The sequence below is a fragment of the Roseivirga sp. genome (assembly GCF_965216855.1).
GTDB lineage: Bacteria > Bacteroidota > Bacteroidia > Cytophagales > Cyclobacteriaceae > Roseivirga.
The window spans coordinates 2406961-2464631 of sequence record NZ_OZ244204.1 but is presented as its reverse complement, the minus strand read 5'-3'; the positions used below and the strand labels follow the sequence as shown (position 1 = coordinate 2464631).

Sequence of the window (57671 nt, the reverse complement as noted above, 5' to 3'; positions counted from 1 at the left end):
TATCAAGGACTTATAGGTCTTATTGCCCCCACGACACTCATTTTCTATGGACTTGGACTTATTAATGCCAGTCATTATACCTATAGGGATGTGCGATTTCTTGGAATTTCTGAAGTAGTTTTGGGCCTCATTGCCTCTGCTGTAATTGGCTACGGATTGCTAATTTGGGCTATAGGGTTTGGAGTTCTACATATTTTATATGGAGCTATCATGTACTTTAAATATGAGAAATAAGTGGATATCCACAATTTGAATAAAGCTTTTGAAAGTCGCGTCCGACTTGGAATAATGTCAGCGTTAATGGCCAATGAGTCACTAGACTTTAATAGGCTTAAGGAGTTGCTCGAAGTTACGGATGGTAATCTTGCAAGTCATTTAAAGGCTTTAGAGAAAGAAGATTATATAGAAGTTAGTAAGTCCTTCGTTGGAAGGAAGCCTAATACACAATATATGGTTACAACAATCGGAAATAGAGCATTCAAGGCTCATATTGACGCTTTAGAGCAATTGATAAAAAACAGCATATAAAAAAATTTGAACTTATACTTTGTAGTTCAAAGTACTTTTAAAACAAATTATGGACAACAGCACAAACGGGTCAGTATTTGATAAGATCAACTACTCCATCAAGAATTCAGTAAGCATTAAATTACTATCAATCGGTTTTCTTATAGCCATCTTGCTTATTCCTAATAGTATGATTAAGACTTTGATCAATGAAAGGGAGTATAGACAAGAAGAAGCAATTAGAGAAATTTCTGGAAGCTGGGCTTCTCCCCAACAAATTACTGGCCCCATTCTTACTATTCCGTATGAATCCGTTGTAATCCTTCAGGATAAGGAAGTAAGTGTTATAAAGTACGCCCATTTTTTGCCGCAAAAACTGGAAGTAGATGGCCAGATCAATCCCCAGTCGAGAAAAAGGGGTATTTATGAAGTTGCCGTATATGCTGCTGATCTTCAATTAAAAGGCAACTTTACCAAACCAGATTTCACAAAACTCATAGATGAGAATGACAAGGTACTTTGGGATCAGGCAACTATTAGTATGGGCATTCCTGATATGCGTGGTATCCAGAGCAAAATAGAAATCAAGCTTGGGGAAAAAGCCCATTCCATGGAATCTGGCATTCCAAAAAAATTCGACCTCCAGCTCTCACAACTTAGCTCCAACTATAATGTGTCTCGAGCGAGTGAGTATCAAAGCGGGGTTTCTGCAAATATTTCCTGGCCCGATGAAATTGCAAATTTATCGTTCTCAACCCACCTAAGTCTTCACGGTACGAGAAGCCTCAAAATCAACCCGATTGGAAAAAGTACTACCGCCAAGATGTCCTCTTCATGGCCTCACCCTAGCTTTGAGGGTCAGTTTCTACCTGATGATCATTCTATTTCAGAGGATGGGTTTACAGCAGAATGGTCAATCTTCGACCTAAATAGAAATTATCCACAACAATGGGTAGGAGGAGAACATAGTATATCAGATTCAGAATTTGGGGTTAAATTATTTCAGCCTGTTGATAACTATCAGCAGAACACGCGATCCGCAAAATATGCCGTACTTATCTTATTCCTTACCTTCATTTCATTCTTTTTCATTGAGATTCTCAATAAAAAAAGGATACACCCGATTCATTACATATTGGTTGGGTTGACACTCACTATATTCTATACATTACTTCTGTCACTTTCAGAACACCTGGATTTCAGTGCTGCCTATTGGGTATCTTCCACAGTCATTATTGGAATGATTTCACTGTATTCGATGTCAATTCTCAAGAGCAGAAAATTAGCAGGTATCCTTTTCCTCTTCTTCAGTATTATCTACACGTTCATTTTTGTAGTGCTGAAGCTGGAAGATTTTGCTTTGCTATTTGGAAGTGTTGGTCTATTAATTGTATTGGGAATATGTATGTATCTCTCAAGGAATGTCGATTGGTATAACATCAAATCAAAAGGAAATCTAACTCATGCAACCACAGAAGCTTAAATACATACTCAAGGTCGCTCTGGTAATCATTAGAATCTATTGCTGGTTTAGACAGAAAAAGAATAAGGAAAGAATATTAGCAGCCTTTCTGCTTATTCCTGCCTTCTTATTACTCATTCCGAGTTATACCTTCAGGCTTACCCTGTTCCAGTCATTCCTTTTTCAGGCCATGCTGGTCTATGGTGCCCTCAGCGTATTCTGGATTGTAAAGCATCACTACAGGCTGGCAGGAGTCAATTTTATGATCTACTTTTTACTCCTCGTCAAAGTGAGTGGTCCCATCAGTAAGACCTATAAAATTGACCAGGGAGATGAATCACTGAAAGTGTTACAGTTCAATGTACTGGCCGTCAATGACAAGTATGATGAAACTATTAATCGTGTTGTAGAACTCAACCCAGATTTTATATCCTTTCAGGAAGTGAGTAGTGAATGGGCTAAAAGACTGGTTTCAGGCCTGGCCAATGACTATCCGTTCTACAAGGTAGTTGAACATGCCGATCAGGGACAGGGAATTGCTGTTTTCAGCAAGTACCCTATGAGTGATGTTGAAGAGGTACATGTAACCCGTACAGCTAATATCACCGGTAAAATTCTGATTGGTGATGAAGCAGTAAACTTTCTGGCCCTGCATACCAAATCGCCAACAACGCGAAGTAAATGGCACAACCGTAATAGCCATCTCGAATGGGCAGAGGACTATGTAAAAGAACAACCTGGTGAATTTTTGGTGTTGGGTGATTTTAATACAGTTCCATGGGATAACCGTATGCTGAATTTCAAATCATCGGCTCAACTGACTGACAGTCGAAAAAAGCTGACCCCTACATTCCCCACATGGAACCCATTTATCGCTCAAATTCCCATTGATTATATCCTACATTCGAATGGGATTGGTTGTGACTCACTAGACGCTGTAAGAATTACTTCTGATCACAAAGCCATTATGGGCAGTTACCTGATAGCAGGTAAGTAAACACAGCATTCAGGAAATCGGGATGAAAAGACAGAACAATCCCGATTTCTGATTTCTGATTTCTGACTTCTGACTTCTGACTTCTGACTTCTGACTTCTGACTTCTGACTTCTGACTTCTGACTTCTGACTTCTGACTTCTGATAACAATTCAACGAAACTTTAATCATTCGCTCCCAGTTGTATTTGCGTTGGTAAATCCTGACCTTTGTGGATTCTGCGCTGAGCAGCTGTTCTGATGGAAAAATTCAAAGAAAATGCGATTATAGACCCCGCTCCTGTCGATATTTCAGGACATGAAAACATTGAAGTTTTTGGCGCTCGGGAGCATAATCTTAAAAACATTGATGTAAGTATACCACGCAACAAACTTGTGGTAATTACAGGTATCTCCGGTTCAGGAAAATCATCCCTGGCCTTCGATACCATTTATGCTGAGGGGCAACGCAGGTACATGGAAAGTTTTTCGGCCTACGCCCGATCATTTATCGGGGATATGGAGAGGCCGGATGTGGATAAGATTAATGGACTAAGTCCTGTCATATCCATTGAGCAGAAAACCACTTCCCGAAACCCACGATCTACCGTAGGAACATTAACAGAAATCTATGACTTCCTGCGGCTGCTTTATGCCAGAGCCGGAATTGCCTATTCCTATAAAACGGGTAAACCAATGATCCGTCAGTCTGAAGACCAGATCATTGATCATGTCATTAAGAATTTTGAGGGTAAAAAACTCATTATCCTGGCACCGGTAGTTAAAGGAAGAAAGGGACATTACAGAGAGCTCTTTGTTCAAATCCGCAAAATGGGATTCACCAAAGTACGGGTTGACGGAGTAGTGATGGAGATGGTGCCTAAAATGCAGGTCGATCGATACAAAACACACGACATCGAGATTGTCATTGATCGTATTATTGCAGATCCTAATGATCGCTTCCGAACTGCCCAGAGCGTAAAAACCGCCATGAGCCATGGTAATGGAGTAATGATGATTCGCGATGAAGACAACCAGATTCATCACTTTTCGAAATTCCTCATGGATCCCGAAACCGGTATCTCCTATGACGAACCGGCTCCCAATAATTTTTCCTTCAACTCTCCATATGGTGCTTGTCCAACCTGTAACGGGCTGGGTCAGATTGAAGAAATCAGCAAGGAGAGTGTAGTCCCTGATCCCAATCTGAGTATTAGCAGAGGTGGTTTAGCTCCTTTGGGCGACTACAGAGATATCTGGATTTTCAAAAAGCTGGAAGCAATACTCAAAAGACACAAGGCCAACCTGAGTACTCCAATCAAAGACCTGCCAGAAGGGGTATTGGATACCATTCTCTATGGCGATGATGTACCTGTAGCCGTGAGCTCAAAGAAATACCCGGGCACACAGTGGAATACCCGGTTTGAAGGAATCATCAAATTCCTTGAAAAACAGATGGAAGAAGGCACTGAAAAAACACGTCAGTGGATTTCGGACTTCATGACAGTGAAGACCTGCCCAGAATGTGATGGTGCCCGGCTGAAAAAGGAATCGATCCACTTCAGAATAGCCGATAGGAACATTTCTCAGTTAGCAGAAATGGATATTGAAACCTTATCGCAATGGTTTGTAGGGCTGGAGGAACGCCTGACAGATAAGCAAAACCAAATTGCTCCTGAGGTACTGAAAGAGATCAGAAAGAGAATTGGCTTTCTACTGGATGTGGGGCTCGACTACCTCACCCTGAATCGACCATTAAGAACCCTTTCTGGTGGTGAAGCACAAAGAATCAGACTGGCTACTCAAATCGGAACCCAGCTGGTAGGAGTACTATATATCATGGATGAGCCAAGTATCGGCTTACACCAGAGAGATAATGTTAAGCTGATCAATGCGCTTAAAAACCTAAGGGACATTGGAAATACCATCATCGTTGTCGAACATGACAAGGACATGATGCTGGCGTCTGATTTTATCGTTGATATCGGTCCCGGGGCCGGCCGTCATGGCGGGCAAATTGTAGCCGCAAATGCTCCTGAGCAATTTCTGGAAGAAGGAGGAACTACAGCCAGGTATCTCAAGGGTGAAAAGAACATTGAAATACCAAAGGAAAGAAGGAAGGGCTCAGGCAAAAACCTGGAGCTTAAAGGAGCCAGTGGAAATAATCTCAAAAAGGTCGACCTCAAGATTCCTTTAGGTGAGATGGTATGTATCACCGGAGTTTCCGGAAGTGGTAAGTCTACGTTGATTCATGATACACTCTTCCCTATCCTTAATCATCATTTCTTCAGATCGAGAAAATCACCTCTCCCTTACAATGAAATCAAAGGGCTGAAGGAAATTGACAAGGTAATAGAGGTAGACCAGTCACCCATTGGACGTACTCCAAGATCTAATCCTGCAACCTATACAGGTGTATTCTCAGATATCAGAACACTTTTCACAGAGTTACCAGAAGCCAAAATCAGAGGCTATAAAGCCGGCCGTTTCTCCTTTAACGTAAAAGGCGGTCGCTGCGAAACCTGTGAGGGTGCCGGAATGAAACTCATTGAAATGGACTTCCTTCCTAATGTGCATGTGCCTTGTGAAACCTGCAAAGGCAAGCGCTACAACAGGGAAACACTGGAGGTTCGATTTAAAGGTAAATCCATCTCCGATGTGCTGGATATGACCGTAGAACAGGCTGTTGAATTCTTCGAGAACCAGCCCAAGATTTTAAGGAAAATCCAGACTTTGAATGATGTGGGCTTAGGATACATTTCACTGGGGCAACATGCCACAACATTGTCTGGTGGTGAAGCGCAAAGGGTAAAACTGGCCACTGAGCTTTCTAAAAAGGATACGGGTAAAACACTCTACATACTGGATGAGCCAACGACAGGACTTCACTTTCAGGATATTCAACACTTGTTAGATGTATTGAACAGACTGGTAGATAAAGGTAATTCCGTATTGATTATTGAGCATAACCTGGATGTCATTAAGGTAGCTGACCACATTATCGATCTGGGACCAGAAGGTGGAGACAAAGGTGGTCAAATCATAGCCCAGGGAACTCCTGAAGAAGTAGCTAAAAGCAAGAAAAGTTATACGGCTAAGTTCTTGAAGGAGGAGCTGGAAAATAGTTGATGATTGAATTTTAAGACTTTTTAATATTACTTTTCATTTTCTTTTTATAGTTAACCACTTGCGTAATTGCGGTCTGTTGTTTAGTATTGGTAGATAATGTCCAATGGGCGGATTTGTCACCTTTAGGAAATTACTCTTAAAGGACGGATAGCGACAAACTCTGACTTTGGACTTTTTTTTATCCTTCCCGAAATGAAGACAGCAATACTCGTAGATGGTGGTTTTTTTATAAAACGCTATAAATACATAAAGGGCTTCGAAAAAGGAGATTCTCCCGAGCTGGTTGCTAAAAACCTGGTATCCTACTGTTTTAAACATATCTTAAGAGTGAACCAATATAGAGGGAGGTACAATTTAGACCGAACGGAGTTATACAGAATATACTACTACGATGCTAAGCCTTTTGATGGTGACTCCAAAAACCCAATTTCCGGAAAGTCCATCAGCTTCAAAAGAACTGAACAATTTAGGTTCAGAAACTCCTTGTTTACTGAGTTAAAAAAACAGAGAAAAATTGCACTCAGACTCGGTTTTCTCAAAAACAGCTCAAAGCTCTGGACTATAAAGGCAAGACATACTAAGGGTTTATTTGAAGGAACGGTTATGCTCAATGAGTTAGACGCCAATGACTTGGAATATCCGCTGAATCAAAAGGCTGTCGATATGAAAATTGGACTGGACATCGCTACATTGGCATTTAAAAACCAAGTAGACCAAATTATTCTTATTGCCGGAGATAGTGACTTCGTTCCAGCGGCAAAGTTTGCCAGAAGAGAGGGAGTCGACCTAATACTTGACCCCATGTTGAATAATATTGACCCTACTCTGCATGAGCATATAGATGGACTCATGACCATAAAAAATATGTCGAAAAAAGAACTGATTTCACCTGATCCTGAATAAATCCTCCTTACTCCTTCAAGGAGCCAAGCAGATTTTTACTCCATTAAATTCCGACTGCCGCAAGTAATATTATTATCAGAAATCCAGCTTGTTACAGGATAAACATGAAATATTATCCGAAACAAAAGACTACAAAAAAATAGTGCTGCCGCTTTCGCGGACAGCACCATCTTCAACCAAAACATTAAAATCAACACATTAATCTAACACCTCATCGTCAGGCTCGTTTGCCCGACTTCAATCATCGATTTTAATTGCCTTTTTCTGACTTTATAACGGTAGGCCATAAGGCCTATTATAAATAGCAGATTTATTATTTGTTGTTTTAACACTTTTTGGCAGGCCAATGTTCCGTGAAATTTCGATGATTTGGAGAACCCAAAAATCAACGGGTATGTTAGACTAGGAAACCATTAACATGTCCCCTTTCGATCATCTCCATTTGGAGATTCCAGAATCCAATAAAAAGCGAATAGTGATTATTGGAGGCGGTTTTGGCGGTATTCAACTGGTTAAATCGCTGCGCAAATCCAACTATCAGATTGTTCTATTAGACAGGCATAACTATCATACCTTTCAGCCGCTGCTTTATCAGGTAGCCACTGCAGGTTTAGAGCCTGATTCCATAGCCGGTGCCCTAAGGCAGCTTTTCGAAAAACATCAGGATTTTTACTTCCGGATGGCCAGGGTTACCGGAGTTGATCCGGAGAGAAAAGTGATCAAAACTTTGATTGGAGAATTGGATTACGATCTTCTGGTAATCGCCAATGGTTCCAAGACCAATTATTTTGGAGATGAGGAAATGTACAAACGTACTTTTCCCATGAAGCAAATTCCTCAGGCACTGGATCTGCGAAGTCATATGCTTCAGAATTTCGAACAGACTGTTTTAGCCACTGAACATGAAGAAAAGAACCGACTCACCAATTTCGTAATCGTTGGTGGAGGGCCTACCGGAGTAGAAGTGGCCGGTGCCTTGGGTGAACTCAAGAAGCATGTACTTCCAAAGGACTATCCCGACATCGACTTTGACATTATGAAATTGCATCTGGTAGATGCAGGACCAAGACTTTTGGCTGGTATGTCTGAAAAGTCGAGCGAAAAGGCTGAAAAATACCTGAGCGCTTTCGATGTAGATGTTCGCCTGAATACCATGCTAAAGTCTTATGACGGGGAAGACGTTACTTTGAATGATGGAACGATAATCCCTGCCAAAACCGTGATTTGGGCGGCTGGAGTTACAGGTAATATCATGGATGGTCTTCCCAAAGACTCTATTAAAGGAGGTAGAATCATCGTCAACGAGTTTAGCGAAGTGAAGGGACTCCAGGACGTTTATGCCATTGGAGATATAGCGGGAATGTATTCCGATGAATTTCCGAAGGGTCACCCAATGGTAGCACCAGTGGCCATTCAACAGGCCATCAATGTGGCCAATAACCTGAAAAGGGCCAATAAGCAAAAAGGACCTAAAGCCTTCAAATACCGCGACAAAGGCTCCATGGCAACCATAGGTCGAAACAAAGCTGTGGTAGACTTACCAAAATTTCACTTTGGAGGACTTTTCGCATGGATGGTTTGGATGTTCGTTCACCTGATGTCGATTGTTGGCTTCAGAAACCGATTGGTGATTTTGACCAACTGGGTCTGGAATTACATGACCTATGACCGGGGCACACGACTGATCATTAGGACTTTTGTAAGAAATAAAAACTACAAGCCAGGAGATACGCTCTGATTTCCAGCCATATTAGCTGTTTACCTCTTGTATTATTGCATTGCAGCAATAGACCAACTTTCGCTATTTTTCGATTTCGAAAATGAGAAAGAAGAGGCTTTATTGGATTTTGCAGTTGGCAGGGTGGGGAATGTATTTCCTTTCCAATTTTATTTCTCAAGGTTTCGACCCTCAGGGCCTCGGTGCTCAGGTAGTTCGTAACCAACGGATTGAGCTCACAATCCACAGTTTATTCTTCTTTCTGATCTCCCACTACTTTATCAGAGCCATTATTATCAGACGTGGCTGGGTTCAGATCAATATTGCTCAGGTGATTCCAAGAATTCTAGGAGTCATTGTGCTGGCCTCCATCATGGCCAACCTCATCACGTTTGGCTTATATTTCGTGGTTGGAACGCGAAGCCCAAGCGATACCAGTTTGCAAACAGAGATTCCTCTGCTCTTTGCTACTTCCGTGGTTCTTTTTATCCTCTGGTCTACTGTTTATTTCTTATACCATTATCTGGAAAGCAACAACAGGTCACTAAAATATGAAGCGGCCATGAATGAAATGCACCTCAATCAGCTGAAGGCTCAATTGAATCCGCATTTCATTTTTAATGCCCTAAACAGTATGAGGGCTTTAGTCGATGAAGAACCTGCCAAGGCTAAAATTGCCATTACCCAGCTTTCCAATATTCTTAGAAACTCTCTGATCACAGATAAAAAACGGGTGATCAACTTTAAAAGCGAACTTAACACAGTAAAGGACTACCTTGCCCTTGAAAGCATCCGTTTTGAAGAGCGTTTAAAGGTTCGGTATAAAATCGATCCCCGATCTGACCATTTTGATATTCCTCCAATGATGATCCAAACTTTAGTGGAAAATGCGATCAAGCATGGTGTTTCTAATTTGATGGAGGGAGGAATCATTGAGATTCAATCGAACGTGAATGATTCTGTCTTGTCTATCAAAATCAGAAACAGCGGACAGTTAACGGGTCACAAGAAAAGAGCAGGGGGAAGAAGTGGTGTAGGGCTGGTAAATACCAAAGAGCGATTAAAATTAATCTATGGAGATACCGCTACATTTAATATTTATAACGAAAATGATAAGTTTGTTGTGACTGAAGTAAGAATACCTCAGCGCATTTAATTGATAATTCTATGAAAGCACTAATAGTAGATGATGAAAGACTGGCCAGAAAGGAGCTAACTAACCTTTTACAGGAGTTTCAGGAGATTGAAATTGTAGGTGAAGCGGTAAATGCTGAGGATGCAGAAGAGAAAATCAACAGCCTGAAACCTGATTTACTTTTCCTTGACATTCAGATGCCAGGAAAAACCGGCTTTGAACTGCTTGAGTCTTTAGATTCTGTTCCAGACGTGGTATTCACCACCGCCTATGACGAATATGCCCTAAAGGCTTTCGATTATAATGCCATGGACTATTTGTTGAAACCAATTGAGCCAGACCGTTTGAAAGAAACGGTGACCAAGCTCATCAACAGAAATGCCAAGACCGAAGTAAAAGAAGAGGCTAGTCCGCAAAAGCTAGGACCAAACGATAGAGTTTTTGTCAAGGATGGTGATAAATGCTGGTTTGTAAAGTTGGAGAACATTCGCCTTTTCGAATCTGATGGTAACTACATCAAAATTTACTTCGACAACTTCAAACCAATGATTCACAAGTCGTTGAATGCGCTGGATGAAAAACTAGATGACAGATCTTTCTTCAGAGCGAGCAGAAAGCATATCATCAACTTAACCTGGGTAGAAAGCATTGAATCATGGTTCAATGGTGGACTGATGGTAGTTTTGAGAGGTGGCGATAAAGTTGAAGTAAGCCGTAGACAAGCTGCCAGGTTTAAAGAAATGATGAGCTTATAACTACGAACATCATTCCGTAGTTATTTACGTTAGATGACATACTCAACCCTGATTCCTGCAATTGGTATCAGGGTTTTTTGTGCCTGTTACTTTCAAATATTTATATTGAGTTGAAATGAAAATTATTCTGCTCTTTCTGAGCCTTATCTGGCAAACCAGTCAGCAACCGGTTGTGGACAGCATTCCTCCGGTTCAAAAAGAAATACACCCTTTGATTCTTAAAGGGGGTGTCCCCGTTAACCAGGACTCTACTCTATTTCTTTTCAATGGTATTGGTCCATATACCTTAAAGCAAAGAGTGGCGAGATTAAAAAATCAGCTGGAAGAACTCCAGAATGTTCAACTGGAAATTACCCCGCTGAGTATTGAATATGGGGAAGAAGTCAACGATATCATTCTGCGCGATAAAGTGCTGATGACCATCAATGACCAGGACGCCAAGGCCCTTGGCCTAACTTTAAAAGGAGCTACTGAATACTACTTTGATATATTAAAAGAAGAATTGGCACAACACAAGCCTGTGTTCAGTAACCTGCTTTTCGTCAATATCGGAGTGGCTATTCTGATTATAGCCGCCTTTATTTTCGGACTTAAATACTATAACAGACTCTTCAGGCTGATCGGAATCAAATTGCAGGGCCAGAAAGGTAAGTTCTTCAAAGGCTTTAAGATTAAAGACTACGAGCTACTTACTCAGGAAAAGCAGGTAATGGTGGTGAGTTGGGGGGTAACTATTTTTAAATATGCCTTACTACTCTTTATCGTCTACCTCTTACTTCCTGCTCTGTTCGCCCTTTTTCCGTGGACTCAGGGAATTGCTGAAAAGCTTATTGGCTACGTAGTAGATCCACTTTCAGATCTTGGACTGAAAATTCTGGATTACCTGCCTAACCTGCTCTTCATAGTAGTCATTGTTATTATCCTAAGGTATTTCTTGCGCCTGCTTTCCTTCTTTAGGGATGAAATTTCCAAAGGTCGATTGGTGGTTGGAGGCTTCTATCCGGAGTGGGCCAAACCCACGTTCAATATTGTTAAAGCCTTAATCATTGCACTGGGTTTTATTGGTATCTGGCCTTTACTACCGATGTCTAATTCCGAAATCTTTAAAGGTGTTTCGACTTTCTTCGGTCTGCTGATAGCCTTGGGTGGTGCAGGTGCCTTCTCGAATATTATTGCCGGGTTGGTGATTACCTATATGCGTTCCTTTAAAATTGGTGACCGGGTGAAAATTGGTGAGGTCATTGGTGACGTGAAGGAAAAAGCCTTGCTGAACACCAAGATCAAAACCATTAAAAACGAGATCATTACCATCCCTAATTCACAGATGCTGAATAGCCACACCATCAACTATACCACGGCCAATGATGAAGAGGGCTTAATTCTGCATACCACAGTAACCATCGGTTATGATGTGCCATGGAGAGATGTTCATAAGCTTCTGGTTGATGCTGCCTTAGCCACAGAATTTATAAAGAAGAAACCCCATCCTTTTGTTCTGCAGACCAGTCTTGACGATTTTTATGTGAGCTATCAGTTGAATGCCAGAACCCGGGAAATCCATAAGATGGCAGTGATCTACTCTGAGTTACACAAAAACATTCAGGACAAATTCAATGAAGCCGGGGTTGAAATCATGTCACCGCATTATGGTGCACATCGTGATGGCAACCAGTCTACCATTCCGCCATCTTACTTACCAGAAGAATATCAGGCCCCCTGGTTCAGAGTTAAAGACAAAGAATGAGTTTCAGGAAGAAACTATATATCATCATCTTCGGTACCGATACCCCTGCAGGACGTGGTTTCGATGTGGCACTATTAATTGCCATCCTCATCAGTGTATTGGCGGTTATGCTGGAAAGTGTGCCGAGTATCAATCGTGATTATGGGCAGTTCTTCAAATATGCTGAATGGTTCTTCACCATCGTTTTTAGTCTGGAGTATATTACCCGTGTTTATGTGACTGATTCAAGATCCAGGTATATTTTTAGTTTCTATGGACTAATCGATTTGCTCTCCTTACTCCCCACTTACCTGAGTCTTATTTTTGCGGGCACGCAATACCTGCTGATCATTCGGGCTTTGAGACTATTGCGCGTCTTTAGAATTCTGAAATTAGGTCGGTTTGTTGGTGAAGGTGAACAACTGGGTAGAGCCATCAAGGCCAGCAGACATAAGATTACGGTGTTCATGGGAACGGTACTCATGCTCGTAATCATTCTGGGCACAGTAATGTATCTGGTAGAAGGAAAAGACAATGGTTTTACGAGCATTCCCCTAAGTATTTATTGGGCGATAGTGACCCTTACAACAGTTGGTTATGGTGATATTGCTCCGCAAACTATTTTAGGACAGACTATTGCCTCTTTTGTTATGATATTGGGTTATGCCATAATAGCTGTTCCCACGGGTATAGTTACTGTAGAGCTACAAAAAGACAAGAAGAAACAAGAGAAGAAAAAGTGTACAAATTGCAGTTCAAAAGGTCATGACAGCGATGCGCTTTACTGCAAGTTTTGCGGGGAGGAATTACCAGTTTGAAAAAGGAAATAAAACTAGATGTATATAGCTCAAAAGAAGAGTTGGCCAACAGTCTGACTCATGCTTTGGGAATAGTTACCGGAATCATCGCCATGGCCTACGTTCTGATCAAATCAGAAGCTCAGGGAAGCATTCTATGGAGTGTTGCTACCTTTCTTGCCACGGTGATTATTCTTTACAGTTCTTCGACACTTTACCATAGCGTTAAAACCAGGAAGCAGAAGTTCTTGTTTAAACAACTAGATCACATTTCTATCTATTTATTGATTGCAGGTACCTTTACTCCTTTTTGCTGGGGAGTACTGGGCGACACCCCCTTAGGTCAGCGATTGCTGCTAGCCGTATGGGGCATCGCCTTATTGGGTATCATCTTTAAAGTATTCTTTACCGGTAAACTGGAATTTATTTCCCTGGCTTCCTATCTGGGCATGGGCTGGCTGGGTTTTCTCATGTTCGATGAACTTGGTGAGATTTTATCCCCTCGGGTTGTTCATCTCATGCTTTACGGAGGTCTTTCCTATACACTCGGAGTGGTTTTTTACCTGATGAGAAAAATGAAATACCACCATGCTGTATGGCACCTGTTTGTTCTGGGAGGTACCGGGTTTCACATGTATGCCATTCTTAAATATGTGCTACCCTTTTAATCAGGGCTTTTTTACTCGTACTGCACGTAATTGTCCCACTTTTCTATCACCGCCTTAAAGTCTTCCGGAAGTTCTGAGTCAAACTGAATAAACTTCCTGGTAGCTGGATGAATAAAGCCTAAGGACTTAGCATGCAGTGCCTGTCTGGGCATGAGTTTGAATGCATTATCGACAAATGCCTTGTACTTCGAGAATTGCGTCCCTTTTAAAACTTTGTCTCCTCCGTAGGTAGCATCGTTAAACAATGGATGGCCTAAATACTTCATATGGGCCCGAATCTGGTGCGTTCTTCCGGTTTCCAGGTTGCATTGAATAAGAGAAACATATCGAAGGTCTCTTAACAGCTTGTAATGAGTGATGGCATTTCTACCTCTTGAAGCATCTTCTATGGCCACGGTAACTCTGCGGTCTTTTTCACTTCTTCCGAGGTGCACGTCAATAGTGCCTTCCTCCTCTTCTGGAACTCCCCAAACCAAAGCGTAATAGGTTCTTTCAATACTGTGATCAAAGAACTGCTTGGCCAGGCTGTTCATCGCCTTTTCGGTTTTGGCAATTACCAAGAGGCCGGATGTATCCTTATCGATTCGATGGACTAATCCCGGTCTCCCATCATTACCTTCCATGGTAGGAAGTTGCTGGAAGTGATAAGTTAATGCGTTGACCAGTGTGCCAGTCCAGTTGTTATAGGCTGGGTGCACAACCATACCGGCCTCCTTATTCACCACTAACAAATGCTCGTCTTCATAGACAATATTGAGCGGAATATTCTCTGGAACTACCTCTGTGTCCCTTGGAGGTTCAGGAAGCTCCACAATGATATCATCGCCAGGATGTACCTTGTAATTCGGTTTGACTTCTTGTCCATTCACTTTGACAAAGCCATCCTTAATGCCCTGTTGTACCTTATTTCTGGTCACATTAGGCAATCTATCCATCAGGAACTTATCAATTCTGTAAGGTTCCTGGCCTGGATCACAAACTAACCTGTGGTGCTCAAATAACTCTTCCTGTTCTTCCATTGAAATGCAAAAATAGGTCAATAATCCGGATTTGCTGAAAGCTGGATTGGAGACTACCTTGCAACATGGATTTTAGTCAGATCAATGAGCAGCCAAAGCTTCAGGTAATTCATCACCCTGATGCTCTTTCTAATGACATTGATTTGCAGGTATTGAGACTGGATGAAACGCATCCTCATCTTTCAGGTAACAAGTGGTATAAGCTGAAATACAATTTATTGGAAGCCAGCCGGCTAGGCCACAACACTCTTTTAACTTTTGGAGGGGCTTATTCTAATCACATTCATGCCGTAGCTTCTGCGGCCAGGTTATTTGGCTTTCGAAGTATCGGAATCATCAGGGGAGAAGCGCATGCAACTTTAAACCCTACACTTTCCTTCGCTATTGAATGTGGAATGCAATTGAAATATGTAGACCGAACTACCTACAGAGACAAAACGAATTCAGCATTTCTCGACAGCCTGAAAAGGGAGTTTGGTGATTTTTATCTCATTCCTGAAGGAGGAACAAACGAGTTAGCCATTAAGGGTGCTTCTGAAATTTTGCATGCGGTAGATAAGGCCTTTGACTATTATTTTGTTCCTGTTGGTACAGGTGGAACAATTACGGGATTAATCAATAGCCTTAATAATCAGGGCAGGGTCATAGGAGTGAGCGCGCTAAAAGGCTCCTTTTTACAGGGAGAAGTTACTGAACTGCTTAATCAGTATACCCAAGGTTCCTTTGACAATTGGTTGATGAACAATAACTATCATTTTGGAGGTTATGCTAAAGTCAACCCAACACTCATCGACTTCATCCGGGCAATTGAAAATGATTACCAACTTCCATTAGAGCCTATCTACACCGGCAAAATGTTGTTTGGAATAATCGACATGATCAGCAGGGAGGAAATACCCAAAGGGTCAAAGGTATTAGCTATTCATACTGGTGGATTACAGGGAAGAGCTGGCTTTGGACTTTAACCCATAAGATCCTCAAACACTTCCCTAAGCTTAGCGAAAGGTTTAATAGTCACATTCTTACTCTTCAGGTCGAGTCCTTTGGTATTGAATTTAGAGATGTAAATTTCCTGAAAACCAAGTTTCTCGGCTTCAGCAATTCTACTTTCAATACGGTTAACCGCACGAATTTCTCCACCCAAACCTACTTCTGCGGCAAAAGCCACCTTATCTGAAATAGGAATATCATGATAAGCGCTAACAAGAGAAGCACACACTGCCAAATCAAGTGCCGGCTCATCTATTCTGATACCTCCTGCAACATTCAAAAAGACGTCTTGAGTGCCAAACCTCAGTCCTCCTCTTTTTTCGAGCACAGCCAGTAGCATATTCAGCCTCTTCGCATCGAAGCCGGTCGAACTACGCTGGGGAGTGCCATAGGTGGCAGAGCTGACAAGAGATTGTATTTCTATCAATAGTGGTCTGTTTCCTTCAATGGTTGCCCCAATAGCAATTCCCGTCAAGTCATCCGCCTTTTGCGAGATCAAAATTTCGGATGGGTTGGAAACCTGCCTTAAACCTTCTGTCTGCATCTCGTAAATACCCAGTTCTGAAGTAGATCCAAATCTGTTCTTAACAGTCCTGAGAATTCGATAGGATAAGTGACGATCTCCTTCGAACTGAAGCACTGTGTCTACCATATGCTCCAATACTTTCGGTCCGGCAATACTGCCTTCTTTAGTGATATGACCAATTAAAAATACCGGAGTTTGTGTCTCTTTGGCAAACTTCATCAACTCACCGGTGCACTCTCTTACCTGAGAAACTGAACCGGCAGCACTTTCTATTCTATCTGTGTGTAAAGTCTGGATAGAATCAACTATAAGTAAATCAGGCTTTACATTTTTAATCTGTGAGAAGATGTTTTGTGTATTAGTCTCGGAAAGTACAAAGCATTGGTCGGTTTGAATACCAATTCTCTCGGCCCTCATTTTAAGTTGCTGCTGACTCTCTTCCCCACTGACATAAAGTACTCTTTTCTTTCTGGCAGCCAGAGCTAACTGCAGCATAAGTGTCGATTTACCAATACCTGGTTCTCCACCGATCAGCACTAACGAGCCTGCCACAATTCCTCCACCTAATACCCGGTTCAACTCTTTGTCGTAAGTGACCAGCCTTTCTTCAGAGCTTTTTTCAATCTCCCGAATATTGATCGGCTTCTGCCGGACTTTAGTGCCGGATTCTTCGCGCCACGAGGCTTCTGATGATTTGTCTTTTGAGATTACCTCTTCCGTATAGGTATTCCACTCATTACATGAGGGGCACTTGCCAATCCACTTGGCTGAATTAGCTCCACAATTCTGACAGACATATACGGATTTGGTTTTAGCCATTGTTTTAGCTCAATAGTTCGGAAATATCTTCGGTAGTGAGCTTCTTAATAAAGCTCTCTTCGGTAGTGATCAACTCATTGGCCAGCTTAAGTTTATTCTTCTGTAGAGCCAGAATCTTCTCCTCAACAGTATTTCTGGTAATGAATTTATAGGTGAACACTTTATTCACCTGGCCAATTCTGTGTGCTCTGTCAACGGCCTGCTCTTCAATAGCAGGGTTCCACCATGGATCAAGCAGGAAGACATAATCGGCCTTGGTTAAATTGAGGCCTAACCCTCCTGCTTTTAGAGAAATGAGGAAAACTTTAATGGTCTCATTATTCTGAAATTTCTCTACCTGTGCCTGCCTGTCTTTGGTTGATCCATCCAGGTAGGCAAATTCAATTTTTTGCTCTTCGAGATAGGTCTTCACCAGGGAAAGGTGCTTTACAAATTGGCTAAATACCAGAATTTTATGGCCCTCACTTATCGCTGAATCAATCATGTAAGTAATGTCTTCCAATTTACCCGACCCTCCATCAAAATCAGGTTCAACCATTTTAGGGTGATTGGCTATTTGCCGCAGCTTGGTTAAACCTTGTAAGAGCAGTAATTGTGATTTCTTGATTCCACTCTTTTCAATGGTGTCAAGAATTTGATTCCGGTAATGTGACTTGACCTCTTCATACTTTTCTTCCTGTTCCGGAGTCATTTGACTGTATTTCACACTTTCAAATTTTTCCGGAAGGTCTTTCGCCACCTGTGATTTTTGTCTTCTTAAAATAAATGGCTTAATAATCACATTGAGCTTTCTGGTTTTGTCTGTGTCTCCTTTCTTCTCAATAGGCAACTGGAATTCATTCTTGAAATATTTGGCAGTACCCAATAGGCCCGGGTTGATGAAGCTCATCTGGGACCATAAATCGAAAGTACTGTTCTCTAGTGGAGTTCCTGTCAAAATCAGCCTGAATCGTGACTTCAATTCTCTGACCGACTTGGCGATTAATGAGTCGGGGTTTTTAATGGCCTGTGACTCATCGAGAATGACATAGTTAAAGTAGTATGAAGAGAGAATTTCTATATCTAGTCTGGTAATGCCATAGGAGGTGACTATCAGGTCATAATTGGCAAACTGTTCAGCATTCTTATCTCTGTTTGTACCAGTATACACCAATACTCTCAGGTTTGGAGTAAACTTAGAGGCCTCCAGCTGCCAGTTATAAATCAGAGAGGTTGGCATAATGAGCAAAGAGGCCTGACCTGAAGAGTGCTCACTTTGTGCCTGTAACAGGGCCAAAGTCTGAACAGTCTTTCCCAGACCCATATCATCGGCCAGACAGCCTCCAAAGTTATATTCCGAGAGGAAGCGCATCCAGTTATACCCTGCCTTTTGATACGGCCTGAGTGTGCCATTAAAGGCCTCCGGAATCTCATAGTCTTCAATGGCTTCGAAATTCTCCAGCTTCTGAAGTTTCCGGTCCATGGTCACCTGGGCCAGCTGTCCATTCTGAAGATCCTGAATGAGGGAAAGATGATGCTTTCTCAGCTTCAAAACCTGCTGATCGTCCGTTTCCTCCATAAAGGCAAACAGCTCAGCATAATCCTTAATCCACGCCTCGGGAATAACAGCTACCTCCCCATTGGGTAGCTTAATTTCTCTTTTATGCTTATTGATAAGCTTGCGGAGCTCCTGGAATGTGATTTCGAATTCACCAAAACGAACAATTGCCTTTATATCGAACCAGTCTATTCCTTCTTCTACCTTGATTTCCAGCTTGGATTCTCCAACGAAATACTTCTTACGCTCTGTATCAGTCTGTCGTACCGCGATACCATTTTCCTGCAAGAATTCCGCATTATCATTCAGCCAATCGAAGGCAAGAGCTCTGGGTAATGTGGCTCTTCCATTCTGAATCTTTAATCCTCTTTTTTGAAGTTCGGAAACCGTCTCTATTTCTCTTTTGCTATCTCTACTCACCTTATGAAACACATACGTTCCATTGCTCTTCTCGAGCTTTACTGAAGCGGTAGGCTGCTTTTCATAACCGAATTGATAGGGGCCATACTGAAAGCCCAGCTTAAAGAGAATTTTTGAATCGTCATCCTGCCCATTACCATTATGATCGTTTCCATTATCAAACAGTGTTCCGTTGGAGGTCTGAACCAACTCTGAAAAATTGATGATAGGTTGACTCTGATATTTCTCTGAGTTGATTTCGAAGCCTTTTGCATACACATCAAAACTAGCCACCAGTTGGGTCACAAACTTTTGATAATATGTCTCCTCTACTTTCTGAGGAATAACAATAAACTTCTTGTTAAGAAAGGGCTTAAGCTTATTACCATCGACATTCTTTTCGAAACTAATCAGTTGGTCATCGACCACCATCCAGGCGGGTTCTCTGCATACCAGGTAAGAGCCTTTATATTGCCACTCCAGCTTTTCATCGTGGAGTTTAATGGTCGGGAAGTAGTGCGTATTGTCCTCATTTCTTCTGAAATGAAAAAGGACGGTGGCCTTCTCTTCTACCCAATGAATCTGCTTCCAGGCCGGCTCACCGTCACGGCCCATCTCAAAAATCATTTTCCCCTTAAGCAGGTCAAGGATTTTAGCCCTGCGGGTTTCCAGGTATAATTCAATAGATTCCTGTAATACCTGATCGCCTCTTTCCTTGTCATATACTTTAAAGAAAAACTCTTCTGGCTTCACCTTCTTCTTATAGAACTTCAGCACTACGGAATCCTGCTGAATTTCGTCCATCAACCTGATAAGCTTGTAGTCATTCTCGTCAAGACCACTTTCAAACTCCATGGCATTCTTAGAAGAAATATTCTGATGCTGCAGTGTAAGGCGACCTTTATCATCGAGCTGAATAACGAATGACTCAAACAGATAGCCAAGATATTCGTGCTGATACAGAGAATAAATTAATTGAAAGGGTTGAGCTGTAGATACCTTCATTTTCTATTGACCGATTCGCAAATTAATGCTTTTGGGCCATTCTCAAAAAGCGAAAAGTGATGTATCTGTGAATTAATCGAGAAACTCGATCGGATTAACTCTTGAGGCCAAAAGGGCCGGGCGGTAAGAGGTAGTAATGGTGATGAGGATTATACTAATGGCAACCAGCGCAACATCTGTCCACACCACTTTGACAGGATACGCCTGCACCACTGAGTTAGTCATTCCAAGGCCCACCAAGCCGTATTTATCTTGCAGATAGCACATGGTCAGGCCTAATATCATTCCCAGAAAAGCTCCTATAAAGGCAATGATCATTCCCTGTTTCAGGAAAATCTTTTTGACCATTTGCTTCGGAGCCCCTGCTGCATATAAAATGGCCATGTCTCTTCTCTTCTCTATAGCCAGCATTGAGAGAGAGAAAAAGATATTAAATGAGGCAATGAGTGTAATAAAACTGAGGGCCAGATAGGCGAAGAGCTTTTCTATTTTCACCGCTCTCATCAACTCTCCATGTTGCTCATCACTTGTGAGTACCTCATAGGAGTCTCCCACAATTTCCTTCACCTGATTTTGTATACTGTTTAGGTCTTTTAGATCATCGAGATAAATTTCCACAGCAGTGTAGCGATTATCATATTCCAAAATTCTGCTGATGGCCTCAAAAGAAGTGATGAGGAGTTTTTCATCGAGTGCCACATCTACGCTAATAATTCCTGCAGGAGACAAACGGGTCCTTCTTACCGAATTGGTACCCACCAGTGCACCGGGCCTTACATTCCTGGGGTAAATCAGTTCAACCTCATAACTGTCACTATCGAGCAATATGCCTAGCTCATAAGCGAGCCCTGCACCCAAGACGGCCATGTTGCGATCATATTGGTTGATCTTTGCCTGACCTCGCAACATAAAAGTGTCGAGCTTCTTTGTCTCAATAAAAGATTGTTCAACTCCCTTAACCTCAACAACTGCCTGCTGATCTCTGTAAATGGCTACAGCATGGTCTTCAATTACCCTGGAAAAGGACTGAACCCCATCTATTCTCTGAATCTGATCGAACTGATCATCTGAAAGACTAAAAGATTTGCCCTCAACCGGGACTATCTTCAGGCCTGCATCATAAGTCTGGTAGACAGACCTCAGTACATCGCCCAGGCCATTAAAAACGGATAATACCACAATGAGGGCTGTGGTGCCTATGGCCACTCCAAAAACTGAAATCCATGAAAGCACCTGTATGAAGTTGCGCTTCTTGGAGGTGGTGAAATAACGTTTCGCTATAAAGGTTGAAACATTCAATCTTCTTCGTCTGTGGGATCGGGATCAGGAATATCTAACGAATCGATCAGAGAGTCTATTTTAGAAGCTTGTTCCGCAGTGCTATCTAAAAAGAAAGCCAGTTCAGGAATAATCCGTACTTCTTTACCAATTGCACGCCCTAGAGCACCTCTCACTTTCGATTTATTCTCCTCTATAAACTCCACAATATCATCTGCGTGGAGAATAGGAAATACACTGACAAAGATTTTAGCGAAACCCAGGTCAGGGCTCATTTCCACATCTGTAATGGTCACCAGTTTGCCCATAAATGCACCGGAGAACTGTTGATGAAAGATTTTCGAAATCTCTTCCTTGATAAGCTTTGAAAACTTCTGCTGTCTTTTTGTAGCCATTGTGCAAATATCTGATTTATTGATTGATTTTCCTTCCTTTGCATTTTATACCTTAGTTCCAAAGAATAACAATTCATTGCTTAGCTACTTCAGACAGAACGACCCTTTCAGAGTTTTCGGGCTTTTGGTGCTTCTACTAATCACCAGGTTGTTTTTTTTCATACTCCTGCCCGATTCTCCCGAAGCAGGCCATGTTCAAGCTTTGTCACCCGATGATTTATTTCAAGAAACCAGTGGTCCTATTTATGGATTGCTTCAGTATGCTCTTGGAACACTCTTAGAAAACCGACTGATCAATGGTATCATAGCTGCCCTGTTAATCCTTTGGAATGCAAGTCTCCTGAACATGCTACTCATCAGAAACAGTGCCTTTGAGGAGAACACCTATATACCAGCAACTCTTTACGTTATTGTCCTCTCCGGAACTGCGGATAATTATTTTGTTTCTCCTCAGCTAATTGCAAGCTCATTTTTGCTAATTGCTTTGATATTTATTCATCAGCATCTCAAGTACAGAAATAGTGATGAGAAGATTTTGAGCATCGGCTGTACATTGGCACTTTCCAGCCTCGCTTTCTTACCCAACGCCTGGTACCTGATTCTTTCTTTTATTCTACTTCTTTTTTACTCCGGCACGGTAGGTAGAAGGTATCTACTCCTAATTTGGGGTTTTATAATGATATTGCTGATTTCCTGGCTACCCTTTGAAATAGGTAAAACAGGAACAGACTTCTGGACCGGCTATTTCAATGGACTACTCATCTTCAACACAGATGAGCCGTTCTTAATGAACATGGGTATTGTGCTGGGTTTCCCACTCTTACTAAGTCTCAAGTCAAGCATCAGTAACCTCGCAGGAATGGGAATGACCAATAACCAGATTACTGTAAAAAGAGTGTTTACATGGATTGGGTTATTTGGGCTGGCCTCGCTGATCTTCCAATCTCAAGAGTCTGCGTCTTCAGCCACACCTCTGGTCATTTCTATGACCTACTTTGTTACTGAGCACCTGCTTGGAGTAAAAAGAAAGTGGCTGGCTGAATTGACCTTTTTAGGACTCCTTGTCCTAATGCTGGCCACGCTGTTTTACAGCCCTTTTTATTGACAGGCTATTTTATTGACCCTTCTTTCGTGACGTCCACCCTCGAACTCCGTGTTGAGGAATGTATCGACAATCTCTTCGGCCAGGTCCAGGCTGATGAATCGCGCAGGAATACATACAATATTTGCATTGTTATGCTGACGGGACAAAGCTGACAGCTCTGTGTTCCAAACCAGTGCCCCACGAATGGACTGATGCTTGTTCACTGTCATACAAACACCATTACCGCTGCCACAGATAGCTATACCCAATTCCACATCGCCTTGCTCTACGGCAGTCGCCAGGGGATGCACGAAGTCAGGGTAATCAGCCGAAGCATCAGAATCGGGACCAAAATCCACAACCTCGAATCCTTTTTGGGTCAAACTTTCTTTGATTGCCTTTTTGTAATCGAAGCCGGCATGGTCTCCTCCTATTCCTATTTTTCTCATGATTCGTATAGTTCCTGGTCTCTCTTCTTGTTTACTCTTTTCGAAATGAATATGCTTATCTCATACAGCAATGTCAATGGCATAGCTATGAGAATCTGGCTCATAATGTCAGGAGGGGTAATAATTGCAGAAATTATCAGAATCACCACAATGGCATGTCTTCTGAAGCGCTTCATTAGCTCGGGAGTGATTATCCCTGCTTTTGAAAGCATGTATGAGGCTACTGGTAGCTGGAACATCAATCCACAGGCCAGTGAAAGCGTAGCTACGGTTCCTAAGATATTGGTGACATCGAGTATGTTCTGAATCTGATCACTCAGGGTATAATTATATAAGAAGTTAATACTCAATGGAGTGACTACAAAGTAACCAAAGAACACTCCAAGCAAGAATAGTAGTGTAACTACCCAAACAACACCTCTTGATGCCTTCTTCTCATTGTTTCTAAGTCCCGGTTTAACAAACCTCCATATTTCCCAAAATGTATATGGAAATGCCAGTACCAGGCCGGCAACGAAGGATGATTTAATATGCACTAAAAACTGACCCTGGAGGGTCCTGTTCTGAATAATGATATTCATATCATCTATACAAAGCGAAGAGGAGCCAACCAGCTGACCCAATTCACAGAGTTTTCTGTAGGTCCAGAAGTCTGAGTTAGTGGGGCCCATAACCAGTACGTCCCAAAAGAAGTCTTTCGCCAGGAATGCAAGAACTGTGAAAACAACTATTGAAACAACAGATCGCACCAAGTGCCATCTCAGCTCTTCCAGATGGTCAAGGAAACCCATTTCCTTTTCATCCCCTTCGTGAAGTTGATCTAGTGCCAATTATGCTTTAAATAAAGGATAAGAACTCATCCACTCATTCACCTCTGTTCGAACTGAAGTTAGTGTCTTTTCATTTTCAGGATCGGTGATCACTTTGTCTATCAAATCAACAATTCTTTCCATGTCTGTTTCCATGAACCCTCTTGTTGTAATCGCAGCGGTACCCACTCTCATTCCAGAGGTGACAAATGGAGATTTGTCATCGAAAGGAACCATGTTCTTGTTGATAGTAATGTCTGCTTCACCAAGGGCAGCCTCCGCTACTTTTCCACTAATTCCTTTTGACCTTAGGTCAATCAGCATAAGGTGGTTGTCGGTTCCTCCGGAGATCAGGTCATAACCTCTCGCCACAAAACTGGCAGCCATGGCCTGAGCATTCTTTTGCACCTGAAGGATATAAGACATATAGTCATCGCTTAAAGCTTCACCAAAAGCAACGGCTTTAGCAGCAATAACATGCTCTAATGGTCCTCCTTGTGTGCCGGGAAATACCCCGCCATCCAAGAGCTGAGACATCATTTTCACCTGTCCCTTCAAAGTCTTCTCTCCCCAAGGGTTTTCAAAATCCTCACCCATCATAATAAGACCTCCTCTTGGGCCTCTTAATGTTTTATGGGTTGTAGTGGTAACTATATGACAATGTTCAATTGGATCATTCAATAGACCTCTTGCAATAAGTCCTGAAGGGTGTGAAATATCGGCCAGAAGGACAGCACCTACGGAATCTGCTATAGATCTAAGTTTGGCGTAATCCCAGTCACGACTGTAAGCAGAGGCACCGCAAATGATCATTTTCGGTTTTTCACTTTTTGCCTTATCCTCCACCTTGTTCCAATCAATCAGACCAGTTTCCTTTTCTACACCATAAAAGTGAGGTTGATAAAGCTTTCCTGAAAAGTTAACCGTTGAACCATGGGTAAGGTGGCCTCCATGCGAAAGATCAAAGCCAAGGATTTTATCACCGGGGTTCAAGCAAGCCAGCATTACTGCGGCATTCGCCTGTGCTCCAGAGTGAGGTTGTACATTGGCCCAAACAGCTCCAAACAATTCCTTGATTCTGTCTATGGCAATATTTTCAACCTGATCTACAACTTCACATCCACCATAATATCTTTTACCAGGTAACCCTTCAGCATACTTATTAGTAAGCACGCTGCCCATGGCTTCCATTACCTGATTAGATACGAAATTTTCTGAGGCAATTAATTCAATCCCCTTTGTCTGTCTTTCCTGCTCTTTGTTTATTAAATCAAAGATTACACTGTCTTTGGCCATGGTCTATATTTTCTGCCAAAAATAGTCTATGGGTATTGAATTAACAATTGATACTAAGTGAGATGTGGGTGACTAGGCCCTCTTGTATTTCTTTTGCTTTAAGCTGAGCACCTCAAAGATGGATCCGATAACCTGGGCTTGGGTGAATGGTTTACCGATATATCCGTCTAATTGATGCTTTTTGATACCTTCCATCACTTCATCATAAGAGAAAGTGGTATAGGCCATAATTGGAATAGGGTTGGATTGGAATTTTTCAGTTTCTCTGATCAGGTCGGTACCTTTGAAGCCATCGATTACAGGCATGTGTAAATCCATCAATATCAAGTCGATTCGATTCTGATTGAAAACTTTCAGGCCTTCCTTAGCAGAAATGGCTCTGAAGCAGTTAGCACCAAACTTGGAAAGGGTCTTTTCTGCTACGATTAGATTAATAGGACTGTCATCAACAATCAACACATTCTGCTCCGTGAGTACTGAAGCAGTTTTTGTTTTTTTCTTTTCAATTTGACCTGATTCAGTTTCTTCCAGAGACTGAATTTTGTTGTCAATTAAGTAGTAAGATCGCATTCCCATAACATCACCCTTGTATGTATTAGTGATTTTAGTCCCCATTTGTCACCCACTTAAAACAAATATTTTCAAACTTTCTTCAGTTATATAACCTTTCACAGACCTAATATTTATATTGTGTGAAATTTTCGACAAAACCCGGTAAGCCAAAAAAAATTGAAAAAAAATCTTACTCCTTTGGGTGACATTTCACATTTAAAATCACTAAAGAACAGAGAGCATGGGTGAAAACTCGTTGATCTTACGGTTACGAACGGGTGATAAAGGTGCTTTAGAGGAAATTTATCGGAGATACCGACCAAGTTTCATCAAATGGATTACCTACTCACACAAATGTAGCCATGAGCAAGCGATTGACATTTTTCAGTATGCGATTCTCTCCTTCTACGAAAACGTTCTGGAAGATGTAATTGAAGAAATGAATGATGCCGGTATTAAAACTTACCTGTATTCAGTAGGAAAAAACAAGTTGCTGTCTGACTCAAGAAAGGATGCGAAACTCTCCTTCAACGAAGAATATGAAGAACATCTATTACTCGAAGAGATTGACGAACACAGTTTAGATACAGAATCAAGGTTAGAAAAGGTAAAAGGCATTATAGAGAATCTTCAAAACCCATGTGCTGACATTTTGAGGCTGTTTTATTTCAACAACTTATCTAATGACGAGATCGCTGAAATTTTAGGCTATAAGAATGGAAACACTGTTAAGAATTTGAAATACAAGTGTATTCAAAGAATTAAGAGACTTTTATAATAATCCAATGAGTGATTTTGAATTGATTGAAAAGTATTTGTCAGGTGAGTTATCAGCTGAAGAAAAGAAAGAATTTAGAAGCAGGCTTTTGAATGATCCTGCTTTCAATCAGGAATTTCAGGAACTCAAAGAAATCCGTCTCCAGGTGAGGCAAAATGCCCGAAAGGACATAAAAATCTTATTCGATGAAATTGAGACCTCCATCGAATCGGAAGAAACAACCAAAGATCAGACTGTTATGAAAAAAGTAATCTCAATTGCTGCTAGCATTATATTGATAGCAGCCATCAGCTACGTTGGGCTGAGCGATTTTAGCTCGGCTACCAATCAGGAATTATTCGATAAACACTTCAAAGCCTACAATAGCCTTTCTGGCCAGGTAAGGGGTGCAATGGATAATGAGCTCTCACTGGAAGATAGAGCTTTCGGTGCGTATGATGCTGGAGACTATGTTGCCTCTGAAGAATTTCTTTCAGAATTGGCATTGAAATCTCCAAGCGCAATGAACTACTTCTACTTAGGAGTAAGTCAACTTGAAACAGGTAAAACTGAAGAGGCCGTGAAAAGCCTAAATACTGTAATCAACAATTTCTCTGCATTTCAGGAGCAAGCCAAGTGGTACTTAGCTCTTACATTGTTAAAAGAAGACAATGAAGAAGCTACCCTAGGCTCCTTGGCTAACATGATTGTGAATGACTCTGAATATGAGGAAAAAGCAAGAGAGCTACTTCAAGAAATGGGTTACTCCTTAAATGAGGTAGACTTAGACTCAGGGCCAGTAAGCGGTGTAAACAACAGACCTAAAGATGATAGTCCTTCACCAGACGGTTCTATGGAAAATACGATTGGAATGAGAAAATACCAATGGGGTATTGTAACCAGTATGACAAACGATAAAACTTACAGATTCTTTACCGATCAGCCAATTAGTGATCTTAACGATGGAGATATGACAGTATTTGTTATTGTTGAGAAAGTAAGAAACAGAGGCAGAGGTAGAGGAGTAGATGGAAGCGCATTTATAATTGACAAATATTAATACCAAGAGACTCTCTAATCACACACATGCACGCGAGAAAAGGAATCTATAACAGGTTCCTTTTCTTTTTTATCAGAATTCCAATTGCCATTAGCAGAATTAAACCCAAAACTGCTGATATCAGAATAAGATTATAATCGGAACTGTCATCTACAAAATCAGAGCCACTGCCTAAATGGATGAAGCTTGCCCAGAAGTATGGATGACTGGCATAGGAATCGTTCTCAGCAATATAGTCAAGCTTAACTCCTCTTAGTGACTGATTCAAACCCAATCCCTCATTTAAGAGATTCTCATAAAAATCAACCATCTGAGAAGAAGTCGTTCTGTCATTAACCTCCCATAAACTCATAATGATATTAGGTACACCAACAATGGCAAAGCCTCTCGCAATACTGAAGGTGCCTTCACCAGACTCTATTTGTCCCATACCACTCTCACAGGCGCTCAGTACAGCTAATCTTGCATTGATATTGGCCAGGTAGAGCTGGTTGGGATTAAGAATACTATCCTTACCATTGAAGATTAGAGATGACTGGAACCTATTGGTACTATCTGCTTTACCATGAATGGCCAAATGAATAATATCATAGTTTTGTGCCTTGGAAAGGAACAGCTCTCTTGAACCTTCTGCGCCCAGATAGTAATCACCATCAAAACTGGCCTTTAAAAACTGTATTTCTCTTTCTGTTCCCGGCAAAGAAGCAAAACCTGCTCTTGATGGTTCGCCTGAGCTTTCCCTTTGGCTGAAGCCTATTCCCAATATTTTATTCTGAACATCTTCAGCGCTCTTACTTCGACCGCGACTGTTAGAGGAAATTAAATACCTTACCTGATAATCTCCTATCAGATACTCCAGGTCCTTATAGCTCCTACTATTTTCATCATTCACCACCAATGCTTCAAATGGCAGCCTGGTCAGGAATTCATCCGGGACGACAATCAACTCATCAATATCTCCCTTTCTTTCAGGAAGAAGTGGCTGAACCAGTTTTTCAAACAATCGTTTTGACGAGCCTCTAAAACTCTGGAAGTCCTCATCGAAATATTCAAAGCGGGGAGGAGTCGATACTATAGCCAAAAACTGCTCTAAATCTCCCTTCAGCTCATCTGATAAGGAAATCTTCTTAAATGTTACCTTCCCTGAGCTGCGTACACCGAAAGAGAAAATATCATCATTGCCATAGAAATACTCTAGCATCAGCTGATTAACACTGATGCTATTCATCAACATAATTTCCTCCTCTCCTTCTTCTACCGGACCAAAGTTTTCTACAATGCTATCCTTCAACTGATCGGTAGTTGCCTCCAGATTAAGAATCTGATCATTGATTCTCAAAACAGAGTCACTGGTTACAGAATTCTCGAGTGCATCATACAATTCAGCTTTAAGGTTTTCCAGGCGGGCTGTGGCTGAATAATATTCCTCCTTCAGGTCATAAGGAATATTAGAGCTGGCTAATTCCTTATAGTCCTTTTCCTGCTCCAGAAATAAATTCGACTTGCTCAATTGCGCATAATTGAAAGCCTTTACAGCATAGTTGTTCTCTCCTGTGGCTTCATATAATTTGTAGCAGGCCTGAATACCCGTTTCATATAACTCTTTAAAAAACTGGCTTAGGAATAGTTTGCCATCAGTCTTGTAAAGGTCTGATCTATTAGTTTTTAACTTCTCATGCGTCTGATCCACATAGTCCAGAACTGACTGAAGCAAGTTCAGCTGATCCTGCTCTACTATCTGGTTCTTTAACATAGCCATGGCCTTCTTCTTGAGAATAGTCAGGGCCTCAAGGGAAAACCTGGTGGTAGAATCCTGCTCAGGAAAATCTAAAATATCGCCATTGTAGCTTAGGTCTGTGTTTCTCAAAGCACTATCATAACTAATCAGAGCACTTTGCCACTTGCTTTCAACCGCATAAAAATCTCCTATGTATCTGTAGGGGTTAATGAGAGCTGAATTAGGAAAGTCAACAATGGCTTTCATCCGTTCAAGCGATTCCTGATACTTCTCATTAGCCGTCTCAATATCCCCTAACTCATAGAAATTGATCCCCAGGTTGAGTATAGCGGTGGCCTTAGATATCTCGAGCTCCTGGGTGACAAAATTATCTGTCTGAGTTTTCAGGTATTGATTAAAGTAGTCGATAGCCTCATTGGGTTGGTCTAAATCATTATAGATCAACCCCAACAAATAGATGGTATTGAAATAATTGGGATTGTTCTTTGAGTCTGTATTCGAGATATACTCAAGAGATACCTTCAATGCCTTTTCGAATTCGTTTTTGCGATATAATGCCAAAGCCAGATCATAAAAAGCCTTATCTCGGATGCTTCTGTCTTGAATATCATTGTAATGCTGAACAGCATATTTGTAGTTACTGATGGCATAAGCCAGCGCCATGTCATACTCACCCTTCTGACTGTATATGCCCACATAATCTTCAAGCAGATAGAGCATTTCTTCAGGGTTGGGGTTCTTTTTCTGGTTATCTCTCTCTTGCTCCACTCTTATATCGATGTACTTCTGCAGTGTATCAACACTCTTTTTTGAGAACATGTAACCATAGAATTTATATTCTACCAGTTGCTTATAGTTGGTACTGTCATATTGGGATGAATGGTCATAGAGTACCTGAGCAGAATCGAGATATGCGGTTGAAACATAATAGTCACTTCTCCAGTGTGCCGTTTTCCCAACCGTAAAATAGGTTCTGAACCAAAGAATATCATCCAGAGGGATGTCCTTATTCTTCAGAATATCGAGCGCCAGGTTTAATGTTTTAAAAGGGGTATCATCATTTGAAATACGTCTTTCAATATCTGCTGCTTCGATCAATGCTGAAATGGCTACTCTCCAGTTTTGATTTTGAATGGCCTCTTTATAAATATCCTTGTAGGCTTCAATGGCCTTGATATAGAGTTCCTTGCCAAGATCTCTTTGGTTCCTTTCTATTGCATTTCTGGCATCAGCATAATATGATAAGGGTAATTTAAACTCTGTGCTGTCGAGTACATACTTCGATCTGACCTCAAAATCCTGTGCATAGGATTGAGTATCATTGAATGCCAAAAGCAATAGGCCGATCAATATCAGGTAGCTGAATTTCAATAATCTGCTGCCGCTCATTCTTCCAGGTTGAGGTGAATTACTAATGAATATAAGAAACCTGCCTGCAAAGAACAATCAATGATTACTCAGCTCCCAACATTACATGCTATTTTGAAGTTGTTAAATCATGAAATTTGAGGTCAGAACCAAAGTCGACCAGCCCTTGAACAAAGTAAAGGAAGGTTTCGATGAATCTTTATTCCGCGAGCTGAGTCCGCCTTTTCCAACAGTTAAGGTTTTGAAATTCGATGGTTCCAAACCTGGAGATATGGTAGTGATTGAGCTTAATTTCCTTCTGACCAAGCAAAGGTGGGTTAGTCAAATCACAGATGAGTACAACACTGAATCACATTATTACTTTAAAGACGAAGGACTTGAATTACCTTTTATGCTGAATTCTTGGCAACACACTCACCACATAATAAGCAGGGAAGAAGGATCAGAAATTGTGGATGAAGTAGTGTTTTCTAGTGGAAACAGGTTCATGGATATTTTGATTTACCCTGCCCTGCTACTTCAATTTCTTTACAGGAAGCCTATTTATAGAAGGATATTCGGTTAAAACTAAGGGTGAACATATAACGTATGTGTCTTTAAGGCAGTCTAACCAACGAACCTATGAAAATAAAATTGTTACTCCTTGCGCTATTGATGTGTGGAGTGTCCGTCAAAGCTCAAAACCCTCTGGGTTTCTCTCTTTCCAATGGTAAATCATATGTTGAACTCAGCTTCAAACAGGAGAGTAACCTGATAGTCGTTCCAATTATTATCAACGACAATGGTCCATTTAACTTCATTCTTGATACAGGGTCAGAATCGGGAATGATATTCGACAAGTGGGTGATTGCAGAAAATAATCTGGTAGACGCCCGAAAGATTCCCATTTACGCTGATAATGGCAGTAAAATCACCGATATCCTCGTGGCCAATGATCTGAACATTCAGATGACTGGTGTCGAAGCCACCAAGCAATCTATGTTAGTATTGAAAGACAACCACCTGGATGTAAGAAATATCTTAGGTGTAGATGCTCATGGTATTCTCGGTTCGGAGCTATTCAACAGGTTTGTGGTTGAGATTGATTACGAAAATGAAAAAATCAGACTTTACGAACATGCTAAATTTAAAGCACCCAGAAAGTTTAAGAAGCTCGATATAGAAGTGAAACGATTCCGACCTTATATCAAAACCCGATTAAAGCAAAGAGGAGAGAAAAAGGTTGATCTTACACTCCTGATAGATACTGGTGCCAGCAGTGCTCTGTTCCTTGATGAAGAAAGACATGAAAGCATCGTGCTTCCCGAAGAAACCATCGATCATACACTAGGCAGTAGCCTCACCGGGTCATTAGAAGGTCAGCTGGGAAGAGTAAAAAAGATTAAGGTGGGCAGGTTCAAGTTTAAGGAAGTGTTGGCTTCTTATCCGGAAGACTGGAGAATTCAAAAAGAGGTAAAAGACAATGAGGGTTCCATCACCCGATACGGTACACTGGGCTCTGATGTGCTTTCACGATTCACAGTTATTTATGATTACCTCAATGAGTGTGTATATCTCAAAAAGAATAAGAACTACAAAGAAGACTTTAAGTTCAACAGAGCCGGCTTCACATTCACAGCTGGTGGAGAAGACCTGAAGCAATATTACGTGGCAACTATTATTCCAAAATCTCCTGCAGCATTGGCAGGATTGCAGCCTAATGATGAGATCATTTCCATAGCCGGAAAGCCTATTTTCTTCTACTCTTTCTCTGAAGTCAATGGCTTCTTGAGGGAAGAACCCGGAACTAAACTGGACCTCATCATTAAAAGAGATGGCAAGCTCTACAAAAAGGAAATCAAGCTTAAAAGGCTTATCTAATAAAAAAGGCAACCCGAAAGGTTGCCTTTTTTCATCTGTCTATATTAATCTTATTTCGGATCAAGAATACTATTCACTCTTTCCAGAGCATCTTCCAGGTGAATTTTACTCATACTGTCTGATGTTCTTGGAATAGCTGCCCTGATAGTAGACTGTAGTCTTTTCAGTTCAGCACGAGCAATAGCTCTGATATCCGATTGTGAAGCATCTACACTATCACCAAACCTTGTATTAGGCTCATCTTCTGTCAAAAGTGTTTCAAGTCTTTCGATGTGCGCTCTCTGAAGGTTTCTTCTGTAGGTATCTATGGCATTTCCACCTCTCAACTCTGACCAGATACCATTTCTGATATCGGCAGTAAGCTCAATGATTGAATAGGCCTGGTTGCCATTTAAAGCAGAGTTCTCGATAATTCTACCTAGTTTACCCCAACCTAACAAGTCATTCAGGGTTGATACCTGAAGTGATCTCATGCTTTCAACTGCACCGTAATCCTGCAGCCTACCGATGATCTCGTTATCAAGCATCCAGCTAGGTGTTGAGAATAATTGCTCATTCAGGAATTTAACAGCCTCTTTTTGTTTTGCTTTAGGCGCATGAGTGTAAACCAGCCCATCTTGATCTGCGGTTTTGTAATCCTCTTTTACGCCACCAACATATCTGCGTACGTGACCCATATATCGGTTAAACTGTGATCTTACTTCACCATACATTTCGCCAAGCTCAGTATAATCAGAACCTTGAACATAAGTCCAGTCTCTCAGATTATTCATAATTCTTTGGAGGTTAGCAATGCCATAAGTACTGGCTTTCATTGCATCATCACCCAGGTCTTCACTTTGAGCGGTGTAATCATTGCTATTACCTTGTCTTCCATATCTATAAAGCGGATCACCATTTTTGTCTTCGATCCACTTTCTCAAAGTTGGTAACTCAGCTTCCGGGCTATCAGCATCTAAAATAGGTCTGTAACCCCAGGCAATGGCATATTTATCATACTCACCAATGTTTGGCATCAGTGCCACACCCTGATCTTCCGGCTGAGCGACATAGTTAAACCTGGCATAGTCCATTATTGAAGGAGCAGTACCCATTCTGGAAGTAAATGAAGCAGATCTCAATGAGTCTACCGGGTAAGCATTACTAGAACCGAAGTTGTGCGGTAAGCCTAATGTGTGACCTACTTCGTGAGAAGATACAAAACGAATCAATCTACCCATTACTTCATCATCGAACTCAGGTGACTGAGCCATTGGGTTGATAGCAGCAGTTTGTACAAAGAACCATCTTCTCAGCAGAGTCATTACGTTGTGATACCAGTTGATATCACTTTCTAAAATTTCACCAGACCTGGGATCCGATACGTGAGGACCATTTGCGTTTGGAATAGGAGAAGCCAGATATCTCACTACAGAATATCTCACATCTTCCGGGCTCCAATCTGGATCTTCTTCACGGCTAGGGGCTTCTTTAGCAATAATTGCCTCTTTGAAACCAGCTGCTTCAAAAGCTACCTGCCAGTCTTCAACTCCCTGCTTGATATACTTTACCCACTTTTCTGGAGTGGCTCTATCGATATAATAAACGATTTGCTTCTTAGGCACAACCAGTTCACCTCTTCTGAACTTGGCCATATCTTCTTCCTTCACCTCAAGTCTCCATCTATCCAGATAACGGATAGTCTTAGACTGCTGAACATCCAGACCATAATCTGTTGTTCCTCTGGCAAACCAACCTACTCTTCTGTCATAAAGTCTACGCTGCATTGGCTCTTCAGGAAGCAAGATCATGGAGTTACTCATTTCAACGGAAATAGAGCCGTCTGCACTCGCTGAAGGAGAGTTAGTGGCCAAATAAGTCTTTACGTGTCTCAACTCAATATTTTCAGGGTAACTGCTTACTCTTGAAATATATGAACGATCATTATCCAGTCTGGTCACTCTGTATTGAGTACGATAGAAACCAGGAAGACCCATGGTTTTATTATCACCCGTCAATAGAGAAGTAACATCGATTACGGTACCTGCAGAATCTTTAGCGATTGCCTTGATTGGGAATGACGCTAAAATGGGAGCGAAATTGGAGTTCTCTACTGCTTCGGCAATTGGCAGAGAATCTGCTGCGGTAATGGTAGTAGAGATCAGTCTCAATAAGATCTTATCCTGCTCTCTTTCCCATCTCAGCATTTGAGTGTTGGTTTTACCTCCACCAAAACCAATACCTGAAGCGGTCTTGGCAATACGGGTAACCATCAACATGTCTCTTCCGAGAAGACTGTCAGAAATTTCGAAATAATACTTGTCGTCTAGTTTGTGCACATTGAACAAGCCCTCGTCTGTTTCAGCATCTTTGGTGATGACTTTGTCGAAAGGTTGAATCCCTCCTTTTTTTGGAGGCGCCTTTTGCTCTTGTGGTGGGGTTGCTGGTTTAGCTTCCTCCTGGTTGTTTCGCCTGTTTCTGCGTTGAGCATCAGCATCTGTTGAGCCAATGAACATTAATGCAGTAAGCGACAAACAAAACAAACCATTTCTAGTAGTTTTAAAAGGTCTCATATTACTGTTAGTTGTCTGTGGGTTACTAATTTGGACTTTAAACTTAAATCAAAAAGCCCATTTAATTTTTCATTTTATTTAAGTGGTTAAGGCATATATTTCATTCATTCCGTTTTGAAAGACATTGTAATCATAGGTGGGGGTTTAGCCGGACTTATTGCGGCCATTGAGTTAGCTACAGGTGACTACGAAGTAAGCCTTTTTGAAAAAAAGAAATACCCTTTTCATCGTGTTTGTGGTGAATATATTTCGAATGAAGTAAGGCCTTATCTGGAGAAGAAACAATTACTCCCTTCTGATTTGTCGCTTGCACGACTAAAACGATTTGAATTCAGTTCAATCAAGGGGAGAAGCCTACAAATGCCCCTCGACCTGGGAGGCTTTGGTTTGAGCCGATATGCACTTGATTTCCACCTGGCGAATAAAGCCAAAAGCCTGGGAGTAAAAGTTCATGAACAAACCAGTATCGTCTCCCTCAAATTTACAGATTCACACTTTGAGCTTTCTTCCTCCAATGGACAGCAATTAGAGGCTGATGTGGTGATTGGCGCCTTCGGCAAACGCTCTTTACTGGACAAAAAACTCAATCGTGATTTTGCGCGCAGACGGTCCCCATACCTCGGAGTGAAATACCACATCCGAACCGACTTTCCTAAAGATCAAATCAGCCTCCTCAACTTTGAGGGTGGGTATTGCGGCATTTCAGCCATTGAAGATGACCGATATAACCTGTGCTATTTAGGTTCACGTGACACGTTGAAGCAATATGGCAGTATTGCCGAAATGGAAAAAGAGGTGCTTTATCAGAATCCGAAGCTCAAGTCAATTTTTCGGAATGCAGACTTCCTGTTCGAGCAACCTGAGGTGATCAATGAATTTAGCTTTGAACCTAAAAGACTTATTGAAAGCCATGTGCTAATGGCGGGTGACGCAGCAGGCCTGATCACTCCTCTTTGTGGAAATGGTATGGCCATGGCTATTCACAGCGGTAAAATCCTGGCCGATTGTATCAAAGCTCATTACTCCGATTCCGGCCTCAATCGAGAAGCCATGGAGAAAGAATATACTGAGCACTGGAATTCTCTATTCAAAAAAAGACTTTGGGTTGGCAGACAAACCCAGAAGTTATTCGGGTCCAAATTTACTTCAGAAATAGCAGTCGGCCTTATGAAAGCGCTTCCACCCCTGGCAAGAACCATTATGAAAAATACTCACGGGCAGCCCTTTTAGTAAACCCCAACCACATTGAGAATCTGTGACGAATGCAAAAAGAAATAGAGGAAAAAGCCACCCAGACAGGTTGCGCTAATCAGATTAAGATACATGGTATTCTTAAAGTTCGCCTGATTCTTCTCCTTCCTGGTTTTTAGATACCACCAGCTAAAAAAGACGAGCACTGGCGACATAAATAGTAGAAAATAGAGTCCATAGTTGATCTGCCAGTAAGTATTGAAGTACCACAGGTAAGCCAATACAGCCACAGAAAAACACAGCCCGGTGAAATGAAAGGTCCCCGTTATTCCCAACTTCATGGAAAGCGTTTCATCCCCTCTCTTACCATCCTCTTCATGCTGATAAATCTGTGTCATAGGATATGAGCCCCAAAGAATAGCAGATGCCAGCAGTCCTGGTATCAATACATGAAGCTTAAAAATACTAGAGAAGGCAAAATCATTAAGGCCTATATATATCAGCCATACCACCCAGGCTCCTTGAAAAAAACCTGCTATCAGCCAGCTGACAATTGCATACTTTTTCAACCTCACTCCTGAATAACTATAAGCTCTGGAAACCAGGATATAGGTCAAAATCATGAGTAAAAGCGTCCAGTTACCCGGGAAAAAATAGATAGTTAGAGCAAGGCCGAATGCATCAAAAAGCTGAGCAATATAGAACACATTCTTATCAACCTTTGGTGGGTTTTTAAGCCCGCCAATACTCCCCTCATCTTTGTCGAAATAGCTGTTGTAAGCATTACTGGCCGGATAAATAAAGAAGTGCAGGATTAAGAACAGCCCCAGCAAACCACCTTCACTCAGATTCGGGCTGATTGAAATGGCAAACAGGTAAATCGGGAGTAAAAAGTAAGAGAAGGGAAGCCTTAAATGAAGCCAGGTTGCCTTTTTAAACATATTCAGCTTTTGTCTGAACAATTTAGTACAAAAGAACTATTATAGAGTTGTGGGTAGTAACATAATCTCCATTGGCCTGGCCAATCCGGATAATCAGATAGATCAGACGCAAGTCTTTGAGTTTATGGGGAAGGCACATGGCTTTGAGGGCGATGAACTCAACCGGCTTAAGGCCTTATACAGAGCCACCGGAATCAAAAGCCGATACTCCGTTATTCCCGATTACAGTTCCTCCCACTTCGAAGAGTGGAAGTTCTATCCGAAAAACCATCAATTAGCCCCCTTCCCTTCTACCGAACAGAGGCTGAACCTTTATAGAAATGAGGCGGCTAAACTCTCCCTAAAGTCCATTCAGAATGCCTTGAGTCAAAGCAGACTACAGGCTCAGGATTTTACCCACCTGATTACCATCAGTTGCACAGGCATGTATGCTCCCGGTCTCGATATAGACCTCGTTCATATGTTGGGCCTCAATACTTCCATTGAGAGAACCTGCGTAAACTTTATGGGCTGTTACGCTGCTTTCACAGGTATTAAGCTGGGTGATCAGATTTGCAGAGCTAATCCGAAGGCTAAAGTCCTGATTGTCTCTACCGAACTATGTACCATCCACTTTCAAAAGGAGTCGGATGAAGACAACCTGCTGGCCAATGCCATTTTTGGCGATGGGTCCGCAGCGGTGATCATGTCGGCTGATAAGGAAGATGCTTTGGGAGAAGTAGTGCTTCAACCCAATAGCTTTCTCAATGAAATTTATCCTGAAGGCTCTTCAGAGATGGCCTGGAATATTGGCAATCATGGTTTTGAGATGCGCCTGAGCACCTATGTACCGGTACTGATTGAAAAAGGTATTCATCAACTGGTAGAAAGACTCAAGGCGAAGGCCGACAAACCGAATATCTCCCACTATGCTTTTCATCCCGGAGGGAAAAGAATTCTGGAAGTGATAGAATCTGAGTTAGGGTTAAGCAAGGAAGCAGACTGGGCCGGTAGAAAAACTTTAGAGAGCTATGGCAACATGTCTTCTCCAACCATTCTGTTTGTTATCAAAACTTTGTGGGATAGCCTCGGAAAAGATGAGCAGGGAGAACAAATACTATCACTGGCCTTTGGCCCCGGTCTCACTATGGAGTCCATGCTTCTCCAAATCGCCTGATTCTTTAAACATTCGATTATAAAGCAGAAACTTGCCCAACTCAGGGCTCGAACGGATTAGGCGTTCCTGTTTTCGCCTGAAATACTGAAAGCCATTGGTTCTGCTACTATGCGACCCGCTTATCCTCGATGGAAAAAGCATCTGTCCCTTAGCATCAAGAAATGGCTCCCTTTTCAAGCTGTCATCGTACACAAAAAGAATTTTGTACATCACATGAGGTGAAGAGTAGCTATCCATTAACTGGTTCAAAGAATCAATCTCTGCCTGGCCAGGCAGAAAAAGATCTCTCCGCAAAGGATAATAGGCCATTGGGTTTTTATAGGAGGCCATTACTTCTAAAATGAAAGACTCCGTTTCTTCCTGAGTCGATTGCTGGCCCCGCATTTCAAGGCTTAACAGCCCAAGAAATACACAACATAAAATCAACCGCTTCACCATAGCATGAATTTAATGATTATGTTTAAAGCCCTGACATGAGCAAGCGATTTAAAAACAGAGCATACGATGAAGAGTTGATGGATGACCTGGAAGCCAGCGGCCCGGTAATTCCCCAAACCCTTCGCGAACTGGAAACCATTAACAAATGGCTGGGAGGCAACTTCGTGACCATTGATGGTATTGTCAGGCTCATCAGACGCAAACAACCTGCTAAACTGGTCATTGCTGACCTGGGTTGTGGCGGTGGAGATATATTAAAGCTCATTGCCAAGTGGGCGCAACATAAAAAGCTGGAAGTAGAGCTGGTGGGCTTCGATGCCAATCCTAACATCATTGCCTATGCAGAAGAGAACTGTAAGGACTTCGAAAATATTCGCTTCGAAGTACAAGACATCTTCTCCGAAGACTTCAAAGAAAGGCGTTTCGATATTATTCTATGTACCCTGTTTACTCATCACTTTACCGAGGAGCAGCTCACGGGTATTTTCCACCAATTTAAAACACAGAGCCAAATTGGAGTAGTGATTAATGACCTCCACAGGCATTGGCTGGCATACCATTCCATCAGCCTGCTTACCCGTTTTTTCTCCAAATCGGAAATGGTGAAAAATGACGGGCCGCTATCCGTTCTTCGATCATTCAAAAGAAAAGAACTGGTTCAGATCATGAAAGATGCGGAAATCGACCGCTTCCATCTCAAGTGGATGTGGGCCTTTAGATGGCAATTAGTCTTTTAACCTACCCAGGTGACCTTCTCTTCAATTGGTTTACGCCTTCCCTGAGCAGCGAAGCCCTCCTTCACGGTGCCTACAAACAGAAAGCCCAGAAACTTGTCGTTTGGACCTAAGCCGAAGAATTCTTTAGCCTCCTCATAGTAGGTAACCCCTCCAGAACCCCAGTAGCAACCAACACCATGAGCTGTTGCGGTCAGGTACATATTCTGGACAGCCATAGCTACAGATGCCAGCTCCTCCTCTTCCGGAACAAAGCCCTTTTCATCGCGCTTCATACCGATACCGATCACGTGGGAAGCCATCAGCGGTTTAGCCGCCAGCTTATCATAGGTGCCTTCCTTAAAAGTGCCCTTTTGCTGAGATACTTTCTTGTAAAGCTCTGACTGAAAAGTAGCCAGCTTTTGTAGGCCTTCACCCTTAAAGACCACAAACCTCCAGGGTTCTGTTAACTTATGCGTAGGGGCCCAATTAGCATTTTCGAGCATTTCGCGAATGATATCATCATCTACCCGTTCGCTGGTGTACTGAGCCGGATATATGGACCTTCTGCTTCTGATCAGTTCTGAAACTTGTGAGCTATCTAAATTTGTCATTTCAATGTTTGATTTTCAGGTTAATACCTAGGTAAACACTCCTGGCCGGAGCGGGTTGAAAATATCTTTGTCCGAAAGCATTCAGGTCATTGCCCAAACTGTAGTCTTCATTGAACAAGTTATCTACCCCTGCAAAAAACTCGTAATCTGCCCTGGCAGTTCCCATCTGATACCCCAGTCTCAGCTGGAACAATTCATAAGCATCCGCATAAACCGTATTCTCATCATTAAGAGGAATTTCGTCTACATACTGAAAGGTCAGGTTGGCATAAAAGCTGGAGTTCAGGGCCAAATCAGTCATAATGCTCACAACATTTGGAGCAGTTCCCGGAAGAGCCTTGCCACTTAGGTCATCTCCACCATCTACATAATTACTGAATTCAAAGTGATGGTAAGTATAGGATAGTCGTGTAAGAAGTTTAGAGAAACGCAAGGATTCAGCACCCAGCCAATCCCAGGCCAGTGCCGCTTCCAGTCCCTGCTGATCGATCTGCCCTGAATTTCTGAAGAGCACAACCCCTTGATTGTTGGTTTCGGTAGTGATAGACTCATCCAGCTTGAAGGTGAACAAAGCCAGGTCATAGGAAAGGCGGCTTTTCACAAAAGCACCTCTCAGGTTCAATTCATAGTTCACTCCTATTTCAGGTTGCAGGGCCGAGTTAATCGTTCCCTCATTGGTTCTGATTTCTGTGCTGGTAGGTGGTGAGTAACCATGAGAAACTGATAAATGTGTGCTGAAAGAAGGGCTCCATACCTTACTCAAAGCTATTCTCGGGCTAAACACCCTGTCGAACTCCTGTACTACACGGCCGGGCGTATTATTGATTTTATCTTCCAGTCGATTGATGTCATATTGAATGTGGTTGAGGCTGGCTCCTAAAGTGAGTTTAAGACCATCAGCCAGATTCAGCTTGGCATCAGCAAACCAAAACGAAAGGTCATTCACCAGTTTATCCGAAAAGCGAATGGTGTCCGCCTCGCCAGCTACATTGCCAAAGTTCTTTCCTTTGAAGTTGGCTCTTTGCAATTCGTGGCCATAGGTAATGGAAGCGTTTCTGCCAAACAGTTCAAAGTCGTTCTCCAGTTGAAATCTCAGCCCGACACCATTTTCCTCATCGCGCTTATAATCCAGATTAAATGGGTTCTCGAAGTGACGGGTGTAGAAATAAGCATTGATATCGCTTCTGAAAGTGGAAGAAAACTCATGCTCCTGTCCCCCTCTTACCAGGAAATACTGGTGGTCTATTGAGGCATTGAAGTCTTCACTACCCGGCCGGGCCTGTCTGCGGTTCGCAGCCAACTGTGTAGGATTAAGTCCTCCCGGAATCTCATAGAACAAATCGGAATACAATAAGGAGACCGAATAGGTAGTCGAAGCTTTCGGAAAATACAGCATATCTATTTCTCCTGTATGGCGCTGCATTTCGTTATGGTCGCGATATCCGTCAGATTGCTGATAAGCATATTTAGCTGTAACGCTGGTCTTTTCACCCAGCCAGTTCGATTGTACCTGACTGCGGAAATTGCCATGGGAACCGCCTAGTAAACCTATGGAAGTGGCATTGGAAAGCTGAGACAGGTTGGTGCTTTTTAGTTTCATTACCCCACCATTACCTGCTCCATAAGCACTACCGGCCGGGCCTTTAATAATTTCCATCTCTCCCACATTGGCTAAATCCAACAGGTTGAGAAAAGTATTACCTCCGGGCTCAGTGAATGGAATGCCATTCCAATAAACTTTTACATTTCTTACGCCAAAGGGCGAACGAATTGAGCTGCCCCTGATTGACACCCGATAGCTGGACCCTGCTCTTTCTTCAAAACGTACACCGGGAATAGTATTTACTGCTGACACCAACGACAGCTGATCGAATCGTTTCAAGTCGGCAGGCTCAAGCCTGGCGATACTCCCGGCCAGGTTCGAAAGCTTTTCATCGTCAGCAAAACCCTCCACCACGACATCATTTAACTGACCGACCTGAGGCTGAAGTACCACTCTCTGATTCTGACCTGGTTTCACCCAAATGGCTTTAGATAAAAAACTAACGTGCTGTACATAGAGCTGCTGTGCTTCATTCAGATCAAGGGTAGCCTGGCCCATAGCATCTGTCACCCATGTCCTTCCTGACTCACTACTGATTGTAGCTGATTCTACAGGCTTCAATGCCTGATCTGTCACCGTCACCACCTGGGCAGAGATCGTCAGACTTAGGGTAATTCCCGTAAAAATGAAAAGCAATCTAAACATGCAGCGCAATATTACTTGTTAAATTGAGGCCTGAAAGCAAATAATAAAACTACTATTGAAAGCCGTTAAAGTTTTTGATTCACGGGAAAGCCTGGAAAAAGTTTTCGAGAAACAGTCCATCAGGAGACTGAGGGTGGGCGATACCCGGTTTTGCCTGGCTCAACACAATGGTGAATACTTTGCCTTTGAATTGCTTTGTCCGCATCAAAACCATCCATTAGACGAAGGCCATATCACAGACTTCAAAGAGTTAATTTGTCCGCTTCATGAATATAGGTTCGCACTTCAAAGTGGAAAAGAATCAGGCAGCAGATGTCGCGACCTCAAGACTTATCAGGTAGAAATTAATGAAGAGGGAGTTTTCATTTACCTGCATTAAGGCCTTTTCCAATTCAATTCAAATGTATATTTTTCCACTTCGTGGCAAACGCATCTTACATTCTGACACCTACTGAGCCTAAAAACAGGCATGCCTCAATAGATATTCTAAGGGGTGTTGCCGTATTGGGAATGGTGTTTATGACTATCCAGGCATTTGCCATGCCCATGGCCGCCTACATTAATCCAACCGTTTACGAAAACCTGACCAACAATGACCTCTATGTCTGGATTGTAAGTCATGTATTTACCGATGGTAAATTCGAAGCCATTTTCGTGATGCTCTTTGGGGCGAGTATGGTAATGCTTTCTCAAAAGGCCCGAAAGGAACACCTGAGGTCCAGTGACCTGCAGAATAAACGGCTTATCTACCTGGGTGTCTTCGGAATTCTCCATGCCTATCTGCTTTGGTATGGCGATGTGCTGCTGAGCCTTGCCATTACAGGGCTGCTGATGTTTATTTTCAGGAGGAAGAAATCTTCTACCCAAATAAGAGCGGCAGTCATCTTTCTGATTATTGGCTCGGCCATTAGCCTGGTGTTGGGATATTCTGTACCTGTTTGGGAGCCGGGTGAATATGAGGCCAACCGAACCGAAATCTGGCAACCGGATGCTACAGACATTTCCGAGGAAATAGACTACTATACCAGCCCGTGGGAGAGACAGATTCTTTACCGTGCCCCGCAGGCATTCGATAACCAAACCTCACAGTTTGTCTTTCAACGATTCTGGAAATATGCCGGCATGATGTTGATCGGTATGGCCCTATACCGCAGAAAGGCTTTCAAAGCCAAGCAGTCTAATCGTTTCTACCTCAAAATGGTAGGCTATGGCTTGGGACTGGGCTTACCCCTGGTAGCAGTAGGTACTATGCTCAACTTTAATTTTGAGTGGGACTTCAGGTTAAGCTATTTCTTCCTTTCACAACTCAATTACTGGGGAAGCATATTAATGGCCTTAGGTTACATAGGCATTGTGATGCTCTTCTGTAAATCATCGACCCGAAGTTTTCTGGCTAAGAGGCTGGCTGAAGTGGGCCGTATGGCCCTGAGCAATTACATACTCATTTCTCTGATCTGCTCCTTTGTTTTCTATGGGCAGGGACTGGCGCTATTCGGAGATGTAGACCGTTCTTTACAGGCAGTATTTGTCCTTGGTATCTGGGTGTTTATTACCAGTGTTTCAGCCATATGGCTGTCCTACTTCAAATACGGCCCGTTTGAATGGTTGTGGAGAACCCTCACCTATGGCAAGCTACAGTCTATGGCTAAAGACTAGCCATTGTAGTGCCCTGCATCGATCAGCTCATTTTCATCATTTGACCGAACTGCAAAGTTGAAACCCTGGTGAATGGCGTATGCACCATATTCCCCTTGTTTGTTCAATGCCAGGAATCCAACCTGAAGGTTTTTGTAGTTATTCGGGTACTTCTTCACAATTCTATTTACCGCCTGCTCACAGGCTTCCTGAGGTGAATAACCCTGGCGCATGAGCTCCACAATCATATGCGACCCGCATATCTTAATCACAAACTCACCCAGGCCGGTAGCGGTAGCCGCTCCAATTTCATTATCGACAAATAAGCCTGCTCCAATGATCGGAGAATCTCCCACACGACCATGCATCTTCCAGGCCGCACCACTGGTAGTACAAGCCCCCGAGAGGTTACCGTCCTCATCTAAGGCTACCATACCAATGGTATCGTGGTTTTCGATATTAATGACCGGGCTGTAGTCCTGATTTTCAAGCCATTTCTTCCAGGCCGCTTCAGACTTTTCGGTTAACAGGTTTTCCTCTTTAAATCCCTGATCGACAGCAAAACGTCTGGCACCTTCACCCACTAACATCACATGAGGGGTTTCTTCCATCACTTTTCTGGCTACTGAAACAGGATGCATAAAGTTTTGAAGGAAGGCCACTGAGCCACAGTTGTCATTTTCATCCATGATACAGGCATCCAAAGTCACATTGCCATCGCGATCAGGAAATCCGCCAATACCCACAGTAGCATTATCAGGATCGGCCTCTGTTACCATTACGCCTTTTTCCACAGCATCGAGCGCCCTGCCTTTTTTACTCAATACCTCCCAGGCCGCTGCATTGGCTTCCATACCGTGATTCCAGGTAGAAATTACAATGGGTTTGGTAGGTGCTTTTTGAGGAGCACATGAGATACTTGAGAGTGAAGCGGTGCTTACTGCCAGACCACTGAAGATGGTCGACTTTAAAAACTTACGTCTGTCTGCCATGAGAAAAATTTTTTTCAATTTATCAAAAACCCCTCTACCCCGCCTACCAATTATCAAAGCATTTTATTTTTTAGAGCATGTGGTTAACTTCCGCCATGAAGAATTTTTTGACTACTATACTCGCCTTGTGCCTGTTCATTGGTTGTACAACCAAACCAGCAAAGGTTATTGAGCCGGCCATTGTTCCGGAACCCCAAAGCATGACGGTTGAGATGAACAAACACTATGCGCTCAACGGAATGCCAGCGCTGATGGCTGACAATGAAACAGCCAGCCAGCCCATGAGTTTCCTCAATGACTTTTTGAAAACGGCCGGATGGAGTTCACACATCGCCAAAGAGGGTAGTGCAGAAATACACTTCGAAGCAAAAGCCGGCATGGCAGAAGAGGCCTATGAATTAAGCGTGAATGCCACAGGGGTACATATTCGTGCCAGTCATGAAAGCGGGTTTTTCTATGGTGTACAGTCACTGATTCAAATGCTGCCTCCGGGTAAGCAGATTGCCAACCTTCCCTACCTGGAAATTCAGGATGAACCACGCTTCCAGTGGAGAGGACTTCACCTGGATGTTGGTCGTCATTTCTTCCCTCCCGATTTCATCAAGAAATACATCGACCTGATGGCTTTCTATAAGTTCAATACTTTTCACTGGCACCTCACTGAAGATCAGGGGTGGAGAATTGAGATTAAACAGTATCCCAAGCTGACGGAAATCGGAAGCCAAAGGAAAGAAACTATTCTGGAAAAGAACTTCGACCCTTATGTGGGTGATGGCCAGCCTTATGGTGGTTTCTATACCCAGGAAGAAGTGAAAGAGATTGTAGCTTACGCACAGGAAAGACAGGTGACCATTGTTCCTGAAATTGAAATGCCTGGTCACTCACTGGCTGCTCTGGCGGCCTACCCTGAATTAGGTTGTGCTCCAGGCCCTTATGAGGTCGGAACAGTCTGGGGTGTTTATGACGATATCTACTGCCCAAGTGAACTGACCTTCGAGTTTTTGGAAAATGTGCTGACGGAGGTAATGGCTCTTTTCCCAAGTAAGTACATCCACGTTGGTGGAGATGAAGCTCCTAAGACGGCCTGGAAAAAGAGTAAAGTAGCACAGGAAGTAATCAGAAGGGAGGGTTTAAAGGATGAGTTTGAACTGCAAAGCTATTTTATTCAGCGTATAGAAAAATTTCTAAACGCCAATGGCCGCCAGCTGATTGGCTGGGATGAAATTCTCGAAGGAGGCCTGGCTCCGGGTGCTGCGGTAATGTCATGGAGAGGCGAAGCAGGAGGCATAGAAGCTGCAGAAGCAGAGCATTATGTGGTTATGACTCCGAATGGTGACATGTACTTCGATCATTATCAGGCCGATCCTGAAAATGAGCCTTTGGCTATTGGTGGCTTCACTACGGTTGAAAGTGTTTATCACTACGAGCCAATTCCTCAAAACCTGGATGAAGCACATCACCAATACATTCTGGGAGCACAGGCCAATGTATGGACGGAGTATATGAAAACATCAGACCATGTAGAATATATGGTCTATCCCCGTGCCGTGGCCCTGGCAGAAACGGTTTGGTCTAACCCTGAGAATAAGGACTGGGACAAATTTCAGAAGAAACTCAAGTATCAGTATAAGCTACTCGATGCCCGAGATGTCAACTATCATGTAGCTGCTCCTGCGGGACTAAGACAGGGACTTACTCTGGAGAATGAAATGCAAATTGAGCTTTCCACCCCTTATGATGGTGCTGAAATCTATTACACGGAAGATGGTAGTGAGCCAACCGCCAACTCTACTTTGTACAAGACCCCAATCCGGATTAACATTGCTGAAAAGCCAGTAGAAATCAAGGCGGTTACCATTACGGCTACAGGAAAGAGCAGTCCGGTGGTAAGCGGAACCTATCAAAAGGCTGAACTATTAGAATCAGTGAAGCCATTGAAAATGGATGCAGGACTTAGCGTAAGGCTGATCGAAGGCAACTTCAATAGTGTGAGAAGAATTGGCGGCAGACCAAACCGCACCTATGTTGCTGAAAGCATTGTGCTACCACAGGAACAACCCGATCAGTTCGGGCTGATTATGCAAGGCTTTATCAACGTGCCTACTGATGGTATTTATACTTTCTATACCTCCTCAGACGATGGTAGTACACTCTCTATCGGCAATGAGATGATCGTAAACAACGATGGGCTGCATGGTGCTCAAGAGCGGATGGGTGAGGTAGCCCTTAAAGCAGGTTCTCACCCTTTACTCATCCGATACTTTGAAGCCGGAGGTGGAGAAGGGCTGAAGGCTTATATCTCTGGCCCCGGAATAGAGAAGCAGGAAATCCCGGCCAGTATGCTCGGCCATTAAGATAAGTCATTGGCAGGGTGGAAATAACCGTCCTGCTAATGACATCCTTAAGGTAACCTCTCCTCATTTATTCAGTATTAAAGGGTATTGTTATGAAAAACTTGAGCATCACCCTACTCCTGGTATTATCATTCCCCCTCTTCAGTCAAGAGCCTGTCGGTACCATCCCATTTGAAATTCAAAACGGTCACATCTATGTACAAGTCTCTATCGATGGAAGTCGGCCGTTAAGCATGGCCTTCGACACAGGGGCCAGAGCTAACCTGCTCCATGAAGATGTAGCCTCTCAACTCGATTTTGCGATTACCGGCAGTCAGCAGGTAAGTGGCGCTTCGGGCATGACTCAAATACAAGCCTCTGCCAATCATGAGATTGGTTTGGGAGAACTAAAAGCCAGAGGTGAAGCCTTTTTGCTAATGAACCTCGACCATTTGGGTGATGAGGAACATCCACTCGATGGGGTGATTGGCGGAACTCTGCTGGACAGATATATCACCGAAATTAATTTCGATGCTTCTGAAATACGTTTCTACAACAAGTCCGACTTTGAGCTGCCAAAGGATTTTCAATCCATAGAGTTTTCCCTCCGCCCCTTCAGAATACCAGTTATTACCGGTCAGCTGAACCTGGCCAATGGCATGAAGCTACAGGGGCCTTATCTGATCGATACCGGTGCAGCGCTGTCTTTGCGTATCAACAGTCCGCTGGTCAGACAGGAAGCTTTGGAGCAGCAAGTGCTCCCCAACTATCCTTATACCACCAATGCCCTGAGCTCTGCCTCCACCGATTATGTTGGCCGACTTCCCGGGTTTGAATTACTGGGACATGAGTTTCAGGGTTTTCCTATCCGCATGGCTACCGGCAAGGGCGGGGTGAGTGGAAGCACCAGTGTGAATGGTATTATCGGCCTGGAAATACTCAAACGCTTCAACCTGATTTTCGACTATGCCGATCAGGTGATGTATTACCAACCCAGCCAGCTTTATGATGCAGCCTTTAGAGAAAACTTTAGCGGACTTAAACTCATTCCGGTAGATGGCATGCTGGAAATTGAGGCCATAGTAGAAAATTCACCTGCTTCAGAAGCCGGGTTACTGGTAGGCGACAAAATAAAAACAGTAGACGGACAGCGTAATTTTTCTCGCACCACCTTTTCGGATTATGTTCACCCTTTGCGAAAAGATGTTAAACTTGAGGTGATTAGGGAAGACAAGACTATTTTAGTCAGTCTAAAACCCCGAAAAATCATCTGATGAAAGCGCTCTTCAAAAACCTCCTGCTACTCACTGCCTTAGCAACCCTCACTTTTTTATCCTGCGACAGCCGCACGGAGGATGAAAAATGGCAGGCAGAGATTCGCTATTTCTTTATGCAGCACAATGATGATTATCGATCGTATGAGCCGGTGAGCTTTCAGAAAATAGACCTCGCCTACCTGGAAAGTCAGGAACCCATTCAAAAGGCATTACTGGTGTTGCAGGACACCACTAAAATGAGAGTGAAAGAATTGCAGCTGGCCAGGCTCTTTGAAACTGCAGACGAGGTGATGCCCTTTGCCCAGAAGTTTTCTATCGATCAGATTGACGACTATATCAAAATTAAGGCCTCGGTTGAAGGCGCTTTAAAACGAAAGGGCAATGAGGCTTCAGAAGCCTATCAGCAAGCCCTGAGGCAAGAGGAAAATGCGCTAAACCTGCTGAGCGATGTACTCAGTCATTTTAACCTCTCCATCTACAGCATTGACTTCGCTAATGATCCGGTGATCTACTTCCACGAATACCTGCTGGACTATATGCCCCGTTCTGCGGTTTTTGAACTGAATAGAGAAAGTGCCGAAGTAATTTCCTTTAGGGAGGTTAGTTGATCAGAAATCGGAAAACAGAAATCAGTCCTTCCCGATTTCCGATTAACCGATAACTATTAACTTGTACATTTAAGCACAACTGCCTCGTTACAAACCTATGCGTCTACTAGCCAACATAATCTGGATCGTCTTCGGTGGATGGATGATCGCTCTGGAATACATCTGTGGTGGTATAGTGCTTTGCATGACCATTGTGGGAATTCCTTTTGGCATTCAGTGCTTTAAGCTGGCGATTCTGGGTTTTGCTCCTTTTGGTCAGGAAATCAGACCGGGTTCAGCCACGGGTGGCTGTCTCTTGCTCCCCCTCAATATCATCTGGATTATCTTTGGCGGATTCTGGATCTTCCTCACTCACCTGCTCTGGGGGTTATTCTTCTGCATTACTATTATCGGTATTCCCTTTGGTTTTCAGCACTTTAAGCTGGCTGGACTGGCCTTTGCTCCGTTTGGGAGGGGTGTTTAAACGAAGTCCTTCCATTGATTTTGACTTGCTTTTAAGTCTTCAAGAAATGAGTTTAAAAACAAGATAGATGAGTTTAAAATGCCTTTATCTTCTTTTATATCAAACAGAAGGCTCTGATACCTTCCAACAAAATGATGATTCTTATTTTCATTGTATTCACATTTCAAATCATTGCAAAACGCCTTTATTTCATCCACTGACTTTTTTGAAGGTTTTCTTAATCCAAATTCAGCAAATACTTCAGGTAAATTATCCCCCCATCGAGCGCGAAAGCCAATAACAAAGTAAGAATCACCCAAGTACTTTTTGTCTCCATAAAACCTCTCCGCCCTCAAAGCGGTTGCTCTAGATGCTTTTTGCTTAAACTTTGCTCCGAATTCCTTCGTAAATCCTCCACCTGTTTGATCCAGAACCTCATCCATTTTTGAAATAGTTTGGTGGATTGTTGAAAGAGCATTGAGGTCATTCAAGTTAAAATCTTTGGTTTCCATTCCTTCTTCAATTAAATATTTCAGTAGTTCATTTAGTAATTCTGATCGGTCTATATTCTTTAACAAATCAATAACCTGATACCACCGAATATGGATTAACCGATTCCCTTTGTCCTCATAGTATTTCGTGAGAAAGACCAACTGAACATGTTTAACCTTTTTCTCCCCTAAAATCCTATGATAACTGTCCAATTGACCTTCTCCCTCCCCACTTTCAACCTTGCATTCTATCAATACATGACAATCATTACTGAGATGCAATTCCAGGTCAGGCCTACCTTGCTTATATACTACTTGGGTACTTACCAAAAACTCTTCAGGTATGTATGACTTTAATTGGCCGATTAGACCAATAAAACCAACTCTAAATTCTTCATTTATTTCTAGGGCATAGGCCAGCAACTCTATGAGGAAATTTTCCTTGGCATTTTTTCCTTCCCGCTCTCTGTATGTATATAGCCTGTTAAAAAGAGAGGTCTTCATCATTCTAGTTTACAAAAGCCATCCCCATTTCCGCCAATTGATAGAAGTGTTGAAAAACAACTTCCGTCTTCTCACTGAAAATAGATCGATCATATGATTCCGGGAGGTTGGCATCCAAGACACGCTGTATCTCGCTCTTTACCTTTTCTCTCGATTTTTTGTCACGGTGCCATTCTAAAACCAATATTCTGGCCTTGGCATCATAGAGTCTTTCCAACAGTTGTCTGGCAGCCAACTTCACCCGTTTCTTCTCTTCTTTCGTGAGTTTGGGTTTTTTAAGAAGATCGAAGAGTTCTAGTTCAGTTTCTGACATACCTTCTTTTGCAGCCCTGCCTTCTTCCTCTGACAAGGTTTCCATCTGACTAGTGAGCTGTTCATAGGCTTCTTCAATGGTGAGAGAACCTGTATTGTATTCTTCGATTATCTCTTCAAAACGCTCCAGAAAGCCTCCCCTGGTTTTGTTTTGCCTGAGCATTTGCTGAAGCTTTAGGGCCATGAATTGTTTCAGGTCCTCAAATTCGGTGTGTTTGTATGGTTTACTTTTAAATTCTGCCCGAAGCTTCTCAAAATCAAACTTGCTCAGGTCAATCAGCTTAGAGGTTTCAAATACCCATTCCGGTTCCTGCAAATCACCCATGCTGAGTACGCTGGTATCAAGAAGATCAGAGACCCGCTTTTTGGCCCTCTCCAGATTTTCATCATTTCCGACACTTCTGTCGACCAGCTTCTTGAGATACTCTACTATATCTTTCCATTTCTTTACCAGCGGGTAATCGTAGATTTCCGGTTTAGCAGAATCGTAAAGTGAAATGATGGTATTGGCATATAACTGAAATTGTTTTTTGACCTGATCATTGATCAGCAATCTGTTAGTGTACAAATCAAAAAGCTCAATGCCTTTAAACCCTTTGTCACCTAAATCGATAATGGCTTGTAAGTTCACCTGATGTTGAAGGCAATAGGACTGCGTTTCTTCAATAGCGGCATTTAACAAGTCGAGAAGTTCTTCGAACTCCTTAACCGGAAATTCCTCTTCCGTTTTTTCTTCTCGTCCTTTTGAGCCTTCTGCATAGACAGAAAGTGCCTTTTTGAGGTTTCGGAATACACCAAAGTAATCGACCACCAAACCATTCCTTTTGGCCTCAAACACCCTGTTTGCCCTGGCAATGGTCTGCATGAGGGTGTGGTCTTGCATGGGCTTATCCAGATAAAGGGTTGATACAGCCGGTGCGTCAAATCCGGTAAGCCACATGGACGTCACAAATACAATTCTCAGCGGGTGATTTTCATCCTTAAAGTAGTCTTCCACATTCTTACCTTCCTCATCCGGCTCATCTAGTCTCTTTCTATGAGGAGTAATATCCAAACCTTCTTTTCTGAACTTCTCTGCTTCCTCCTTATCGCTTCCCTCCTGGCTAATGACTACCGCCATGTCTGTTTCTTCAATGAATCTGAGCGCTCGGGTATGCCTTTCTTTTAACTCGGCATCTGAAGTTGAGGCGATCAGTCTGCGGAGCTCCTTGCGTTTTTCAAGCAATTCATGCTTCACTTTGTCGTACATGCGAACAGCCGTAAACTTATCGATAGAAATAACCATGGCCTTCATGGGCTTTCTTTCCTTGCGCTCATTTTCTACATCGAGGCGATAGGGGAAATGGTTGACAATGTGACGGGCTATTTCATTGAGGCGATCATCTCTTTTGACCACTTCCAAGAGGGTGGAGTATTCCTGATTAAGCCGTCTTATCTGTTCCTCTGTAAGATTTTCTTCTTCGAGGATTTCGGCAGCATCACCAACCAGGTCTTCATTGACCTGCTTTACGCTGGGTACATTCTTTTTATAGAAAAGGGGCACCGTAGCTCCATCTTCAATACTCTGAGCAAAGTTGTACTCCGATACATAAGGCCCAAACCAGTTCTCCGTGAGCTTATTTCTCAAAAGTGGTGTACCTGTAAAAGCTATGTATTGCGCATTGGGTAAGGCAATGCGCATATTGTCTGCCAGTGATTTGTACTGGGTGCGGTGCGCTTCGTCAATGATCACTATCCAGTCATTTCTATCGGTGATCTTAGGGTAGGTCTTCCCCTTTTCAATCCCAAACTTGAAAATCATGGAGAACACATAGTTCCGGTTAGAGTTGAGGTATTCCGCCAGTTGTTTTCTACCCGAAGTTTTCCCTTCACCTGGTCTATAGTAATTATCGTTTTGGGCTTTGGTAACTACTATGGTTTCGGTTTCTACAAAGTTTCGGTAAATCTGATCGTCCAGGTCTTTCCGGTCGGTGACGATTAGAAATGACCAGTTGCCGGCAATCCTTCTGTTGATTTTCCGGGTGAAGAATATCATAGAGTAAGACTTACCCGAACCTTGCGTGTGCCAGAAAACACCCAGCTTTCCCAGATTACCTTCTCTGTTGAGAAAGGCTCTTACCGCATTATTGACGCCTAAAAACTGATGGTTTTTGGCAATGATCTTGACCTTGTTTTTATGATAGAGTACAAAGTTTTCCAGATAATCGAGTAAGGCCTCTTTATTGCAAAGTCCTTCTGAAAAACGCTGTAAGGTGAGCCTCTTTTGGCTATGCTCACTTTCCTTTTCCAGTTCTAAGCGGGAAGGCTGGTGGTTGTCTTCCGCATTATCTTTTAGCTTGGCCCAGGCAAAGAAATGTTCCCATTCGGCATTGAAGCTGCCTACTTTGGTTTCAATGCCATTGGAAATACAGACAAAGAGGTTGTACCAAAATAGTTGAGGAATATCCCGCCTGTAGTCTTTTAGATTTTTATCGAAACCCACTCTGGTTTTTTCGGTGGCATTCTTGAGTTCTATCATGACCAATGGCAGGCCGTTAATGAACAAAAGCAAATCGGGTCTGCGGGTAATGCCCTCTACCTGCAGGTATTCTATGGAAAATTGAGAAACCACCAGAAACTGATTGTTTTCAGGCGCTTTAAAATCAATCACCTGTACATAGCCATCTTGTCTTCTACCTTCGGCATTGTTGTAAGTAACAGGAACTCCTTCTTTAATGAGCTGGTATACTTCCTTATTGGCCATAAGCGGAGAAAGGGAGGCCCTGCTTTTGGAAAGTTCTTCAATGGCATGTGCTATGCACTCTTGCGGAAGGTTGGGGTTGAGCTTTTTGAGCTGGAGCTCCAGTTTTTCGCGGAGCACTACCTCTTTCAATGTATCTCGGCCGAGCAGTTGTTTTTCCCAGGCATCTATATGCTCATAACCCAGCACTAATTCAAAAAACTGGATATCTGCCTGCTCTATGTGTGTTTCATTGATAAAGGCCATATCCGAGTAATTTAAACAGTTTTTTGCATTTTGTTAGCGATAATCTGCTGTTGGCTCAGCCGCTTTCAGAACTTGCTCTTCTACCTCCTCTATGTTTTCCAATAAATGCTCTACACTTAGTTTACCGCTAATCAGGCGTGGGAGTAGTAGGTCTCGGGTTTTCTTCAGGGTTTCATTTTTTGCACCCAAGACTTGAATTTCTGATAAAGTAGGTTCTATTACTTGATCAAATTTGCCTGTTACTTCCTCTGAAGGGGTTAGTATCTTTTGAAAGTTTATAAAGTCTTCAAACTGATAATTACTGATTCCGGTAGACTGAACCTGAAAAGTCATTATTTCACCTGTAGCATAGAGTTTTTGGAGCGTACTGTAGAGATAAAACGGTGAGACTTTGTCCAAATTTGCTCTAATGAGTTTACAGAAGCTTGCACAAATTACAGGATGATCAAATCTAGTTAAAACCTGTTTCGAAACGAATGCTGATCTACCTAGTGATTGGCTTTCCGTTCCCCCTGAAACTTCGAAAATTATATCTCCATGCCGAAGTCTTCGTGTCTTCAGGTTTGATTTCTTATGATATCTGAGGACATCATAATTCAGGTTGCCAACCTTGAATTCAGGTATATCCGTCCCTCTAACAACATAAGCAGGTTCTGAGAAATTGGAGCTTCTAGATTCTTCTCCCCAACCTCCACCAATGTAGAACTCCAGGCACTCTCTAATTGGAAGGTAATTCCACCCCTCCGGCTTACCATCCACTATTTTGGTATTTTGGTAACCGGGAAAGCGCAGGCGCACAAACCATTCTTTATAAATCTCTTCGGCCATTTGTTCCAGCAGCTTAATGCGCTGGTTATTGTTTTCAATCAGCTCGTCATAGGCAGAAAGTATTGAGGCAATTTTTTTCTGGGTGGGGAGAGGGGGATATTTCACTTGTATCTTCTCACAGTCTCCTATTCTTAAATGCTCAACTGTAGATCCTGAGCCCATCGCTAATATTTGACCTTGCATAAAGGGTGCTTGAAAAGCGTAGTAAAGGAATAGCTGATCAAGTTTTTCAGGGTTTGCTCTATACTGAATAAGTCGCTGTCCCAAAAAAATGTCCTCATCAGACCTAAGCAGTCCAACTTCACCTAAAGGTGCTTCTCTCGTAAGAATAATGTCATTACGCCTTGGCTTTGATCTGCGGGTCCATTTCTTAAAAGTCTCTTTAGTAACATATCTGACTTCCTCCAAATTCACTCGTCCCTTCTTGACGTTAGTAGTTCTAATCATTTTAAAGGGAGTTTCAAATTCTACTACTGGCGCAGTTTTGTTGATACAGTCAACTATTTCTGAGCAGACTTCATTAATACTGTCCGTTCGCCACACTTCATCCATTCAGCAGTTCCTCCAGATTATGTTCTATCGACTCCTCCAAATGTTTTGCACTTTTGTTCAATGCCTTTAGCAATTCAGAATCCCTCTTAATGATTTCTTGAAACTCTTTCTCACTAATTTTTTCACTTTCAAACACTACCCCAACATACCTGCCAGCATTAAGCGAATAATCTTGTTCTTCAGCATATTCCGCTTTGGTAGCTACTTTACAAAGGCCGGTCATATCGCGGTACTGGGCATCGGGAAATTTATCTTGTAACCAATGGACCTGCTCATACCAATAATTGAGTAGCTCTATGGTCAGTAGGGTTTCTTTTTCCTGTTGTTCCAGGCTTTTGGTAGCTCTGTTTAAAAAGAGCTCTGTCCAGCTCTTGTCATTCTTTTGCTTCAGTTGCTTGTCGGCAACAGCCAGTATTTCAGCCAGTATTTTTTGTGCAGCCTGTACATTTTGGCAAGCCAGGTTTAGTCTGTCCAGGCAGGTTTTCAGGGCCTGAGCAGCTGCTTTCTGTAAATCATTCTCGGCTTTAGTAGTTTTGGCTTTTTCCCATTCGTTAATGCCAACGTCATTATGGGTACGGGCGAGGCTAAGCACCTGAGTAAGTTTGGCGTTAAAGCCGGCCTCTAGCAGATTTTTCTTTTTGGCCTTAGTAAGCTTTTCTACAGTTAGATCATAGTATTTCCGCAGGTTCTCGGCAGTATTTAGTGTCAGCTCTTCAAAAGCCTTAATGGCCTTAGGCACCTTGCTAATCTCATTTTCTGCTTCAGTCAGATAAGATTGGATGAGTTCCAGGTACCTGTTTTGTTCTCCTCGGTAAAGCCTTACAATAGCTGCCAGATTATGCACCTGTTCATCGGTCCACTCCCTGTGCGCACGGTCTATTTGGTTGTAAACATTTCGGGCGTCTAAGAATAGAATGCTTTCCTTATGTCGCAGTGCAGGGTTTTTGTCTTCCTTTTCAGGAGCAGCTATCTCACCCTTGGCTTTATCGAAAAACCACAGGGTAGCGGGCAGCGTAACGGTGTTAAACATATTGGAAGGCATGGAAACCATACAGTCTACAATGCCACTATCTACAACTCTTTTACGGATCTCATATTCAGAGCCCCGGGCATCACTGGCCGAGTTGGCCATGACAAAACCCGCTCTTCCTTTTTCATTCAATGAAGTGGCAAAAAGGCTTACCCAGAGATAATTGGCATCTGAGATTTTATCTTGCTTGTTGCCTTTGTTAATAGGCAAGCCATTTTCGTTGAAGCGCTTGTCCTTTTCTACCGTGGTTTTCTTAACGCTCTTTACATTGAATGGCGGATTGGCCATCACAAAGTCATAGCGGCCATAGCTTCCAAACTGATCGGTTTCATAGGAGTTTACTTCGGCAATTTCTCCCCTGATGTTATTGACCATCAGGTTCATTTTAGCCAGGCGAACGGTTTCACCCATAAACTCCTGGCCCTCTACCCAAATTTCGTCCAGGCTATGATTTTCATGTTGCGCAAATTTGGCAGACTGAACAAACATTCCACCTGAGCCACAAGCCGGATCGAATATTTTCCCTTTGTATGGCTCAATGGTTTCAACAATGAATTTTACTACAGAAGTAGGTGTGTAGAACTCGCCTCCTTTCTGCCCTTCGGAAAGAGAAAACTTGCCCAGAAAATACTCATAGATTTTTCCGAATATATCTCCGGAAGCATCCTTTGGAATATCTGCAAAAGTTCGAAGCAACTGGGGCAGAATATCGTCCTTTTTCTTCTCAATATCGAAGTAGGCATCTTTGGGTAAAACATCCTGGAACTGAGCATCCTGCGTCTCTTCTATCGCGGACATGGCTGTCTTTAGCATTTCAGCTCTTTTATTGCCTTCCAGTTCTAACAGGTATTTATAACGGGAGTGGGCCGGAAGAAAGAACCCGCATTTCTCAATGGCTATTTCTGCTCTTGACCTGGCCGCTCTACTCCCTTTCTGTGCTTCGAACTCCTTTTCGATAGCTTCCTCATAATCGGAGTAGCGATTGTCAGCAAACCGAAGGAAAATCAAACCCAAAACAGGTACAGCATAATCTGAAGCTTTAATGCCTCCATAGGCTCTTAAGGAATTAGCTGACGCCCAAAGGTCGTCTTCCAGCTTTTTGAGTTGTTCGTTGGTCA

The 57671-nt window shown here is 42.5% G+C and carries 47 protein-coding genes (2 of these 47 only partly in view); 27 read left to right on the top strand and 20 right to left on the bottom strand.

What is annotated here, in order from left to right; translation table 11 throughout:
* The 12 genes from ACOOEY_RS11030 to trhA form a co-directional block, all read left to right on the top strand.
* Positions 1-234, top strand: the 3' end of a protein-coding gene (locus ACOOEY_RS11030; protein ID WP_420384767.1) for a hypothetical protein. 384 nt of this gene lie to the left of the window's left edge; only the last 234 of its 618 coding nucleotides appear in the window; the start codon falls outside the window, past its left edge; the stop codon is at positions 232-234.
* Positions 235-528 (top strand): winged helix-turn-helix domain-containing protein, encoded by a 294-nt coding sequence (locus ACOOEY_RS11025; RefSeq protein WP_420384766.1) that lies wholly within the window; start codon positions 235-237, stop codon positions 526-528. It begins immediately after the preceding gene.
* A 49-nt stretch (positions 529-577) separates the two neighbouring features.
* Positions 578-1990 carry a cell envelope integrity protein CreD gene (gene creD, locus ACOOEY_RS11020; RefSeq protein WP_420384765.1) on the top strand — a complete coding sequence of 471 codons (1413 nt, stop codon included), beginning with the start codon at positions 578-580 and terminating at the stop codon, positions 1988-1990.
* Entirely contained in the window at positions 1971-2966 is a 996-nt protein-coding gene (locus ACOOEY_RS11015; RefSeq protein WP_420384764.1) for an endonuclease/exonuclease/phosphatase family protein, read from the top strand. Before creD ends, ACOOEY_RS11015 begins: the two co-directional genes overlap by 20 nt.
* Before the next feature lie 237 nt (positions 2967-3203).
* Positions 3204-6071 (top strand): excinuclease ABC subunit UvrA, encoded by a 2868-nt coding sequence (gene uvrA / locus ACOOEY_RS11010; protein WP_420384763.1) that lies wholly within the window; start codon positions 3204-3206, stop codon positions 6069-6071.
* A 192-nt stretch (positions 6072-6263) separates the two neighbouring features.
* Positions 6264-6974 carry an NYN domain-containing protein gene (locus tag ACOOEY_RS11005; protein ID WP_420384762.1) on the top strand — a complete coding sequence of 237 codons (711 nt, stop codon included), beginning with the start codon at positions 6264-6266 and terminating at the stop codon, positions 6972-6974.
* Between the two features lie 418 nt (positions 6975-7392).
* On the top strand, positions 7393-8712 hold the full coding sequence (locus ACOOEY_RS11000) for an NAD(P)/FAD-dependent oxidoreductase (RefSeq protein WP_420384761.1): 1320 nt from the start codon (positions 7393-7395) through the stop codon (positions 8710-8712).
* An 82-nt stretch (positions 8713-8794) separates the two neighbouring features.
* A complete protein-coding gene (locus ACOOEY_RS10995) occupies positions 8795-9847 on the top strand; it encodes a sensor histidine kinase (protein ID WP_420384760.1) in 1053 nt (350 codons plus the stop codon).
* Between the two features lie 11 nt (positions 9848-9858).
* Positions 9859-10581: a LytR/AlgR family response regulator transcription factor gene (locus tag ACOOEY_RS10990; RefSeq protein WP_420384759.1), complete on the top strand. Its 723-nt coding sequence runs from the start codon at positions 9859-9861 to the stop codon at positions 10579-10581.
* Between the two features lie 115 nt (positions 10582-10696).
* Positions 10697-12325: a mechanosensitive ion channel family protein gene (locus tag ACOOEY_RS10985; RefSeq protein WP_420384758.1), complete on the top strand. Its 1629-nt coding sequence runs from the start codon at positions 10697-10699 to the stop codon at positions 12323-12325.
* The gene (locus ACOOEY_RS10980; protein ID WP_420384757.1) at positions 12322-13122 is read left to right on the top strand and encodes an ion transporter; all 801 of its coding nucleotides are present in this window, start codon (positions 12322-12324) and stop codon (positions 13120-13122) included. Before ACOOEY_RS10985 ends, ACOOEY_RS10980 begins: the two co-directional genes overlap by 4 nt.
* Entirely contained in the window at positions 13119-13769 is a 651-nt protein-coding gene (gene trhA / locus ACOOEY_RS10975; protein ID WP_420384756.1) for a PAQR family membrane homeostasis protein TrhA, read from the top strand. Before ACOOEY_RS10980 ends, trhA begins: the two co-directional genes overlap by 4 nt.
* Positions 13770-13780: 11 nt before the next feature.
* On the opposite strand, the gene ACOOEY_RS10970 is transcribed toward trhA, so the two are convergent.
* Positions 13781-14788, bottom strand: a complete 1008-nt coding sequence (locus ACOOEY_RS10970) for an RluA family pseudouridine synthase (RefSeq protein ID WP_420384755.1) — start codon at positions 14786-14788, stop codon at positions 13781-13783.
* 65 nt (positions 14789-14853) lie between these two features.
* On the opposite strand from ACOOEY_RS10970, the gene ACOOEY_RS10965 reads away from it, so the two are divergent.
* The gene (locus ACOOEY_RS10965; RefSeq protein WP_420384754.1) at positions 14854-15753 is read left to right on the top strand and encodes a 1-aminocyclopropane-1-carboxylate deaminase/D-cysteine desulfhydrase; all 900 of its coding nucleotides are present in this window, start codon (positions 14854-14856) and stop codon (positions 15751-15753) included.
* Here the strand turns inward: ACOOEY_RS10965 and radA are convergent.
* The 4 genes from radA to rbfA form a co-directional block, all read right to left on the bottom strand.
* Positions 15750-17123, bottom strand: coding sequence for a DNA repair protein RadA (gene radA / locus ACOOEY_RS10960; RefSeq protein ID WP_420384753.1), 1374 nt, complete (start codon positions 17121-17123; stop codon positions 15750-15752). The two genes, ACOOEY_RS10965 and radA, sit on opposite strands and share 4 nt — an antisense overlap.
* A 4-nt stretch (positions 17124-17127) precedes the next feature.
* Positions 17128-20064 (bottom strand): DEAD/DEAH box helicase, encoded by a 2937-nt coding sequence (locus tag ACOOEY_RS10955; protein WP_420384752.1) that lies wholly within the window; start codon positions 20062-20064, stop codon positions 17128-17130.
* A gap of 72 nt (positions 20065-20136) precedes the next feature.
* Entirely contained in the window at positions 20137-21363 is a 1227-nt protein-coding gene (locus tag ACOOEY_RS10950) for an ABC transporter permease (protein ID WP_420384751.1), read from the bottom strand.
* The gene (gene rbfA, locus ACOOEY_RS10945; RefSeq protein WP_420384750.1) at positions 21360-21737 is read right to left on the bottom strand and encodes a 30S ribosome-binding factor RbfA; all 378 of its coding nucleotides are present in this window, start codon (positions 21735-21737) and stop codon (positions 21360-21362) included. The genes ACOOEY_RS10950 and rbfA overlap by 4 nt, the downstream gene beginning before the upstream one ends.
* Positions 21738-21885: 148 nt before the next feature.
* Between rbfA and ACOOEY_RS10940 the strand changes: the two genes are divergently transcribed.
* Entirely contained in the window at positions 21886-22842 is a 957-nt protein-coding gene (locus ACOOEY_RS10940) for a hypothetical protein (RefSeq protein WP_420384749.1), read from the top strand.
* Here the strand turns inward: ACOOEY_RS10940 and rpiB are convergent.
* The 4 genes from rpiB to ACOOEY_RS10920 all read right to left on the bottom strand — a co-directional run bounded on the left by rpiB (position 22836) and on the right by ACOOEY_RS10920 (position 25990).
* Entirely contained in the window at positions 22836-23273 is a 438-nt protein-coding gene (gene rpiB / locus ACOOEY_RS10935; protein WP_420388650.1) for a ribose 5-phosphate isomerase B, read from the bottom strand. The genes ACOOEY_RS10940 and rpiB overlap by 7 nt on opposite strands.
* Positions 23267-24100 carry a twin-arginine translocase subunit TatC gene (gene tatC / locus ACOOEY_RS10930; RefSeq protein ID WP_420384748.1) on the bottom strand — a complete coding sequence of 278 codons (834 nt, stop codon included), beginning with the start codon at positions 24098-24100 and terminating at the stop codon, positions 23267-23269. The genes rpiB and tatC overlap by 7 nt, the downstream gene beginning before the upstream one ends.
* Complete coding sequence (glyA, locus tag ACOOEY_RS10925; protein ID WP_420384747.1) at positions 24101-25375, bottom strand: serine hydroxymethyltransferase; 1275 nt, start codon at positions 25373-25375, stop codon at positions 24101-24103.
* Positions 25376-25447: 72 nt separating this feature from the next.
* Positions 25448-25990 carry a response regulator gene (locus ACOOEY_RS10920; protein ID WP_420384746.1) on the bottom strand — a complete coding sequence of 181 codons (543 nt, stop codon included), beginning with the start codon at positions 25988-25990 and terminating at the stop codon, positions 25448-25450.
* A gap of 178 nt (positions 25991-26168) precedes the next feature.
* Here ACOOEY_RS10920 and ACOOEY_RS10915 point away from each other — a divergent pair, with 178 nt between their 5' ends.
* Together ACOOEY_RS10915 and ACOOEY_RS10910 are read left to right on the top strand one after the other, a co-directional pair.
* Entirely contained in the window at positions 26169-26705 is a 537-nt protein-coding gene (locus ACOOEY_RS10915) for an RNA polymerase sigma factor (RefSeq protein ID WP_420384745.1), read from the top strand.
* Positions 26706-26712: 7 nt separating this feature from the next.
* Positions 26713-27744 carry a hypothetical protein gene (locus tag ACOOEY_RS10910; RefSeq protein ID WP_420384744.1) on the top strand — a complete coding sequence of 344 codons (1032 nt, stop codon included), beginning with the start codon at positions 26713-26715 and terminating at the stop codon, positions 27742-27744.
* Positions 27745-27790: 46 nt separating this feature from the next.
* On the opposite strand, the gene ACOOEY_RS10905 is transcribed toward ACOOEY_RS10910, so the two are convergent.
* A complete protein-coding gene (locus tag ACOOEY_RS10905) occupies positions 27791-30871 on the bottom strand; it encodes a CHAT domain-containing protein (RefSeq protein WP_420384743.1) in 3081 nt (1026 codons plus the stop codon).
* Between the two features lie 109 nt (positions 30872-30980).
* Between ACOOEY_RS10905 and ACOOEY_RS10900 the strand changes: the two genes are divergently transcribed.
* Positions 30981-31415 (top strand): SRPBCC family protein, encoded by a 435-nt coding sequence (locus tag ACOOEY_RS10900; protein WP_420384742.1) that lies wholly within the window; start codon positions 30981-30983, stop codon positions 31413-31415.
* 56 nt (positions 31416-31471) lie between these two features.
* Positions 31472-32710: an aspartyl protease family protein gene (locus ACOOEY_RS10895; RefSeq protein WP_420384741.1), complete on the top strand. Its 1239-nt coding sequence runs from the start codon at positions 31472-31474 to the stop codon at positions 32708-32710.
* Positions 32711-32760: 50 nt separating this feature from the next.
* On the opposite strand, the gene ACOOEY_RS10890 is transcribed toward ACOOEY_RS10895, so the two are convergent.
* Complete coding sequence (locus ACOOEY_RS10890) at positions 32761-35262, bottom strand: zinc-dependent metalloprotease (protein ID WP_420384740.1); 2502 nt, start codon at positions 35260-35262, stop codon at positions 32761-32763.
* A gap of 114 nt (positions 35263-35376) precedes the next feature.
* Here ACOOEY_RS10890 and ACOOEY_RS10885 point away from each other — a divergent pair, with 114 nt between their 5' ends.
* Positions 35377-36492 (top strand): NAD(P)/FAD-dependent oxidoreductase, encoded by a 1116-nt coding sequence (locus tag ACOOEY_RS10885; RefSeq protein ID WP_420384739.1) that lies wholly within the window; start codon positions 35377-35379, stop codon positions 36490-36492.
* Here the strand turns inward: ACOOEY_RS10885 and ACOOEY_RS10880 are convergent.
* Positions 36489-37394, bottom strand: coding sequence for a UbiA family prenyltransferase (locus ACOOEY_RS10880; protein WP_420384738.1), 906 nt, complete (start codon positions 37392-37394; stop codon positions 36489-36491). The genes ACOOEY_RS10885 and ACOOEY_RS10880 overlap by 4 nt on opposite strands.
* 49 nt (positions 37395-37443) lie before the next feature.
* Here ACOOEY_RS10880 and ACOOEY_RS10875 point away from each other — a divergent pair, with 49 nt between their 5' ends.
* The gene (locus tag ACOOEY_RS10875) at positions 37444-38550 is read left to right on the top strand and encodes a type III polyketide synthase (RefSeq protein WP_420384737.1); all 1107 of its coding nucleotides are present in this window, start codon (positions 37444-37446) and stop codon (positions 38548-38550) included.
* Here the strand turns inward: ACOOEY_RS10875 and ACOOEY_RS10870 are convergent.
* A complete protein-coding gene (locus tag ACOOEY_RS10870; RefSeq protein WP_420384736.1) occupies positions 38494-38988 on the bottom strand; it encodes a hypothetical protein in 495 nt (164 codons plus the stop codon). The genes ACOOEY_RS10875 and ACOOEY_RS10870 overlap by 57 nt on opposite strands.
* A gap of 35 nt (positions 38989-39023) precedes the next feature.
* Here ACOOEY_RS10870 and ACOOEY_RS10865 point away from each other — a divergent pair, with 35 nt between their 5' ends.
* Positions 39024-39725 carry a methyltransferase domain-containing protein gene (locus ACOOEY_RS10865; RefSeq protein WP_420384735.1) on the top strand — a complete coding sequence of 234 codons (702 nt, stop codon included), beginning with the start codon at positions 39024-39026 and terminating at the stop codon, positions 39723-39725.
* Here the strand turns inward: ACOOEY_RS10865 and ACOOEY_RS10860 are convergent.
* Complete coding sequence (locus tag ACOOEY_RS10860) at positions 39722-40315, bottom strand: nitroreductase family protein (RefSeq protein WP_420384734.1); 594 nt, start codon at positions 40313-40315, stop codon at positions 39722-39724. The genes ACOOEY_RS10865 and ACOOEY_RS10860 overlap by 4 nt on opposite strands.
* A gap of 1 nt (position 40316) precedes the next feature.
* On the bottom strand, positions 40317-42563 hold the full coding sequence (locus ACOOEY_RS10855) for a TonB-dependent receptor (protein WP_420384733.1): 2247 nt from the start codon (positions 42561-42563) through the stop codon (positions 40317-40319).
* A gap of 55 nt (positions 42564-42618) precedes the next feature.
* Here ACOOEY_RS10855 and ACOOEY_RS10850 point away from each other — a divergent pair, with 55 nt between their 5' ends.
* Together ACOOEY_RS10850 and ACOOEY_RS10845 are read left to right on the top strand one after the other, a co-directional pair.
* The gene (locus ACOOEY_RS10850) at positions 42619-42942 is read left to right on the top strand and encodes a Rieske (2Fe-2S) protein (protein ID WP_420384732.1); all 324 of its coding nucleotides are present in this window, start codon (positions 42619-42621) and stop codon (positions 42940-42942) included.
* Positions 42943-42983: 41 nt separating this feature from the next.
* Complete coding sequence (locus ACOOEY_RS10845) at positions 42984-44219, top strand: DUF418 domain-containing protein (RefSeq protein WP_420384731.1); 1236 nt, start codon at positions 42984-42986, stop codon at positions 44217-44219.
* Here ACOOEY_RS10845 and ACOOEY_RS10840 read toward each other — a convergent pair.
* On the bottom strand, positions 44216-45190 hold the full coding sequence (locus ACOOEY_RS10840) for an isoaspartyl peptidase/L-asparaginase family protein (protein ID WP_420384730.1): 975 nt from the start codon (positions 45188-45190) through the stop codon (positions 44216-44218). The two genes, ACOOEY_RS10845 and ACOOEY_RS10840, sit on opposite strands and share 4 nt — an antisense overlap.
* A 95-nt stretch (positions 45191-45285) precedes the next feature.
* Here ACOOEY_RS10840 and ACOOEY_RS10835 point away from each other — a divergent pair, with 95 nt between their 5' ends.
* From ACOOEY_RS10835 to ACOOEY_RS10820, 4 genes are all read left to right on the top strand, one after another.
* Positions 45286-47544, top strand: a complete 2259-nt coding sequence (locus ACOOEY_RS10835; protein ID WP_420384729.1) for a family 20 glycosylhydrolase — start codon at positions 45286-45288, stop codon at positions 47542-47544.
* Between the two features lie 92 nt (positions 47545-47636).
* Positions 47637-48797: an aspartyl protease family protein gene (locus tag ACOOEY_RS10830; protein WP_420384728.1), complete on the top strand. Its 1161-nt coding sequence runs from the start codon at positions 47637-47639 to the stop codon at positions 48795-48797.
* Positions 48797-49408 carry a hypothetical protein gene (locus ACOOEY_RS10825; protein WP_420384727.1) on the top strand — a complete coding sequence of 204 codons (612 nt, stop codon included), beginning with the start codon at positions 48797-48799 and terminating at the stop codon, positions 49406-49408. Before ACOOEY_RS10830 ends, ACOOEY_RS10825 begins: the two co-directional genes overlap by 1 nt.
* A 97-nt stretch (positions 49409-49505) precedes the next feature.
* Entirely contained in the window at positions 49506-49871 is a 366-nt protein-coding gene (locus ACOOEY_RS10820; RefSeq protein WP_420384726.1) for a YccF domain-containing protein, read from the top strand.
* Here the strand turns inward: ACOOEY_RS10820 and ACOOEY_RS10815 are convergent.
* The 4 genes from ACOOEY_RS10815 to ACOOEY_RS10800 form a co-directional block, all read right to left on the bottom strand.
* Complete coding sequence (locus ACOOEY_RS10815; RefSeq protein ID WP_420384725.1) at positions 49868-50848, bottom strand: PD-(D/E)XK nuclease family protein; 981 nt, start codon at positions 50846-50848, stop codon at positions 49868-49870. The two genes, ACOOEY_RS10820 and ACOOEY_RS10815, sit on opposite strands and share 4 nt — an antisense overlap.
* Position 50849: 1 nt before the next feature.
* Positions 50850-54143 (bottom strand): type I restriction endonuclease subunit R, encoded by a 3294-nt coding sequence (locus tag ACOOEY_RS10810; RefSeq protein WP_420384724.1) that lies wholly within the window; start codon positions 54141-54143, stop codon positions 50850-50852.
* Between the two features lie 33 nt (positions 54144-54176).
* On the bottom strand, positions 54177-55418 hold the full coding sequence (locus ACOOEY_RS10805) for a restriction endonuclease subunit S (RefSeq protein WP_420384723.1): 1242 nt from the start codon (positions 55416-55418) through the stop codon (positions 54177-54179).
* A 97-nt stretch (positions 55419-55515) separates the two neighbouring features.
* Positions 55516-57671: the 3' portion of a type I restriction-modification system subunit M gene (locus tag ACOOEY_RS10800; protein ID WP_420384722.1), read on the bottom strand. 1 nt of this gene lie beyond the right edge of the window; only the last 2156 of its 2157 coding nucleotides appear in the window; its start codon straddles the right edge of the window (only 2 of its three bases are visible, at positions 57670-57671); it ends in the stop codon at positions 55516-55518.

Bases quoted from the DNA above. Each gene is read 5' to 3' on its own strand.
- ACOOEY_RS10835 (WP_420384729.1), top strand. From the start codon at position 45,286: ATGAAGAATTTTTTGACTACTATACTCGCCTTGTGCCTGTTCATTGGT.
- ACOOEY_RS11000 (WP_420384761.1), top strand. From the start codon at position 7,393: ATGTCCCCTTTCGATCATCTCCATTTGGAGATTCCAGAATCCAATAAA.
- ACOOEY_RS10965 (WP_420384754.1), top strand. From the start codon at position 14,854: ATGGATTTTAGTCAGATCAATGAGCAGCCAAAGCTTCAGGTAATTCAT.
- ACOOEY_RS10890 (WP_420384740.1), bottom strand. From the start codon at position 35,262: ATGAGACCTTTTAAAACTACTAGAAATGGTTTGTTTTGTTTGTCGCTT.
- ACOOEY_RS10870 (WP_420384736.1), bottom strand. From the start codon at position 38,988: ATGGTGAAGCGGTTGATTTTATGTTGTGTATTTCTTGGGCTGTTAAGC.
- uvrA (WP_420384763.1), top strand. From the start codon at position 3,204: ATGGAAAAATTCAAAGAAAATGCGATTATAGACCCCGCTCCTGTCGAT.
- ACOOEY_RS10915 (WP_420384745.1), top strand. From the start codon at position 26,169: ATGGGTGAAAACTCGTTGATCTTACGGTTACGAACGGGTGATAAAGGT.
- ACOOEY_RS10810 (WP_420384724.1), bottom strand. From the start codon at position 54,143: ATGGCCTTTATCAATGAAACACACATAGAGCAGGCAGATATCCAGTTT.
- ACOOEY_RS10840 (WP_420384730.1), bottom strand. From the start codon at position 45,190: ATGGCAGACAGACGTAAGTTTTTAAAGTCGACCATCTTCAGTGGTCTG.
- ACOOEY_RS11015 (WP_420384764.1), top strand. From the start codon at position 1,971: ATGCAACCACAGAAGCTTAAATACATACTCAAGGTCGCTCTGGTAATC.
- ACOOEY_RS10880 (WP_420384738.1), bottom strand. From the start codon at position 37,394: ATGTTTAAAAAGGCAACCTGGCTTCATTTAAGGCTTCCCTTCTCTTAC.
- ACOOEY_RS10970 (WP_420384755.1), bottom strand. From the start codon at position 14,788: ATGGAAGAACAGGAAGAGTTATTTGAGCACCACAGGTTAGTTTGTGAT.
- ACOOEY_RS10955 (WP_420384752.1), bottom strand. From the start codon at position 20,064: ATGAAGGTATCTACAGCTCAACCCTTTCAATTAATTTATTCTCTGTAT.
- ACOOEY_RS11005 (WP_420384762.1), top strand. From the start codon at position 6,264: ATGAAGACAGCAATACTCGTAGATGGTGGTTTTTTTATAAAACGCTAT.
- ACOOEY_RS10920 (WP_420384746.1), bottom strand. From the start codon at position 25,990: ATGGGGACTAAAATCACTAATACATACAAGGGTGATGTTATGGGAATG.
- rbfA (WP_420384750.1), bottom strand. From the start codon at position 21,737: ATGGCTACAAAAAGACAGCAGAAGTTTTCAAAGCTTATCAAGGAAGAG.
- radA (WP_420384753.1), bottom strand. From the start codon at position 17,123: ATGGCTAAAACCAAATCCGTATATGTCTGTCAGAATTGTGGAGCTAAT.
- ACOOEY_RS10865 (WP_420384735.1), top strand. From the start codon at position 39,024: ATGAGCAAGCGATTTAAAAACAGAGCATACGATGAAGAGTTGATGGAT.
- glyA (WP_420384747.1), bottom strand. From the start codon at position 25,375: ATGGCCAAAGACAGTGTAATCTTTGATTTAATAAACAAAGAGCAGGAA.
- ACOOEY_RS10905 (WP_420384743.1), bottom strand. From the start codon at position 30,871: ATGAGCGGCAGCAGATTATTGAAATTCAGCTACCTGATATTGATCGGC.
- ACOOEY_RS10815 (WP_420384725.1), bottom strand. From the start codon at position 50,848: ATGATGAAGACCTCTCTTTTTAACAGGCTATATACATACAGAGAGCGG.
- ACOOEY_RS10980 (WP_420384757.1), top strand. From the start codon at position 12,322: ATGAGTTTCAGGAAGAAACTATATATCATCATCTTCGGTACCGATACC.
- ACOOEY_RS10825 (WP_420384727.1), top strand. From the start codon at position 48,797: ATGAAAGCGCTCTTCAAAAACCTCCTGCTACTCACTGCCTTAGCAACC.
- ACOOEY_RS10805 (WP_420384723.1), bottom strand. From the start codon at position 55,418: ATGATTAGAACTACTAACGTCAAGAAGGGACGAGTGAATTTGGAGGAA.
- ACOOEY_RS10995 (WP_420384760.1), top strand. From the start codon at position 8,795: ATGAGAAAGAAGAGGCTTTATTGGATTTTGCAGTTGGCAGGGTGGGGA.
- ACOOEY_RS10900 (WP_420384742.1), top strand. From the start codon at position 30,981: ATGAAATTTGAGGTCAGAACCAAAGTCGACCAGCCCTTGAACAAAGTA.
- ACOOEY_RS10990 (WP_420384759.1), top strand. From the start codon at position 9,859: ATGAAAGCACTAATAGTAGATGATGAAAGACTGGCCAGAAAGGAGCTA.
- ACOOEY_RS10855 (WP_420384733.1), bottom strand. From the start codon at position 42,563: ATGTTTAGATTGCTTTTCATTTTTACGGGAATTACCCTAAGTCTGACG.
- ACOOEY_RS10820 (WP_420384726.1), top strand. From the start codon at position 49,506: ATGCGTCTACTAGCCAACATAATCTGGATCGTCTTCGGTGGATGGATG.
- ACOOEY_RS10910 (WP_420384744.1), top strand. From the start codon at position 26,713: ATGAGTGATTTTGAATTGATTGAAAAGTATTTGTCAGGTGAGTTATCA.
- ACOOEY_RS10895 (WP_420384741.1), top strand. From the start codon at position 31,472: ATGAAAATAAAATTGTTACTCCTTGCGCTATTGATGTGTGGAGTGTCC.
- ACOOEY_RS10985 (WP_420384758.1), top strand. From the start codon at position 10,697: ATGAAAATTATTCTGCTCTTTCTGAGCCTTATCTGGCAAACCAGTCAG.
- ACOOEY_RS10860 (WP_420384734.1), bottom strand. From the start codon at position 40,315: ATGACAAATTTAGATAGCTCACAAGTTTCAGAACTGATCAGAAGCAGA.
- creD (WP_420384765.1), top strand. From the start codon at position 578: ATGGACAACAGCACAAACGGGTCAGTATTTGATAAGATCAACTACTCC.
- ACOOEY_RS10830 (WP_420384728.1), top strand. From the start codon at position 47,637: ATGAAAAACTTGAGCATCACCCTACTCCTGGTATTATCATTCCCCCTC.